39 protein-coding genes are annotated in these 51,610 nt (G+C 65.1%); 13 read left to right on the plus strand and 26 right to left on the minus strand.

All coding sequences use genetic code 11. The annotated features are described in order from the left end of the window. Positions 1 to 78: 78 nt before the first annotated feature. The 10 genes from ACLL97_RS19010 to ACLL97_RS19055 all read right to left on the minus strand — a co-directional run bounded on the left by ACLL97_RS19010 (position 79) and on the right by ACLL97_RS19055 (position 15,083). A complete protein-coding gene (locus ACLL97_RS19010) occupies positions 79 to 3,219 on the minus strand; it encodes a DUF3427 domain-containing protein (RefSeq protein WP_411282052.1) in 3,141 nt (1,046 codons plus the stop codon). Next, positions 3,216 to 3,605 carry a (deoxy)nucleoside triphosphate pyrophosphohydrolase gene (locus tag ACLL97_RS19015; RefSeq protein WP_411282053.1) on the minus strand — a complete coding sequence of 130 codons (390 nt, stop codon included), beginning with the start codon at positions 3,603 to 3,605 and terminating at the stop codon, positions 3,216 to 3,218. Before ACLL97_RS19015 ends, ACLL97_RS19010 begins: the two co-directional genes overlap by 4 nt. A 71-nt stretch (positions 3,606 to 3,676) precedes the next feature. Continuing rightward, positions 3,677 to 5,683 carry a prolyl oligopeptidase family serine peptidase gene (locus ACLL97_RS19020; RefSeq protein WP_411282054.1) on the minus strand — a complete coding sequence of 669 codons (2,007 nt, stop codon included), beginning with the start codon at positions 5,681 to 5,683 and terminating at the stop codon, positions 3,677 to 3,679. Positions 5,684 to 5,907: 224 nt separating this feature from the next. Then, on the minus strand, positions 5,908 to 7,146 hold the full coding sequence (locus tag ACLL97_RS19025; protein WP_411282055.1) for an MFS transporter: 1,239 nt from the start codon (positions 7,144 to 7,146) through the stop codon (positions 5,908 to 5,910). Beyond that, positions 7,143 to 8,018, minus strand: coding sequence for an ABC transporter permease (locus tag ACLL97_RS19030; protein WP_411282056.1), 876 nt, complete (start codon positions 8,016 to 8,018; stop codon positions 7,143 to 7,145). The genes ACLL97_RS19025 and ACLL97_RS19030 overlap by 4 nt, the downstream gene beginning before the upstream one ends. Then, positions 8,015 to 9,193 carry an ABC transporter permease gene (locus ACLL97_RS19035; protein WP_411282057.1) on the minus strand — a complete coding sequence of 393 codons (1,179 nt, stop codon included), beginning with the start codon at positions 9,191 to 9,193 and terminating at the stop codon, positions 8,015 to 8,017. The genes ACLL97_RS19030 and ACLL97_RS19035 overlap by 4 nt, the downstream gene beginning before the upstream one ends. Continuing rightward, a complete protein-coding gene (locus ACLL97_RS19040) occupies positions 9,190 to 10,758 on the minus strand; it encodes an ABC transporter ATP-binding protein (RefSeq protein ID WP_411282058.1) in 1,569 nt (522 codons plus the stop codon). The genes ACLL97_RS19035 and ACLL97_RS19040 overlap by 4 nt, the downstream gene beginning before the upstream one ends. After that, complete coding sequence (locus ACLL97_RS19045) at positions 10,755 to 11,792, minus strand: BMP family lipoprotein (protein ID WP_411282059.1); 1,038 nt, start codon at positions 11,790 to 11,792, stop codon at positions 10,755 to 10,757. The genes ACLL97_RS19040 and ACLL97_RS19045 overlap by 4 nt, the downstream gene beginning before the upstream one ends. A 366-nt stretch (positions 11,793 to 12,158) precedes the next feature. Further along, on the minus strand, positions 12,159 to 13,406 hold the full coding sequence (locus ACLL97_RS19050) for an LVIVD repeat-containing protein (RefSeq protein WP_411282060.1): 1,248 nt from the start codon (positions 13,404 to 13,406) through the stop codon (positions 12,159 to 12,161). A 147-nt stretch (positions 13,407 to 13,553) separates the two neighbouring features. Further along, complete coding sequence (locus ACLL97_RS19055; protein WP_411282061.1) at positions 13,554 to 15,083, minus strand: hypothetical protein; 1,530 nt, start codon at positions 15,081 to 15,083, stop codon at positions 13,554 to 13,556. A gap of 92 nt (positions 15,084 to 15,175) precedes the next feature. Between ACLL97_RS19055 and ACLL97_RS19060 the strand changes: the two genes are divergently transcribed. The 6 genes from ACLL97_RS19060 (at position 15,176) to ACLL97_RS19085 (ending at position 21,959) form a co-directional block, all read left to right on the plus strand. After that, positions 15,176 to 16,699, plus strand: a complete 1,524-nt coding sequence (locus ACLL97_RS19060) for an L-aspartate oxidase (protein ID WP_411282062.1) — start codon at positions 15,176 to 15,178, stop codon at positions 16,697 to 16,699. Between the two features lie 107 nt (positions 16,700 to 16,806). Next, the gene (nadA, locus tag ACLL97_RS19065) at positions 16,807 to 17,817 is read left to right on the plus strand and encodes a quinolinate synthase NadA (RefSeq protein WP_411282063.1); all 1,011 of its coding nucleotides are present in this window, start codon (positions 16,807 to 16,809) and stop codon (positions 17,815 to 17,817) included. After that, entirely contained in the window at positions 17,814 to 18,773 is a 960-nt protein-coding gene (gene nadC, locus ACLL97_RS19070; RefSeq protein ID WP_411282064.1) for a carboxylating nicotinate-nucleotide diphosphorylase, read from the plus strand. The genes nadA and nadC overlap by 4 nt, the downstream gene beginning before the upstream one ends. Positions 18,774 to 18,797: 24 nt before the next feature. Further along, positions 18,798 to 19,739: a hypothetical protein gene (locus tag ACLL97_RS19075; RefSeq protein WP_411282065.1), complete on the plus strand. Its 942-nt coding sequence runs from the start codon at positions 18,798 to 18,800 to the stop codon at positions 19,737 to 19,739. A gap of 54 nt (positions 19,740 to 19,793) precedes the next feature. Further along, entirely contained in the window at positions 19,794 to 21,119 is a 1,326-nt protein-coding gene (fahA, locus tag ACLL97_RS19080; RefSeq protein WP_411282066.1) for a fumarylacetoacetase, read from the plus strand. A 144-nt stretch (positions 21,120 to 21,263) separates the two neighbouring features. Then, entirely contained in the window at positions 21,264 to 21,959 is a 696-nt protein-coding gene (locus ACLL97_RS19085; RefSeq protein ID WP_411282067.1) for a response regulator, read from the plus strand. 43 nt (positions 21,960 to 22,002) lie between these two features. On the opposite strand, the gene ACLL97_RS19090 is transcribed toward ACLL97_RS19085, so the two are convergent. The 4 genes from ACLL97_RS19090 to ACLL97_RS19105 form a co-directional block, all read right to left on the minus strand. Further along, the gene (locus ACLL97_RS19090; RefSeq protein ID WP_411282068.1) at positions 22,003 to 22,602 is read right to left on the minus strand and encodes a hypothetical protein; all 600 of its coding nucleotides are present in this window, start codon (positions 22,600 to 22,602) and stop codon (positions 22,003 to 22,005) included. After that, complete coding sequence (locus tag ACLL97_RS19095) at positions 22,599 to 24,467, minus strand: acyl-CoA dehydrogenase family protein (RefSeq protein WP_411282069.1); 1,869 nt, start codon at positions 24,465 to 24,467, stop codon at positions 22,599 to 22,601. The genes ACLL97_RS19090 and ACLL97_RS19095 overlap by 4 nt, the downstream gene beginning before the upstream one ends. A gap of 102 nt (positions 24,468 to 24,569) precedes the next feature. After that, on the minus strand, positions 24,570 to 26,273 hold the full coding sequence (locus ACLL97_RS19100) for an Ig domain-containing protein (RefSeq protein WP_411282070.1): 1,704 nt from the start codon (positions 26,271 to 26,273) through the stop codon (positions 24,570 to 24,572). 146 nt (positions 26,274 to 26,419) lie between these two features. Then, entirely contained in the window at positions 26,420 to 28,477 is a 2,058-nt protein-coding gene (locus tag ACLL97_RS19105) for a thioredoxin domain-containing protein (RefSeq protein WP_411282071.1), read from the minus strand. A 22-nt stretch (positions 28,478 to 28,499) separates the two neighbouring features. On the opposite strand from ACLL97_RS19105, the gene ACLL97_RS19110 reads away from it, so the two are divergent. From ACLL97_RS19110 to ACLL97_RS19120, 3 genes are read left to right on the plus strand one after another with little or no spacing between them, the layout of a single operon-like run. Further along, positions 28,500 to 30,083 carry a glycosyltransferase family 39 protein gene (locus ACLL97_RS19110; RefSeq protein ID WP_411282072.1) on the plus strand — a complete coding sequence of 528 codons (1,584 nt, stop codon included), beginning with the start codon at positions 28,500 to 28,502 and terminating at the stop codon, positions 30,081 to 30,083. Positions 30,084 to 30,097: 14 nt separating this feature from the next. Beyond that, entirely contained in the window at positions 30,098 to 30,469 is a 372-nt protein-coding gene (gene crcB, locus ACLL97_RS19115) for a fluoride efflux transporter CrcB (protein ID WP_411282073.1), read from the plus strand. Positions 30,470 to 30,512: 43 nt separating this feature from the next. Further along, positions 30,513 to 31,904: a dipeptidase gene (locus ACLL97_RS19120; RefSeq protein WP_411282074.1), complete on the plus strand. Its 1,392-nt coding sequence runs from the start codon at positions 30,513 to 30,515 to the stop codon at positions 31,902 to 31,904. Positions 31,905 to 31,939: 35 nt separating this feature from the next. Here ACLL97_RS19120 and ACLL97_RS19125 read toward each other — a convergent pair whose 3' ends face one another. The 4 genes from ACLL97_RS19125 to rho all read right to left on the minus strand — a co-directional run bounded on the left by ACLL97_RS19125 (position 31,940) and on the right by rho (position 37,834). Further along, the gene (locus tag ACLL97_RS19125; RefSeq protein ID WP_411282075.1) at positions 31,940 to 32,380 is read right to left on the minus strand and encodes a phosphate ABC transporter substrate-binding protein; all 441 of its coding nucleotides are present in this window, start codon (positions 32,378 to 32,380) and stop codon (positions 31,940 to 31,942) included. 11 nt (positions 32,381 to 32,391) lie between these two features. Continuing rightward, entirely contained in the window at positions 32,392 to 33,537 is a 1,146-nt protein-coding gene (locus ACLL97_RS19130) for a hypothetical protein (RefSeq protein ID WP_411282076.1), read from the minus strand. A gap of 203 nt (positions 33,538 to 33,740) precedes the next feature. Beyond that, a complete protein-coding gene (locus ACLL97_RS19135; protein WP_411282077.1) occupies positions 33,741 to 35,972 on the minus strand; it encodes a methyl-accepting chemotaxis protein in 2,232 nt (743 codons plus the stop codon). A gap of 206 nt (positions 35,973 to 36,178) precedes the next feature. Continuing rightward, positions 36,179 to 37,834 (minus strand): transcription termination factor Rho, encoded by a 1,656-nt coding sequence (gene rho, locus ACLL97_RS19140; RefSeq protein WP_411282078.1) that lies wholly within the window; start codon positions 37,832 to 37,834, stop codon positions 36,179 to 36,181. A gap of 901 nt (positions 37,835 to 38,735) precedes the next feature. Here rho and ACLL97_RS19145 point away from each other — a divergent pair. Together ACLL97_RS19145 and ACLL97_RS19150 are read left to right on the plus strand one after the other, a co-directional pair. Next, positions 38,736 to 39,329 carry a hypothetical protein gene (locus ACLL97_RS19145; protein ID WP_411282079.1) on the plus strand — a complete coding sequence of 198 codons (594 nt, stop codon included), beginning with the start codon at positions 38,736 to 38,738 and terminating at the stop codon, positions 39,327 to 39,329. A gap of 68 nt (positions 39,330 to 39,397) precedes the next feature. Next, positions 39,398 to 39,721 carry a carboxymuconolactone decarboxylase family protein gene (locus tag ACLL97_RS19150; RefSeq protein WP_411282090.1) on the plus strand — a complete coding sequence of 108 codons (324 nt, stop codon included), beginning with the start codon at positions 39,398 to 39,400 and terminating at the stop codon, positions 39,719 to 39,721. Here the strand turns inward: ACLL97_RS19150 and ACLL97_RS19155 are convergent. Next, positions 39,718 to 40,836, minus strand: coding sequence for a polysaccharide deacetylase family protein (locus ACLL97_RS19155; protein ID WP_411282080.1), 1,119 nt, complete (start codon positions 40,834 to 40,836; stop codon positions 39,718 to 39,720). The two genes, ACLL97_RS19150 and ACLL97_RS19155, sit on opposite strands and share 4 nt — an antisense overlap. A gap of 17 nt (positions 40,837 to 40,853) precedes the next feature. On the opposite strand from ACLL97_RS19155, the gene ACLL97_RS19160 reads away from it, so the two are divergent. Next, a complete protein-coding gene (locus ACLL97_RS19160) occupies positions 40,854 to 43,220 on the plus strand; it encodes a PBP1A family penicillin-binding protein (RefSeq protein WP_411282081.1) in 2,367 nt (788 codons plus the stop codon). Positions 43,221 to 43,288: 68 nt separating this feature from the next. On the opposite strand, the gene ACLL97_RS19165 is transcribed toward ACLL97_RS19160, so the two are convergent. The 4 genes from ACLL97_RS19165 to ACLL97_RS19180 all read right to left on the minus strand — a co-directional run bounded on the left by ACLL97_RS19165 (position 43,289) and on the right by ACLL97_RS19180 (position 45,287). Then, positions 43,289 to 43,477, minus strand: coding sequence for a hypothetical protein (locus ACLL97_RS19165; protein ID WP_411282082.1), 189 nt, complete (start codon positions 43,475 to 43,477; stop codon positions 43,289 to 43,291). Positions 43,478 to 43,798: 321 nt separating this feature from the next. Then, complete coding sequence (locus tag ACLL97_RS19170; protein ID WP_411282083.1) at positions 43,799 to 44,236, minus strand: TolB family protein; 438 nt, start codon at positions 44,234 to 44,236, stop codon at positions 43,799 to 43,801. Further along, complete coding sequence (locus ACLL97_RS19175; protein ID WP_411282084.1) at positions 44,208 to 44,645, minus strand: TolB family protein; 438 nt, start codon at positions 44,643 to 44,645, stop codon at positions 44,208 to 44,210. The genes ACLL97_RS19170 and ACLL97_RS19175 overlap by 29 nt, the downstream gene beginning before the upstream one ends. Positions 44,646 to 44,762: 117 nt before the next feature. Continuing rightward, positions 44,763 to 45,287, minus strand: coding sequence for a serine/threonine-protein kinase (locus ACLL97_RS19180; RefSeq protein ID WP_411282085.1), 525 nt, complete (start codon positions 45,285 to 45,287; stop codon positions 44,763 to 44,765). Positions 45,288 to 45,432: 145 nt separating this feature from the next. Between ACLL97_RS19180 and ACLL97_RS19185 the strand changes: the two genes are divergently transcribed. Continuing rightward, a complete protein-coding gene (locus ACLL97_RS19185) occupies positions 45,433 to 46,593 on the plus strand; it encodes an FG-GAP repeat domain-containing protein (RefSeq protein WP_411282086.1) in 1,161 nt (386 codons plus the stop codon). A 42-nt stretch (positions 46,594 to 46,635) separates the two neighbouring features. On the opposite strand, the gene ACLL97_RS19190 is transcribed toward ACLL97_RS19185, so the two are convergent. The 3 genes from ACLL97_RS19190 to ACLL97_RS19200 form a co-directional block, all read right to left on the minus strand. Continuing rightward, entirely contained in the window at positions 46,636 to 48,999 is a 2,364-nt protein-coding gene (locus ACLL97_RS19190) for a protein kinase domain-containing protein (protein WP_411282087.1), read from the minus strand. Further along, on the minus strand, positions 48,996 to 51,050 hold the full coding sequence (locus ACLL97_RS19195) for a protein kinase domain-containing protein (protein ID WP_411282088.1): 2,055 nt from the start codon (positions 51,048 to 51,050) through the stop codon (positions 48,996 to 48,998). The genes ACLL97_RS19190 and ACLL97_RS19195 overlap by 4 nt, the downstream gene beginning before the upstream one ends. Beyond that, on the minus strand, positions 51,047 to 51,610 hold a 564-nt coding region (locus tag ACLL97_RS19200), incomplete at its 5' end, for a hypothetical protein (RefSeq protein WP_411282089.1). The genes ACLL97_RS19195 and ACLL97_RS19200, both read right to left, overlap by 4 nt.

A 51,610-nucleotide genomic window follows, 5' to 3' on the forward strand; every position in this document is an offset into this window, starting at 1 on the left:
GTTGGTGGGACTTGGGGTGGTGGGTGGGGTGATGGTGGTGACGGCGTGGGTGCGCGGGGGTCGCGGTGTGCCGAGATCCTAACGCCCTTGCTTGAGTACACTGAATGCGCCGAATACGGCCAGTGGTAGCGCGACATCGAGCGTCCAGAAAATCGACATCGGTCGCTCGCCAGATACAGCGCCGGGCTTCGCGATTCGCACGCCGCCGCAAGCCACGAACGCGTACTCCGGAGTCTCGCGCACGAAGAGTTGGAAGGTCCAGCCGTTCGTCGCGCTTTCGATGTAGCGCCGGCCCGCAGCGGTGTCGGGGCCAGCCGAATTCTGTGTTTCCCAATGGAAACGCGTGGGGCTGACGGCATAATCGTGGTATGCGACCTGATCACGAAAGCCGTCAGACTTGTCGAGCGTCACGAACAGCACCTCAACCTTGCTGTCCGGCAATCGCACGACGCCCTCTCGCGACGCGGGTCGCTTGGTTGCCGTGTGGACGCCGATGGCGGTGAGTATCTCGCGTCGCTGATAGCGGGCATGGAGCACGAGCGGAACATCCTCGAATCCGAGGATGGGGCGTGGCGCAATGCGGCTTCGGGATTCGAGCACGTCGGTTAGTTCGCCAAGTTCGAGCAATACGTTCGGCTCTGTAGTCAGCTTCTGGGCGAAGTCTGCAAACGAGAGCGTGCCCGTGTGCTCTACTTGATACGTGAGCATTTGCGCACGCACGGCGTCGGTTCCGCCGGACGCCGTGTAGGTACCTCCAGACTCCGCGACGTTGCGGATAAGCTTGATCTGAGCAGGATCATCGACGTGCAACAAGTGTCGTAGCGAGCGCGATGTGAGGGCTTCGATCTCCCCGCCTTCGTCTCGCGGAAGCAGGCCAGCCGCACGCCGCAACGACGTCCAGCCGCTCGGGCGCGCCTCGCGGTAGATCTCGAATAGCTCGATGTCTTGATCATGCAGGAAATCGGCAAGTCGCACGGACAGTCGACCGGTCACAGCGGCGTAGCTTTGCAACTCGGAACGAAGTCGCGTCCAACTCTGCTGCGCGACGGATCGCAGATTCTCGAGGACGCGGTCGCGGGCCTGTGCGTCAAGGTGAATGTGACAACCACTCGGCAGCGTCGAAAAGCCATCCTCGACACCCTTCAAGACTTCTCGGCGGCTTAAGCCGGTCACTGACGAGATCAACCGATCGAAACGGAAATCTGATCGATGTCGCCCAACGAAGTCGAGCACGAGGCAGCTGCTTTTATTGTCAGCGAGTCGAAGGCCTCGTCCGAGCTGCTGTTGAAAGACCAGGGCGCTCTGCGTGGGTCGCAGGAAGAGCAGGGTGTCGACATTTGGAATGTCGACACCTTCGTTGTACAAGTCGACCGTAATGATCGCGCAGATCTCGCCACGCGCGAGCTTCTGTGGAGCCTCCCTCCGTTCGAGCTCAGTAGACCCACCCGTGAGGCATTCCACCGGTAGATTCGCCTTTTCAAACTGCTCCGTCATGAAGCGCGCATGGTTTACGGATACGCAGAAGACGATGGCTCTACTGTTCCGAGCATTACCGGACAGTCGGTTCCACTCGTTGAGCACCATGCGAGCGCGCACATGATTGCCGGTGAGCAGTTGATCCAGCGCGGCGGTCTCTCCTGTGCTATTCCACGGGACCTCGGAAAAGTCCGTCTCGTCGTTGCATCCGAAATACTCAAACGGTGAGAGCAACTGAAGGTCCAGCGCCTGCCAAAGCCGGAGCTCGGCCGCCGGCGCACCATCCGGTCGCGAATCAAAGTAGGTTGCGATCGGCACTCCGTCGGTTCGCTCAGGAGTGGCGGTGAGACCAAGCAGGACTTTCGGCTGTACGCTGCGCGCGAGCGCATCGAACTGTGGTGCCGCGATCCGATGACATTCGTCGATCACAACGGTGTGCCAGTGCGTCGCGCCAAAGCGTTCAACAATACGCTGCGAGGTCAGGCTCTGGATGCTGGCGAACAGATGATCGAACGATTCCGGCTGATGCCCCCCAACGAGGAGCGACCCGAAGCTGTAGTCGCGAAGCACGGCGCGATACGTCTGCAGCGCTTGCGACAGCAGCTCCTCTCGGTGCGCCACAAAGAGCAGACGCGGTCGAGAACCCGTAGCTGCTACCTGTGCTTTATAATCGAGCGCGGCCATGATGGTTTTTCCGGTGCCGGTGGCCGCGACGAGAAGGTTGCGGGTTCGACCGTGCTCCCGCTCAAAGGCGAGCTGCTCGAGGATGTCTGCCTGATACTGTTTCGGGGAAATGTCGAACAGTACGGATACTCCGCTGTCCGACTGCGATGACTCTTTTGACAGGGCACGGGCCAGCGTTCGCGAGCACTCCACATCGTTCGGGTCGTATCTGGTGAACTCGTTGTCCTCCCAGAGGGTCTCGAAGTGCGCCTTCGCGCGAGCGTAGATCACGCGCTGCGTGTGCTCAGTGAGTTTGACGGTCCATTCCAGCCCGCCGAGCAGCGCCGCGCCAGATAGATTCGCGCTGCCGATGTAAGCCGCACCGAAGCCCGTTGCACGGTGAAAGATCCACGCCTTCGCATGCAGCCGCGTGCGTCGCCCGTCGAGTGAGATCCTCACGTCACAGCCGGTGAGACGCGCCAGCATATCCAGCGCCGCTTGCTCGGTCGCTCCCATGTAGGTCGTAGTCAGTACGCGGATGCGCGTTCGCCCCACGCCACTCGCATTCGGTGCCGTGGCTCGTTGCAGCACATCCATCAGCTTGCGCACACCAGACACCGTGATGAAGCTGACCAGAATGTCGATCTGGTCGCAATCAGCGGCCTCGCGTTGGATTTCGTGGTACAACGACGGCGACGCTTTTGCGGCCGTGAACAGCCACGGGGCCGCCAGTCCCGTCTCCGGCAGTCGTGCGGCTTCGCCTCCGGCGCGAATGGCGCGAAGTCGTCGTGCTGGCTGCTGTGGCAGCGTGATCGCATCGCGTTGGTCCACACTCACTGTACTTCGAAGGTGCGTGAGTACGCCGTTCACGAGCTCGAGCTGCTTGAGCAGGGAGTTCTGCGGGTCGGTCGTGAACGACTCGAGCAGACGCGAGAGTGTGCTGGCCATCAGGTCGAGCAGCGGGCCTGTCGCGTCTCCATCGAGGAGTTTGTCGACCTGTGCGTCGCTGCCCAATCCTTGCAGGCGCTCCGCCAACGTATCGGTGATGAGTTGATCGTACAGGCCAATCGGCAAGCTCATTCAACGTGTCCGAGAAAGCTCACGAAGCGGTCGTCGCTCGGTGCGAGTGCGTAGGCCGCCAGTTCCGGCGTAGACGCCCAGGCGATTGCCGCATGCTCAAGGCAGACAGGGTGGCCGTGAATTTCGACAGGCATAAATACGATCAAATAGGGTGAGTTGGGATCCGACGCCGAAAAAAGCGCGTCTCCAACGGCAGTCACTTGAACGCCGAGTTCCTCAGCGAGCTCCCTGGTGATCGCGTGCTGGTCCGACTCGCCGTCTTTACATTTGCCGCCCGGGAATTCCCAGAGTCCGCCGTGGCGCTTGTGGGCCGGACGCCGGCACACGAGGAACCGGTCGCCATCTCGTACGACGGCAGCAATTACGCGAATGAGGTGGTCAGGCATTTCCCCGAAGCTGCGTTGCGAAGCCGGGCAGCGCCAGGAGCGAATCGCTCCTGGCGCTGCCTACTTCGTCCCTACTGCGTCACTCCCATCAAGTACTTCGCGTACCAGCCCACGTACCGGTCATACCGGTCCTTCACGAAACTTGGCCGCGTGATGCCGTGGAACTGTCCGGGATACACGATCATCTGACTGGGCACGCCCAGTGACTTGAGCGCCTGATACATTTGCTCGCCGCCGGCGATGGGCACATTGAAGTCTTTCTCGCCGCCAAGGAACATTGTTGGCGTGGTGATGCGGTCGGCGTGCCAGAAGGGATACGACAACTTCTCCCACAGCTTCGGATTCTTCCACGGCGCGCCAAGTTCGTTTTCGTACTGGTAGATGTACTGATCGCTGCCGTACATGGTGGTTTGCAGTGCACTGCCGGCACCACTCGTGGCCGCCTTGAAGCGCGTGGTGGTGGCGATGGTGTAGTCCGTGAGAATGCCGCCGTAGCTCCAGCCGCCAATCCCCATGCGCGTGGTGTCCACGACGCCCATGCCGATCACGTGATCCACGCCGGCCATCAGATCCTGCACTTCCTTGTTGCCCCAGTCGGCGAAGATGGCCTTCTTCCACGCCTGGCCACGCCCCGAGCTGCCGCGATAGTTCACCGCCAACACGAGATAGCCGTTGGCCGCGAACAATTCACGCTCGAATGAGAACGCGTGCTGGTCCTGTCCGTTTGGCCCGCCGTGAATGCGCAGCATCAACGGATATTTCTTGCTGCCGTCAAATCCCGCCGGCTTCACCAATAGCGCCCCAACGGTGAGTCCGTCCCTATTTTTGAACTGCACATCCTCCGTAGTGCCAAGCGCCAGTGCGGTGAAGATCGAATCGTTCACATGCGTGAGCGCGCGTAGTGCGCCGTTCTCGAACGCGAACACTTCACCGGAGCGCGTCGCCGTCGCGCTGTTCACCACCAGGCGACCCGTGCTAGACGCATCGTATGACGTCACGGCGCGTCGGCCCTCGAGCAGGCGTGACACGGTCCCTCCACTCGCGGGCACCGTCGCGAGATGCACCGCGCGATCATCGCCGAGCAGAAAGCGCAGCGTCTTGCCGTCGGCACTCCACGACAGCGCACTCACATCGCGATCGAGCGAGGCGGCGACGAGCCGCGGCGATCCACCTCCACTCGGCATCACCGCGATCGTGTTCTGCGTGTACGCCGACAGCTGCGGCTCGCTCCCTTGCAGATAGGCGATGAACTTTCCATCGGGACTCCACATCGGGCTCGCATCGGGACCGCTCCACGTGGTGAGCTTGACCGGTGTGGCACCAGCTGCCGCGTCGACGACGTAGATGTCGGCGTTGTTCGTGCGATCGGGATCGGTGCCACTGCGCTCGCTTACAAACGCCAGTCGCTTGCCGTCAGGAGACCAACGGACTGACTGATCGTCGAAGTCGCCGGTGGTAACTGGCACCGACTTTTTCGTGGCGATATCGACGATATACACATGATCGCGCAGCCGATCGAGATAGCCGGTGTTGTCGCGCTTGAAGGCGTATCGATCGAGAACGATCGGCTTCGGATTCTTCGTCTTCAGCGAATCGGGCTTCGCGTCTTCGGGATCGGGGTCGTGCGAGACCACAGCCAGACGGGTGCCGTCGGGCGACCACTCGTACTCGCCCACACCGCCCTTGAGATCGGTGAGCCGCACCGCGTCGCCGCCGGCGCGATCGAGCAACCACACTTGTCCGCCCTTCGATTCATAGCGACCGGAGACGAAGCTCAGGTAGCGATTGTCCGGACTCCACCGAGGATTACTTTCGCCTTCCGGTGAACTCGTCATCCGAATGGTGCGGGTGCCCTCGTAATTCACCATCCACACATCACTGTCGCTCTTGTCCTTGGCCGAGTCGACGGTGGTGACGGTGTAGGCAATCCAGCCGCCGTCGGGCGAGAGACGACCGGCTCCGACCTCACGCATCCGATAGAGGTCGGAGCTGCGGACGGGGCGAGGGGATTGGGCAGGCGCGGTGTTGACGACGGCGGCGCAGGCGGCGAGAAGGGCGAGGAGGAGGCGAGGGCGCATGTCACCTTGTGAGAAAATGGGGACGTTAAACTGCAGGCTATGGGCCTTCGGCCTGGCTGTGGGCTCTCGGCTCCCAGGTCGAGGGCTGTGGGCTAACGGCTGTCAGCCATGGGCCGTGGGCCATGGGCCATGGGTGAAAACAGTGCGGTGACGGCGGCGGGCCACCGCGCAGGGCACATACCCATGGCCCATGGCGCATGGCCCACGGCAGACAGCCCACAGCCCTACGCCTTCAGAACGCGAGGAGCATATAACTCCATATCCCGTCCAAGTAACAACGTCGCCAAAACCAGTGTCGCGCTGATCCAGAACGGGCTCTGCATCCCGAACGTATCGAACGCAAATCCAAGCAGAATCGGGAATCCGACGCGCGTGATCCCGCCGTACGTTTGCTGAACGCCCATGTACAATCCGCGCTCCGATCCTGCGACTACGCGCGAGAGCATGGCGGTGACGCAGGGGAACGTGAACGCCGTGCCGAGTGGCAGCAACCCGACTGCTAGAGCCAGCGTGACGTAGTCATGCGAGAACGACAATCCCATCAGTCCGACTGCGAGAAAGACCACGCCGTAGCGGCTCAATCGTGCTTCGCCGAAGCGGTCCACGATCTTACCGAGGAACAGCGCGCGCACCACGACGCTCAGCACGCCGATGTACATGAAGAAGTAACCGATCGTATCGGCCGTGACACCGAACCGCGCGGCCAGGAAGAGCGCCAGAATCGCGGTGGTGCCCTGAAAGGCGCCGATCGCGATCGCGTATATCATCACCAGTCGCGACGCCGGCTCGCTCGGGTGTGTGAGCACCCGCAGCACGGCTTCTCGCGACCCCTTGCGCACCGGTTTCGAACCATCGGCGTTGTCGGCCACCGGGCGGCGGACTTCGGTGAGATACTTCGATGCGAACACGATGTTGATGAGGCACAATCCCGCGGCCACGAGGCCCGGCGTATGCGGTCCCCAATGTTGCACCCAGCTGCCGATGACGGGACCGAGTGCGACACCGGCATTGGTGGCGGCGGATAGCCAGCCGAGGCTTTTCGCCCGATCCTCTGGACGCGTCGCGTCGGCTACGTAGGCCTGAATAACACTCACCGTACCGCCGCCCGCACCCTGCACGATGCGCGACAGCAGCAGCAACCACAGTGAGTCGGCGTAGGCGAATACCACGTATGCGACGGCGCTCGACGCGAGCCCCACGATCAGCGCCGGACGACGACCATGTTTGTCGCTGAATCGTCCCCAGAGCGGTGCACTGAGCAACTGCGCCACGCTGAACGAACTGACCAGCAGCCCGACCACGAAGCCACCGGCCCCGAGCTCTTTGGCATAGAAGGGCAACAGCGGCAAAATCATCAACAGGCCAAGCATGTCGATGAACGCTGTTACCATCAACACCGCGAGCTTGCCAAACGCGGCTTGGCCGCCGTCGATCGGATGCTCGTCGGTCTGGGACACGGTCACTCAGTCTTCCCGAGCGCGGCGGGTGCGACGCTGCGTCCCACGACTCCGGCCAAGGCAACGATCGTCAGCACGTACGGGATCATCTCCACGAATTGGCTGGGAATGAGTTGCGAACCCTGTAGCTGAATCTGTAGCGTTTCCGCCCCGGCGAACAGGAGACAGGCCACGGCCACACGCACCGGTTCCCAGCGCCCGAAGATTACCGCAGCCAGCGCGATGAAGCCGCGCCCGGCGGTCATGCTGTCGGAGAACTGATGCTGATCGAGCGCGAGATAGGCACCGCCAAGACTCGCCAGCGAGCCCGCGATGAGCAGCCCCTGCAGACGCAATCGGGTGACGGCGACACCCAATGTGGCGGCCGCCTCAGGTTTTTCGCCCACGGCACGCGCGCGCAAGCCGAACGGCGTGCGATAGAGCACCCACGCCAGCACCGGCAGCGAGGCGAGTCCTATCCACACCACGGGATTCACGAAGCTCGCAAACATACCGCCGGTGCCCTCACCGCCGAAGCCCGGCACGCGCGGGGAATTGCTGGCGCTGTCGAAGATGCGCCGGAGATAGAACCGGGTCGTCGCGACCACGAGCAGGTTGATGGCCACACCGACGACCACCTGATTGGCCTTGTAGCGCAGCGTCGCGACGGCCAGCACCGCGGTAACCATCGCACCGGCCACGAGTGCACCGGCCAGTCCCGCCCACGGAGTGCCACCGTAATAGCTCCCGAGCGCCGCGCCGAACGCACCGGCCAGCATCATGCCTTCGAGGCCGAGCGCGATGATGCCCACGCGCTCCGACATCACGCCGCCGGCCGCCGCCAGCAGATAGGGAATCGCAATACGAATGGTTTGCAGCAGAAAGGTGAGCAGAATCATGACACCCCCTTCCGCGCGTCGCGGTAGAACGCGGCCGTCACGTTGGCCGCGGCCGCCCGCAGTTGCGTTTGCACTTCAGGCACCGCTGTCGCGACCGCGAGAATCACGACTGCTGTGAGAATGTCGGTAAGCTGCTTCGGCACGATCGCGTTCACCGCGAGCCCGCCCTGCGACAGCGTGGCAAACAACAGCGCGGCCGCGAGAATGCCGAACGGATGATTGCGCCCCACCAACGCGACCGCGATGCCCAGAAATCCGGCGCCACCGGCGAACCCTTCCTCGTAGTAGCCCTTGTAGCCGAGCACGAAGTTCATGCCGCCCAGCCCAGCCAAGGCGCCCGACAAACACATCGTGACCAGCAACACACGCGGCACGCGCACGCCGCCGTACTGCGCGGCGTCAGGCTGAAGTCCCACTGCGCGCAGTTCGTAACCGCTGCGGGTGCGGAACAGATACCACCAGCTCACCACCGCGGCGAGCACGGCAAACACAATGGTGAAGTTGGCGGCACTGCCACGGAACGCCGCAAAGCTGTCGGCGAAGCGCGGCACCATACCGGCCACGATCGGCGGCGTATGCAGTGTTTCCGGCACATGCAGCTTCGACGACACGATCCAGTTCAGCAACGCGAGCACGATGAAGTTGAGCATGATCGTCACGATCACTTCGCTCGCTCCGAACTTCGCGCGCAGCGCGCCCGGCACCGCGCCCACGCCGGCACCAACGAGCATGGCCGCCAGCAAGCAGAGCGGCACCGCGATCAACGCCGGCGTGCCCGAGGGGAGCAGTATGCCCAACAGCGCCGCGCCGAATCCACCGGCGGCGAGTTGTCCTTCGGCACCCACGTTGAACAGCCCAGCGCGAGCGGCGAGTGCAAACGCGAGACCAGTGCAGGCCAGCGTCGTGGTTTTGTACAACACCTGTCCGATGCCGTAGGCGTTGCCCCACGTGCCTTCGACCAGTAACCGAAACACGGTCGACGGCGCTTCACCGAAACTCAGGATGAGCAGATCGCCCACCACGGCGGCGATGGCCAATGCGACCAGCGGCGGCAGGAACCCGCCCGCCAGTCCGATCCCGGCGCGCGCTGGCAGCGCCGCCATCGCGCGTACTTCTCCCGTACTCTGCATTTCCCGCTGTTGCTCGCGCGGCGGCGTCGCTGGTCCGGTACTCATACCGCCGCTCCCGTCATGTAGGGACCTAGCTGCTCAGCGGTGCACTGCGCGGCCGGCAGGACGGTCACGAACCGTCCGCCGTACATCACCGCAATACGGTCGGAAAGAGCGAGCACTTCGGGCAGATCCGCGCTCACTAGCAAAATCCCCTTGCCCGCATCCCGCGCAAGCCGCAGCTGCGCGTGAATGAACTCGATGGCGCCGACGTCGACCCCGCGCGTAGGCTGGGCTGCCAACAGCACGGTGAACTCGCGTCCCATTTCACGAGCGATCACGATCTTCTGCTGATTGCCGCCGGACAACGCGCGCGCCGGCAGCGATGGCATGGCCGGACGGATGTCGAAGCGCCGCACCTGCTCGACGGCGTGCATCGCGATGCGCGCTGAATCGAGCGCACCGAACGATCCGAAATGATGCTGCCGACCGAGAATAAGATTGTCGGCGATGCTGTAGTCGAGAATCAGGCCGCGTCGATGCCGGTCTTCGGGAATGTGCGACAATCCGAGATCGGCTCGGTCACGTACCGAGCGCGGGCCGACGTCGTGTGACGACAGCTGCACGCTGCCCGATTGCAGGGCGCGCAATCCGGCAATCGCCTCCAGCAGTTCCGTCTGCCCGTTGCCTTCCACGCCGGCGATGCCGAGAATCTCGCCGGGCCGAATTTCGAAACTGAGGTCGTTCACCGCGCGAGTGCCACGGTCCGACATCACCGACACGTTCGTCACGCGCAGCACTGCGGCGGCCGACGGCGACGCGGCGGCCGGAGCGACCCAGGTGTCGGCGCCACTCTGGGCGTCGAGGTGCAGCTGGACGTCGCGTCCCACCATCGCGCGCGCGATGTCACGCGCTGTCGTGCCTTCGGTCGCGAAGCGCGAGATCGTCAGGCCGCCGCGCATCACGGTGATCGTGTCGGATACCGCGATCACTTCGTCGAGTTTGTGCGTAATCAGCACCACCGTGCCGCCGTCAGCCTTGAGCGCACGCAGCACGCTCCAGAGGTCGCGCACTTCGGGCGGTGAAAGTACCGCCGTGGGTTCGTCGAGAATGAGAATCTTTGCGCCACGATAGAGCGCTTTCAGAATCTCGACGCGCTGTGCTTCGCCGACCGACAGGTCGGCCACCTTCGCGTTGGCGTCAACGTGCAGGCCGCACTTCTTGCACAACGACTCCACTTCGACAACGGCGCGATGCAGATCCACCTGCAGGCCGTTGCGCGGCTCCATACCCAGAATGACGTTTTCGGCGACGGTGAGTGTGGGCACCAGCATGAAGTGCTGGTGCACCATCCCCACGCCGGCGGCGATCGCGTCCTGCGTCTTCCAGCCGGTCACGTCCTTGCCATTCACCAACACCGTTCCGGCATCGGGCGCATACATCCCGGCCAGCACGCGCATCAGCGTGCTCTTGCCCGCGCCATTTTCCCCCACGAGTGCATGGATCTCGCCCCGCGCCACGTCGAGGAATGCATCACGGTTGGCTACGACGGCGTCGAACGTCTTCACAACGCCCGTCATCCGGATGGCGGGTGTGCCCGATGCGCTCATGGTAAGCCCGTTTTGGGTCATCGCGTGCTGGGGACCTTGATCCGCCCGGCCACGATGTCGGCCGTGAGCGCATCGAGCCGCGCGCGCACGGCCTCAGGGATCAGCGACTTGTTGTTGGCGTCGTACACATAGCCGACGCCGTTCTCGGCGAGCCCGAACTGCTGAATGCCACCTATAAAGCTGCCCTCTTTCACCGCCTTCGCGACTTGAAAGACCGCCTCGTCGATGCCTTTCACCATCGAGGTGAGCACGTGGCCCGGCGCTTCGCTGTATTGATCGGCGTCCACCCCGATCGCCAACTTGCCCGTGGTACGGGCGGCTTCGAACACGCCGAGTCCGGTGGACCCCGAGGCGTGAAAGATCACGTTCACGCCCTGATTGTACATCGCTAGCGCCATCTCTTTGCCGCGCCCCGGATTGCGAAACGCTTCGGGCGTGACACCGGCGTAGTTCACGATCACGTCGCAATCGGGGCAGACATGCTTCACGCCGGCGCGGTAGCCCGCTTCGAACTTGTGGATGAGTGCGATGTCCATGCCGCCCACGAAGCCCACTTTTTTGGCATTCCCCACGAGGGCGGCGAGTGCCCCCACCAAGAACGAGCCCTGCTCCTCGCGAAACTTGAGCGCGACGAGGTTGGGCGGCATGGGCAGCGGATTGCCGGCGCTGTCGGTGGCCACGGCGTAATCCACGTCGGCGAAGCGGACGTTTGGGTACTCCTTGGCCAGCACGTTGATGTCGTCGGTGAAGATGAACCCGACCGCCACCACGAGATCCATACCTTCGGCGGCCAGCAGTCGCAGGCCGGCTTCGCGGTCGGAGCCTTCGCCCGGCTCGATGTAGCGCACGCGTGCGCCCAGCGCCTTCGTGGCACGGAGGCCACCTAAATACGCGCCGTCGTTGAACGACTTGTCGCCGCGACCGCCGACGTCGAAGACGATCCCGACATCCAGACCTTCGGAGGTGTCGGCGACCGTTGCCCCAGCGGGGTGAACGGTCAGGAGGGCGAGGTGGGCGAGGAGCAGTGCCCCGATGAGGTAGAGAGTCCGGCGCATGGTCCGGAAGCTTCGCCGCACGGCGTCGCTGCGGGAAGGGGCAAAGGCATTCGCTAATGCCGTGCGAATGCCTTGCGAAAGGAGGGCACTTCTTGAAAATCGATCAAATCCGAGATGATGGCGAGGCGAGGCGCTGCAATTGACGTCGCGCACCCTTCTGGAGGATCATGAGCCTCTTTTTTTGTGCGGCTTTTGTTGCGTGGGGGCTCTGGGCTCTCGGCTCCCAGGCTTTGGGCCGATGGCCCACGGCCCACGGCTGATGGCCGAGAGCTGTTAGCCAAAAGCCCCAGGCCTGGGAGCCGAGGGCCCACAGCCATTGCCCACAAAAGAGAGTCCAAGGCGGCGATCCCCCCAAATACGGGTCTTCTAGCGCACACCCGGAGCCGCCCTCCAAAGTCCATTCAGCATGTCGCTGGCAAACAGCCCGCTCGGCGACCAGTGCACTCCCCAGACGTGCACCGGCACCCCGCCGCTGCCGAGGTACGTGGCCCGCTGACGCGACATGCTGGTCAGGTTGCACCGCCCATCGACTGTCTTCTGGGTAGCCTGGCAGCTTCCCAGGTCACCGCGTACGTCGAGCACTCGCACACCGCCGTTGTAGTAGGCCGCGTAGGCCAAGCCCTGGGCCTCGTCCACGGAGAAGTTGTGTGTCCCGGCGCCGGGAACCGAATACACCGCCACCTCGACCGGCGAGGCGAGATTGCTGATGTCTACTACGTGCACGTCGCCCACGCTCGATGACCCGATCGACCCCGGCCCTTCCTGGCCGACCAGCAGATACTTCTTGTTCTGAGTCACGGGATCGTTTAACCACCATACGTTATGCACCTGACCGCCCACGGTGCGGGCTCGCCCCAGCAGGCGTGGCGCGGCCACCGAGCCGCCCTGCGCGCCGATATCCCAGATACCCACGCCGTCGGTCCATTCGGCGGTAAAGAGCAGGCCATCGCGCACGAACACATCGTGGATGAACGGGGTCCCCATCTGTTGGGACCATACGGTGCGCGGCGCGGAGGGCGTGCTGAGATCGAGCACCACCAGTCGTGCGGGAACGCCGTTGGCGGGATCGACCGAGCAGAAGGCGTACAGCACGCCGTTCACGCGGGCCAATTCGGCCGTGTGTACGCCGTACTGCAACTCACCGCCGGTGGTGCGCGTGATGAGCTGCGGGGCCCGTGGATTGGCCATCGAGTAGATCGCCACGCCCCCATTGGGATTCGCCTCGATCGCTACCAGCATGATGCTACCGTCGTCGGACACTTGCACGTCGCCGGTCGTCGTCGCGTTGGCCACGATCACGCTGTCCACTAACTGCGGCTGGTTGGCGCTCACATCCCATATCTTCACGGCGTTGCCACGGACGCCTGCGCGGTTGCCCCATGTGGAGGTGTAGGCGGTGGTGCCCCGCACCCAGACTTCGGCGGTGAACCGTTCAGCCACTGCGCCTTGGCCGAGGTGCGTGAGCACACTCGGCGAGGGCGTCACCGTGGAGGTGGTATCACGAGGCGGGGTGACCTGCGTCGGCGCGCTCTGAACGTCGCCGCCGCAGGCCACGATGCCCGCGAAGGACATCGCGAGTACAGTGTGGGCGAAACTCCGTCGAGACGGCGTCATGGGTGCGAGGGCGAGAGGTACAAGGAGGACGGACGGGTGCCGAGGGCCGGATGGTGCGGGAAATGCTGAGCCCTGCCAACCGCAGGGTATACCGCGGCCAGCAGGGCGACAACATGGAGCCGATGACGCACGTTCAGAGTGTGCGTCTTACTTGAGCGCCTTGTACCGGTAGCTCATGATGCCCACGCCGGTCACCTTCAGCGTCACCGACTTCGTCTCACCCTTCTTGATCGGGCCTACCGCTTCGGTGGCGGTCGCGACCACCGCGCCCGACAGATCAAGGAACTCGGCCGTGACCGAATACTGACCGTCCTTCGCCGCCACCTGCTCGAGGCCGAGGATCAGCGTTGCCACATCCTTCCGACGATCGAAGCTCGTGACGTCGACCTTCACCGGCAACGCTTCGGCATACGTCTGGAACTTCACCAACGAATCGGTCCACGCCTTCACTTCGATCGGCTTCTTGGCCGTTTGCGCGGCCTTGGCAAGGCCCTGCGACGCGTAGGCGAACAGCATCCAGCCATCGAAGTTGTTCGGGTCGAGTGCGACCAGCTTGCGCGTCGGCTCGAACATCATGGTGAACTGATCCTTCGCATAATGCGCCGCCGCCACGTTGCGCTGGGCATCGCGGTTGAACGGATTCTTGACCGTGGCCGCCTGGAACAGCTTGAGCGCATCGTCGGACTTGTTGGCCCGCGTCGCGATCACGCCGGCGGTCGTCAGCGCGAGGTCGGTGGCCGTAGCCTGCGTGAGCAGCGGCGTGTACACCGTCGGGATCAGCGCTGTATCCTTCGCCACGGTGAGCGCATCGGCCCACGACAGCAGCAGATTCGGCGCATCCGGGCTGTCCGGCGTCATCGTCAACAACGCCTTGAAGCCTTCTGCCGCCTCACGCGCCGCGGCCTGCTGCTCGGCGCCCGTCTTGGCCTGAGCATCTTCCAGCTGGCTCATCGACGAGTAGTACATGCTGCTCGACTTCAGGTCGCGGTACGTCGTGTCGTCGGCCGCATACCTGATCACGTGCTTCCAATGCATGATCGCGTTCGCGCGGTCCTTGCGTGCATTCGCGACGTTGGCGAGCACATAGTGCGGGTACGGGTTCGTCGCCGCCATCAGCATGGAGCGCTTGGCGAAGTACTCCGCCGAATCGAGCTTGCCGGCGTTGGACGCGTCGAGCGCGCCCTTGGTCGCCGCCAGCCACACTTCGTTCATGCGCATGGCCGTGATATCGGCCGCGCACGTGGGCACGGCCGCCACGATGGCCTTGTAGGCCACGTCCATGTTGACGAGGATGTCGTACGGCTCGGTCGGATTGGTGATGAAACCGAGTTCGCTCCGGGCCGGGGCATCGGTGAGGCCGGGCTCTACGCCCCAGATGGTGAGAGCCTGCACGAGCGACAGATTGTAACCGCCCGGATTCTTGGCGAAGCGCTCGGGCTTGGTGTCGAGTTCTTTGATGATGTCGCGCAGCACCTTCTTTCGGGCGTCCGGCGTCTGCGCGCTACGGGCATTCTGGAACTTGAGCGACATCAGCGCCAGTTCCTTGGGGCTATTCTGATCGATTTCACACGCTGGGGCGACGCCACCGCCAGGCTGCGCGTGAATGATCGACGGAACGAGAGGTGTTCCCGACAGCGACACGACGGTCGCGAGGCCGGCCATGAACGTCAAACGCATGACGTCTCCTGAAAGCGAAAAGAGCGGGAGAATGGGCCAGCAAGCCGGCCAGGGGTTCTGTTGGGGAGCCAGTGTCCTAACTTCAAACTACTATGACTCACCGGATCCGCACGCGGTTCCTTGTTATTGGCAGTGGAGTTGCAGGACTCCATGCTGCCTGGCGCGCTTCGGTTCATGGACCCGTGACGGTCCTCACCAAGCGCACCCTGTTCGACTCTGCGACGGCATATGCCCAGGGGGGCATCGCGGCCGCCTTAGGCGCTGGAGACTCGCCCGACCTGCACCGACAGGATACGCTTGCCGCGGGAGCAGCGCTGTGCGATGCCGAAGCGGTCCAGGTGCTGGTTGAGGAAGGTCCGGCCCGCGTGCGCGAACTGCAGGCCGCGGGCGCCCGCTTTGATCTCGATCCGAATGGCGAGTTCCAGCTCGGGAAAGAGGCCGCGCACTCACGTCATCGGATCGTACACGCCCAGGGAGACCAGACCGGCGCCGAAGTGGCCCGGACGCTGGTGGCCAAGGTTCGTGAGTCGCCGAACATTCAGGTGGTCGAGATGGCGCGGGTGCTCGACCTGCTGCTCCTTGAGGATGAAGATGGGGTCCAGTGTGCTGGCGTTCGGGCCAGTATCGCCGGACGGGCCGTCGAGATTGTGGCGGATGCCACGGTGCTCGCGACCGGCGGTTGCGGGCAGATCTTTCGGTACACCACGAACCCGCAGGTGGCCACCGGCGACGGCTTCGCCATCGCGCATCGGGCCGGTGCCCGATTGGCGGATATGGAGTTCGTGCAGTTTCACCCCACGGCGCTCGACACGCCGGAAAATCCACTGGCCCTGATATCGGAAGCAGTGCGCGGCGAAGGCGCGATCCTGCTGAATGGTCGGGGGCAGCGGTTCATGCCGAAGCGCCATCGCCTGGCTGAACTCGCCCCGCGCGATATCGTGGCCCGCGAAATCTTCCGCGAGCAACAGCAGTACGGCACCGTCTTTCTGGACGCTACCAAGCTCGGCGCCGAATTCGCGACCCGATTCCCCGGCATCCTCGCGATTTGCCGGGCCCGCGGCATCGATCCGGTGCACGAACCGGTCCCCGTGACCCCCGCCGCGCACTACATGATGGGTGGAGTGGTAACCGATTTGGCCGGTCGCTCCAGCATTGCGCGTCTCTATGCCGTGGGAGAGGTGGCGCGCACTGGCGTGCACGGCGCCAACCGACTGGCGTCCAACTCCCTGTTGGAAGGCCTGGTATTCGCCGAGCGGGTGGCCCGCGACATGGTGGAGACGCCGACCGACTTGGCGGTACCTGACCCCACGTCGTGGGAAGTGCCGTCGCTCGACGATCGTGGGGCCGCCCAAGTGGCGGCCGACGAGATTCGCGAACTCATGTGGACCTACGCATCGATCGCCCGTACTGCGCCGGGATTGCGTCGCTGTCTCTCCGCCTTGCAGCAAATCGGCGAACGACTACCTCCCGGTGCCACGGAAGAGCGGAACCTGCACACCACGGCAACGCTGGTGACGGAGGCCGCGCTCATGCGCAAGGAGTCGCGTGGAGGGCACTTCCGGAGCGATTTTCCAAAGACCCGCCGAAAGTGGCAGGGAAGGCATATCACGTGGTAACAGCGAAGTAGGGAGTACGGAGTACGAAGTACGGGGAAGAGAACCACCCCGGCGCGTCTTCCTACTCCCTACCCCCGACTCCCTACCCCCTACTTCGAAGTTATAGAATGACCATACTAGAAGCCCACTACGACCCGGCCCTCGCCGCCGAAATCCGCGCCCTCGCCAAGGAGCGGAACGCGGTGATCCTCGCCCACAATTACGAGCGTCCCGAAATTCAGGATGTGGCCGATTTCGTGGGTGACTCGTTGGGGCTATCACGCGAGGCGGCGAAGACGGACGCCGAGGTGATCGTGTTCTGTGGGGTGCACTTCATGGCCGAAACGGCGGCGATTCTGTCGCCGCAGAAGTCGGTGCTGCTCCCCGATCTTGCCGCGGGCTGCTCGCTCGCCAGTACGATCAACGCGGAACAGCTGCGGGCCTGGAAGGCGCAGCATCCGGGAGCGGTGGTCGTGGCGTATGTGAACACGTCCGCTGAAGTGAAGGCGGAAAGCGACTACTGCTGCACCTCGGGCAATGCCGTCGAGGTGGTGAACGCGATTCCGGCTGACAAGGAAATTCTCTTTCTCCCCGACATGTTCCTCGGCGCCCATGTGCGGCGCGAGTCGCGGCGCGAGAATATCCATGTGTGGCTTGGCGAATGTCACGTGCATGCCGGCATCGATCCCGAACACATCTCGGTTATGCGCGCGAAGCATCCGGGCGCCGAATTCCTGATTCATCCGGAATGCGGCTGTGCGACGCCGGTGGTGGAAGCGATCAGCGCCGGCGCCATCGATTCCGACAACGTGCACATTCTCTCGACCGAGGGAATGATCAAGCGTCCGAGCCAGACCGATCAGGACACGTTCATCGTGGCCACCGAGATCGGCATTCTGCATCGGTTGCGTCGCGCCAATCCGGGTAAGCACTTCATTGCGGCGAACGATCAGGCGCAATGTGCGTATATGAAGGTCACGACGTTGCCCAAGGTGCGCGATGCGCTCTTGCACATGCAACATCGTATCACAGTGCCAGACGATATCGCAGCGCGCGCGCGGATTTCCATCGAGCGCATGGTGTCGATCGGCGGTAATTCCGGCGTGAGTCCCTTTGACCCTGAGGATCCCGGCGAATGAGTGCATTCCACCCGCCCCTGCGCTCCACGCCGCCGAGCGGCCAGCTTGCGATGACACCGCGCACGATTACGCCGCTCGGTCCGCGCGCGGTGCCTCCGTCCGCGCTGGCGTTTCCGCTCTCGGACGCGGAGGTCACGGCGCAGGTTCGGGTGGCGCTGTTGGAAGATCAGGCGTTCAATGACGTGTCCACGCTGGCGACCGTCGTCAGCAGCCGTCACGTGCGCAGTGCAATCGTGGCCCGACGCGACGGGGTGATTGCCGGTGTGCCGTTGGCCATCGAGGCATTTCGCCAGCTCGACAGCGCGGTCACCATTCGTGTCGAAGCCGAAGACGGCACACGCGTGAAGGCCGGCGAGATCGTCATGCACATCAACGGGCACGCCCGTGGCATGTTGTCGGCCGAACGCACGGCGCTCAACTATCTGCAGCATTTATCCGGTATTGCCACCTTGACCTGTCGCTTCGTCGATGCGGTTGCCGGCACGCCGGTGCAGATCCTCGACACGCGCAAGACGACGCCGGGCTGGCGTGCGATCGAGAAGTACGCGGTGCGCGCCGGTGGCGGTGCGAATCACCGCATGGATCTCCGCACCGGCGTGTTGATCAAGGACAATCATCTCGCCGCGATCGGTGGCGACATTGCCATGGCCGTGTTGCGTGCGCGCGGGCTCGCGATGAGCGGAACGGCCATCGAAGTCGAGTGTGACACGCTGGAGCAGGTAAGCGCGGCCGTCGCCGCCGGCGCCGATTGGGTGCTGCTCGACAACATGTCGCTCGAGCAGTTGCGCGAGGCCGTGGAGCAATGCCGCGGCCAGGTCATCACCGAAGCGTCGGGTGGCGTCACGCTCGACACGGTGCGTCGCATCGCCGAGACGGGCGTGGACCGGATCTCCGTTGGCGCACTCACACATTCCGCCCCTGCTCTCGATCTCGGTCTCGATTTCGATGGTCTCTAAGGTCGCCTGAAGGAATTCCCCGCCATGCCTGTTCGTCTTCCGCCGCTCACCGATCGCGCGTCCCGCATTCTGCTGGAAGGCTTCGTCGACTACGCCGGACTCTTCGCGCCGGCTGCTCTCGCCATGCCCAACGCGGTGCGCAACTACGCGCATTACCGCGGGGCCGGTTCCGGTTGGATTCTCGGGCGATTCATCTGCCCGGCCCAGTCGCTCCTGCTCTTCTCCGAGAAGGCGGATCCGCTGCTGCCGCGTGATGCCGGCGCGATTCCCTGGCGGCTCTCCGTGACCGGCAGCCCGGATCTCGCCAGCGATCTCGCGGAGATCGTCGCCTTCAACGAGCGCCATCGCGTCTGCTTCGATGAGTGTGGCGCCAAGGTCGATTCGTACGAGATCAAGGCCACGTCGGTCGACGACGTCGAACGCATCGCCGCCGCGACGCCGCGCGAATTGCTGACCTACATCGAAGTCCCACTCGACGGCGACATCGAGGCGTTGATCGCCGCGATCGCCCGCGCCAAGAAGCGGGCGAAAGTCCGCATGGGCGGCACGTCCGCCGACATGACGCCGGCACCTGCGTCCGTTGTGCGTTTTCTCAACGCGTGCTGTGCGCACGGCGTGACCGCGAAGGCAACGGCCGGCTTGCATCACCCGCTGCGCGGGACCTATCGGCTCACCTACGAGGCCGACCCGGCCACTGGCCGCATGTATGGCTTCCTGAATCTGGCGCTCGCCGCGGCCCACCTCGGGAGCGGTGGCAGCGACGCCGTGGCAGTTCAGTTGCTCGAAGAAGCCGATGCCGGACGGATCGAGTTCAGCGACCTCCACGTGGCGTGGCACGGACCCGATCGCACGCTCACCTTCACCCGCGACCTGCTGCAGCAGACGCGAGAGCGTGGTCTCGTCAGCTTCGGGTCCTGCTCCTTTACCGAGCCGGTGGACGAATCGCGCGCCTTGGGCTGGCTCTAAGCGCAGCTCACGGTCGGCCAGCCGCGCCGCCTGCTCACATACTACACTCACCGCATGTCGATCGATCCAACCAACGCCCCCGCGCTGCGCTCCTGGGTGCAGACCGCCAATCTACGCGGAGCGGATTTTCCGATTCAGAATCTGCCGTTCGGCATCTTCCGTCGAGCCGGCACCCGTGAAGCACCGCGCGTCGGTGTGGCGATCGGCGCCGCGATTCTCGATATCGCCGCTTGTCTTGCCGCCGGATTGTTCGACGATGACAGCGCCGCGCGCATCGCCGCCACGGCGTGCGCCATGCCGACGCTCAATGAGCTGATGTCGCGTGGTGCGTCGGCGCGCCGCGCGCTGCGGAACGCGCTGTCCGCGCTCCTCTCGGACACCGTCGCGGTGCATCGTCGGCAAATCGCCGAGCACGCGCTGGTGCTGCAGCAGGAGGCCGAGCTGTTCTTGCCGGCGCAGATCGGCGACTACACCGATTTCTACGCGTCGGTTCACCACGCCACCAACGTCGGATCGATGTTCCGCCCGGACAATCCGCTGCTGCCCAATTACAAGTGGGTGCCGATCGGCTATCATGGGCGCGCCTCCAGCATCGTCGTCTCCGGCACGCCGGTGCGTCGCCCCACGGGACAGCGCAAAGGTCCGAACGACGAGGTGCCGTCGGTGGGGCCGTCGCGGTTGCTCGACTACGAACTCGAGCTCGCGGCATTCGTCGGCCCCGGTAACGCCCTCGGGGACTCGATTGCGATGGAGCAGGCCAACGACCACCTGTTCGGTCTGTGTTTGCTCAATGATTGGTCGGCCCGCGACATTCAGGCCTGGGAGTATCAGCCGCTCGGGCCGTTCCTCGCCAAAAACTTCGCTAGTACCATCAGCCCGTGGGTAGTCACCCTCGAAGCACTCGAGCCGTTCCGCGCGCCGTTGGCCGCCCGTGCCGACGGTGACCCGGCGCCGCTTCCGTATCTCACCAGCGACGATGACCGGGCGCGTGGTGGCTTCGGGATCACCGTGGAAGCGTGGCTGCGCACGGCGCGCATGCGCGAGACCGGTGAGCCTGCGGTGCGCCTCACGCAAGGGCAGGCCACCGATCTGTACTGGTCGATGGCGCAGCTGTTGGTGCATCACGCCAGCAGCGGGTGCAACCTTCGTCCCGGCGACCTCTTGGGTAGCGGCACGATCTCCGGCCCAGACAAAGGCAGTCGCGGCTGTCTGCTCGAACTCACCTGGCGTGGTGCCGAGCCGCTGGCCCTCCCCAATGGTGAGCAGCGCAGCTTCCTCGAAGACGGGGACGAACTGGAGATCACCGCCTTCGCCGAGCGCGAAGGGGCCGTCCGAATCGGTTTCGGGCGGTGTGTGGGAACGATCCTTCCGGTGCGATGAGGGACCTGCTTTTTGCTCGCTCCCAGATGGCGATGTCGCGGGCCTTGCTGCCCAGTGTCGTCTATTTGTTCTATCGCGTCTTCACGACCCGCGAAGGCGTTGAGAAACCCTCGCATTGTCGCTCTGTACGTTCCAGATTGACGGATGCGCCCTGACCTGATTCGCGTCGTGCTGGTGGATGACCACCAGATCGTCCGCGCTGGACTCAAAGCCGTTCTCTCGACCGCTAAAGACATCACGATCGTAGGGGAGGGCGGTAGCGGCAAGGATGCGCTGACGTTGGCCGAGCGGGTCGATCCGCACGTGATCGTGATGGATCTCTCCATGCCCGACATGGACGGCCTCACGGCCACCCGCGAGCTACAGAAGGCGAATGCGCGGCGCACGCCGACGCCGGGTGAACCGATCACGCGCCGCGTGCTCGTCCTCACGATGCACACCGAAGACGAACATCTGGTCGCTCTCCTCGAAGCCGGGGCGGGCGGATACCTGCTCAAGTCGGTGGCCGATCGGGAACTGGTGGACGCGGTGCGCACGGTGGCTGCTGGCGACGTGTACGTGCAACCCACCGCCGCCCGCGCACTGGCCCGCGGTCTGGCCCGACGAGACGGCAACGCCGAAGAGCGCGCCCGCTTCGAAAAGCTCACCGACCGTGAGCAGGTCGTACTCAAGATGGTCGCCCAAGGCTTCACCGCGCCGGAGATCGGCGAGCACCTCACGATCTCGCCGAAAACGGTGGACACGTACAAGCAGCGTATCGGCGAGAAGCTCGGCCTGTCGCATCGCAGCGACTATGTGAAGTTCGCCCTCAAGCTCGGCATCCTGAAGAACGACGCGTAGGCCAGCGACGGTAGGCCAGCGACGGTAGGCCAGCGACGGTAGGTCAGCTGCATCCTTCCACGTACTGCACCTGCGGCACGCGTCCACCGCGAAACGTCTCCACCTTCTGGCCGTCGGTTTCGAACACGATGCGCAGGTTGCTGTCGGTTGGGCGGCGTGGTGTAACGACGAGGTAGTGTCCGTCGGTGTACTTGTGCGGCTGCACCTCCACGCGGCCGGTATACCGCTGCTGCACCTCGGCCTCCGTGCTGCCGATTTTGATCCCTTCTGATGTTGTGATCGCCGGGTTCTGCACATCGATGCGCACCACGCGACCGCCCTCGGCCATGATCAACACACCCGGCGGACCATCGCGCCAGCTCAGATAGCTGCACTCGGTCGAATCGGTACCCACGAGGCGGATACCTGCGCTCGTTGCTCCGGCAACCTCGGCCAGCGTCATGCCTACACGCACCGGTCCGATGCCGTGCTCGGTGAGATCCATCGGACCCGCATGGCGGTCCGCGATCGTGTCTGCGCCTACGGTAGCTGCGCCTTTCGTGCCGGCGGAGCTGTCGGACAGTGCCGCCGAGCGGGAGTCGCCGCACGCTGCACACAACAGCACGGGCGCGAGGACGGTAACGACCAACCGTGTACGTGTCATAGTGACTTGCGCGCCACGGCGGCCTGCTGCTCCGCCTTGGTGAGGCTCCACGCGGGAAGCGGTGGCACGGCGACGTCCATCAGCGCATCGCTGGCGCCGTAGCCGTGTTCAGTACGAATGCGCGCGGCGATGTCACGTCGCAGTTCGTCGATCGCTTCGCCAGCATCGCCGTCGAGCTCCATGCGAAGCGCGCGGAATCGGCGGCCTGATTCGATGCAGAACAGATCCGTCAGCGCGATCTCGCGTGCGCACGCCTCGGCACCACGCTCGTCGATGAGCCGCTGCGTGCGGGCAATGGTGGTGGCGCGGGCGTACAGTTCGATCGCCATGTCGGCGAGACGCTCCACCACCAGCTGACGGTGGAGAATCTCCTTCTTGTGCGTCATGATCATCTTCTGCGTCGCGGCGGCGAGTGCGGCCACGTGCTTTTCCACGAACTCGGCGTGCTGGCGCAGCGAGGAGTGGAAGGTGACGTCGAAGCGATCCTTCCGGCCCAGCGCCGACGCCACGCGTTCGGCCGCGTAGCTCGACACCAGCACCCAGTTCTGAATCGGATTCTTGAGCGCGCCCGAGAGTTCTTTCAGCTCTTCGGCCGGCCCCTGAATGCCATTGAGTCCGATGAACAGTCGCAGAATCTCGTTGGCGCCTTCAAAAATGCGATTGATGCGTGCGTCACGTAGGTAGCGCTCGTACGGCCAGGGCTTCACGAAGCCGCGCCCACCGGCGAGCTGCACGAGTTCATCGGCGGTGCGCCACACGAGTTCACTGGCGAACACCTTGGCGCAGGCCGCTTCGAGCGACGCATCCACGCTGTCTTCGTCGAGCGCCGCCGCCAGCGCACCGACCATGGCGTCCACCGCGTAGGTCTCAGCGGCGATCGTGGCCATCTTGCGCTGCGTGATCTCGAACGACGCCAGCGGACCGCCGAACTGCGTGCGGGCTTCGGCGTAGCGTGTGAACTCGGCCAACAACCGTTTGCATCCCGACGCGCAGCCAGCGGCCAGCGACAGTCGGCCGGCATTGAGTGCATTGACGGCCACACGGAACCCTTTGCCGACCTCGCCAAGCACGTGATCGTCGGGCACGAAGCAATCCTCGAACACCAGCTCGGCCTGCGTCGAGGCGCGGATGCCGAGCTTGGCGACGGTGCCGTCAATACGGAATCCGGGCATGTCGGGACGCACGATGAACGCCGTGGGACGCATGATCGTCTCGCCGTTGCGCACGATCGGTGTTTGTGCGAAGGTGGTGATCATCCCCGCGCGCTGACCGTTGCCGATCCAGTGCTTGCGGCCGTTCAGCAGCCATCCGGTATCTTCGGCGTTGCGACGCGCGGTGGTCACGATGTGCTGCGCGTCGGAACCCGTCTCCGGTTCGGTCAGCGCGTACGCCGCCAGCATCTCGCCACGCGCCAGGGCCGGCAAATAGCGCGCCTTCTGCTCGTCGTTGCCAAAGAGCACCAGCGCCTTGCCACCTAGCCCGCAGTGCACGCCGATCAGCACTCCCAGCGACGCATCCACCGACGCGACGGCGCCGAACACGCGCGCATACGCGCTGGCCGAGAGACCGAGTCCACCGTACTCCTTGGGCGTGGTGAGGGCGAGCAGGCCAGCCTCGGCGAACGCCTTGATCACCGGCTCGCCGATCGACTCCGCTTCGTCCATTTGCCGTGGATCGATCAGCCCCGACGCCACCATCGCGTTGAGCGCGGCAATCAATCGATGCACCGTGGCCGCTTCCTCGGGGCGCCGTGCGTCGAGCGTGGCGGGGTACGGGAAGAGTAGCGCCTCGGTGATCTCGCCCTGGAAGAGACCGCGGAGAAACGATGGCTTGGTCGCGGTGGGTGACGATGGGGACGCATTCATGGGCAACTACTCCGGAAGGCAGAAGCAAGGACGGGACGCTTCTCATGAGAAGCGTCCCGTCGGAAAGCTAGACAGCGAACCGCAAGGCGGCGACCGGAACCTTTACGGAGGCGTAACGGCGGCGGTAATCGTCACCGTGACGTTGGTGGTCTTTCCTTCAGGCTGTCCATTGCTGTTGAGTGCGCGCAGCGTAAGGATCGTGGAGCCGACCTTCGAGGCGCTCACCGTGACCTGCGTCGCGTTGCTGTTGGCAGTGCCAGTCGCGACATCAGGCTGGCTGCTGGTGATAGCGACCGTGCGACTGAACAGCTGATTGCCGTTGGCGTCCCTCAGCTGAATTGAAAACGTCTTGCTGATCGCGTTGAGCGTAACCGTGTAGTCGCTGGCCGCAATCGTGTCGACCGGGATCGGCTGCACGGTGACCTGGGCAGTGCCGGAGCGCGTCTCGCTGATCGCGGTGATCGTGACCGTGCCCGGCGCATTGGTGGTGACAAGACCGGCCGGAGAGACCGACGCGCGCGTGGGGTCGCTGCTCGTCCACTCGACCACGCGGTCCGTAACGGTCGTGCCGGTCGAGTCCTCGATCGTGGCGTTGAGCTGCACCGTTCCGCCCTGAACGATGCTTGACGACAGTGGCGACAGGCGTACCGTAGCGACCGGAATCCTCGAGATCGTGAAGGACACCGTATCCACGGCACCTTCGGCGTTCACGGCGATACGCGCCGCGCCGAGCGCCAGTCCCGTCACGAGACCGTTGGCCGACACCGTAGCCGTGGCCGGCGTGACACTCCGCCATGTAATCGTACGACCCGACGGAATCGCACCACCGGCCGAGTCGGTGAGTGTGACGCCGAACTGACGCGCGACACCGAGACGCAGCGTCGTGGGCTTTGGCGAGATCACCGCCGACACGATGCGCGCGTCGACGACTTCGACCGTGGCGCTGCACGAAGCCTGCGTATTCTCGACCGGCGACGCCGTGATGCGGGCCGTGCCCGCCTTGCGCGCCGTCACCAGGCCGGAGCCGGTGACCGTCGCGGCAATTTCATTGTCACTGGTCCAGGCGATCGAGCGGCCCAGCGACGAGATCACGTTGTTCGCGGTGTCGCGCAGCGTGATCGCTGGCTGCACATTCTGCGACACGGTGAGCTTCGAGGTGGCCGGCGCGAGCGAGCAGCTGCCGATCGGGATTTCCGTTACGGTCACCGTGGCGTTGCCCGACGTCTGGTCGGCTTCCGCATTGATCACGACCGTACCCGGTGTGAGCGCGGTGAGCTGGCCGTTCTGGTCGACCGACACGATCGACGAGTTGCTACTGCCCCACCGGAACGTACGGCCGGTGATGACGATGTTCTGACTGTTGCGCGCGGTGGCGGTGAGTTGACGCGTATTCGTGCGGCGCAGGGTGAGCGTGGAGGGCGTAATGGTTACGTTGGCCGCCGCTTCCGGGGTCACCGTGACCTGTACCGATGCACTCTTGCCGTTGGCGACCGCCGAGATTGACGCCCCACCAACGCTCACCGCGATCACGTTGCCTTCGGTCGTCACCGTGGCCACCGCGGTGTTGCTCGAGGAATACGAGATCTTCTTGTTGCGGATTGAATTGCCGCTACAATCGAAGGCGGTGCCGACGATCGATGACGCGCCGTTCACCGGCAGCGAGAGCGTGGCCGGTGCCACCGAGATGGAGCAGGCGTCGGCGGTGGTCTTGAGATCGAGACAGCCCGCTAACCCGAGAAGGGCAAGCGTGGTCGTCGAGGCGCGAAGCGTCGCGCGGATGTTCGCAATCGGGGCAGAGACCCGCATGCAGGTCCGTCCTGTCAACAAATGTGAATGAGCCAGCCGGAAGGGTATCCCGGACAGCAACGTCCAACTAGGACGCGTAGTCGGCTCCAGCCGTAACCGTTACAGCGCTGGCACCAGTGCGCTCTGTGGACAACCTGACCGATCGTTCACGTCGCGGCAAGCGACGTTGCAAGCTGTTGCAAGAGTGTTGCCGCGTCGGTGACGGGCATCTCACATCGAAAATTCGTACACATGTAGGCCGTGGCGGTGCCATCCATGGCCCTACGGCCCTCCAAGAGCGCCACTGGAGCCGTTTCTCCCTGGGAAGATACCAGTACGAGCGTAGGGACGTACCGGTCCGCTACGGCGGCCGCCAGTGCCTGGAGTGCCGTGCTGTCGGGCTCGCCGATCAGCGCGACGGCGACGGCCCCATCGATCGCGAGCGGCGCCAGGCCGAGCAGGTAGCCAAAGGCATTCGGCCATTTGCCCATCGCTTCGGCCAGCGGGGTCATCTGCGTCAGCGCTTGCTCACGGGCCGACGGGTTCCCGTCGAGCTCGCCGAATCGCAGTACAACCTCGAGTGCCAACGACGCGCCCGCAGGGGTGGCGTGGTCGTTGAGATCTCGCGGACGGGCGATCAGAGGCTCGGCGTCGTCCGGCGTGTCGAACCACGACTGGGTCGCGAGGTCAAAGAAATGCCGCGTCATGGCGTCGGCCACCCGCCGCGCCTGGTGTAGCCACGTAGGGTCGAGCGTGACTTCGTGGATCGACAAAAACGCCAGCGCGACCGCGGCCTGATCTTCCAGAAATCCGGGGCCGGCACAGGGGCCCTCCGTTCCCGACAATACGCGCGTGACGCGTCCGTCGGCGTTCACCAGCCGGTCTCGCAACAGCTCGGCGTTTCGCACGGCGAGTGCCCGCACGCTGGGATCGCGCCAGACACGCGCGGCGTCGGACAACGCGCGCGTCATGAGCGCATTCCACCCCGCCAGGACCTTGTCGTCGAGTCCAGGACGCACCCGCCGCTCGCGTGCCGCCAGCAGCGTGCGCGCGGCCGCGTCGATCGTCGTACGCAGGCGATCGTTGGTCATGCCGAGACGCGCCGCCACCAACTCGGGCGCCACCGGCACATGCAGAATCGAGTGGCCCTCGAAGTTGCCACCCGATTGCACGCGCCAATACGCCCGCGCGACGGCCGCGTCGTCCCCGAGCACCGCGTCGAGCTCCGGCGCAGTCCAGACGTAGAATTTGCCTTCCACGCCCTCGCTGTCGGCATCCAGTGACGAGGCAAACCCGCCGTGAGCGAGCGTCATCTCGCGACCCAGCCAGTGGATCGTGGCCTCGGTGATCCGGCGGACTTCGCCGTCGCGCGTGACCTGCCAGAGATGCACGCCGAGTCGCACCAGTAGCGCGTTGTCGTACAGCATCTTCTCGAAGTGCGGCACCAGCCACTCGGCGTCGGTGCTGTAGCGGGCGAATCCCCCGCCGATCTGATCGCACAAGCCGCCGCGACCCATGGCAATGAATGAGCGGTGCGCAATCTCCAGCGCCGTCGGGTCGCCGCTTCGTGTGTACCATCGAAGACAAAAGTCGAGTGCCATCGTTTGCGGAAATTTCGGCGCACCGGTGAAGCCGCCGAGCGCACGATCGTAGCGCCTGGCGAGCTGCCTGAAGGCACCCTCGAGGAGCGCGGCGTCCACCGGTCCCGTGGGTCCGGCCGGACGGCTGCTGCTGGCGTACAGCGCGCGCATGGCGTCGGTGGTGCGCGCAATGGCATCGGGCTGCTCGCGATACGCGTTGGCCACGGCCTGAATCACGCGGGTGAACGACGGCATCCCGTGACCGTCGACTTTCGGAAAGTAGGTGCCGCCCCAGTACGGCGTGCCGTCGGGCGTGAGCACCACCGTCATCGGCCAGCCGCCGCGGCCCGTGAGCGCCTGCACCGCCTGCATGTAGATCGCATCGACGTCGGGCCGCTCTTCGCGATCCACCTTCACGTTCACGAAGAGCGCGTTCATCAGCGCCGCCGTGTCGGTGTCTTCGAACGACTCGTGCGCCATCACGTGACACCAGTGACACGCCGCATATCCCACGCTGAGAAGGATCGGCCGCTGCTCGGCCCGCGCCCGCTCGAAGGCGTCGGCGCCCCATGGATACCAATCCACCGGATTCTCCGCGTGTTGCCGCAGATAAGGCGACGACTCGGTAGCGAGACGATTGGGCATGCATGCAACTTACCCCGCGCCCATGACGATACCGGTTGCCCTAACCACCAAACCCCGCGTCGCCCCTCCCGGCTCGTGGACGTCCGCTACGAGCTGGATTCTTGTGGCGGCCGTGCTGCGGGCGGGTCTGTCGGGACTGGTACCGCTGCTGCCCGACGAGACCTACTACTGGGAGTGGTCGCGGCAGCTGGACGCGGGCTACTTCGATCACCCGCCCGGTATCGCCCTGTTGATCGCGGCCGGCACGCGTCTGTTCGGCGACACGACCATCGGTGTCCGTGCCGGGCCCGCCATCGCCGCGCTGCTCATGCACGTCGCCGCCGTGGTGTGCGCTTGGCAACTGGCCGGTCGCGGCACGGAGGGGCTACGCGCCGCGACCCGCGCCGCGATGCTGGTGGCGCTGATTCCGATCGCGACCCTCGGTCTCGTGCTCGCCACACCCGATGCGCTGCTGTTTGCGAGCGCCATGTTCGCCCTGCTCGGCGTGGAGCGCGCGCTGGCGTCACCACTCCGCTCGTGGCGCAGCCTCGGGTGGTGGACGGTGGCCGGACTTGGTCTTGGCGTGGCGTTCGTGGCCAAGTACACCGCCGTGCTGCTGCCCATGGGCTTGGTGATCGCCTGCCTGGTGCATCCCGCGCTGCGAAAGCGGTTCGCTGAGCCGGGGCCATGGATCGCGTCGATCATCGCGCTGGGCATGTTCGCGCCGGTGGTTGCCTGGAATGCCTTGAACAACTGGGTGTCGTTCCGTTTTCAGCTGGGGCATGGCTTCAGCCCGAGCGCGCGCGGGAATCCGCTGTCGCGTGAGCTCGAGATGCTCGGGGGACAAATCGGCCTCGCGTCGCCGATTCTGTTCCTGCTGATGGCCGGTGCGGTGTGGTTCGCCATGCGTGACGGCTGGCGCATGCGCCGCGATCTGTCTGCCACCGACCCGATGGTGCGTCGTTTTGCCTTGGCGGTGATCTCGCTATCGCCGCTCGTGTTCTTCGCCGTGAGCGCGTGGCGCCGGTCAGTGGAAGCAAACTGGCCGGCGATGATTTATCCGGGCGCGATGATGCTGCTGGCCACGAGCGACAAGCCGTGGTCGTACGGTCGTTGGTGGCATCGTGGACAGGCCTTCGCGGCGATTCTGCTCACGATCGTGGCGTATCAGGCCGCGACACCAATCCTTCCGATCCCGCCGCGAAAGGATCCGATCGCCCGCGCGCATGGCTGGGCAACGCTGGCCGCCGCCGTGGAGCACAGTCGACAGAGTGATTTCCTGAAGGGCACGGTAGACCGGTGGGTGGCCGCCGATCGTTATCAGGATGCGTCGGAGCTCGCGTTTCACCTCCCCGATCAGCCCACGGTGTTCGCGCTCAACCTCGGCGGTCGCACGAATCAGTACGACATCTGGCCAAACGCCTACGACAAGATCCGCCCTGGTGATGGTCTGGTCGCCGCGTTCGATGCCGATCCCAAGGGCGACTCGCTGGCTGGCGTGGTCGGCACGTGGTTCGCGGCATCGAAGCAAAGCGTAACGGTACCGCTGCGTCGCGGTGACGGCATCGTAACCGAGCGGCGCATCTGGCTGTATCGCATCGCGCGCGACGTGCCGAGGCGTCCGTGAATTCCACGCTGACGATGCCCATGTTAATCGCCGTCGCCGTCGGTGGTGCGACCGGCTCGGTGGCGCGGTATGTGGTCGGCGTGCTGATGCTTCGCACGTCTGGTGGGTTCCCGGTCTCCACGCTGTCGATCAACGTCGTGGGAAGCTTTCTCATCGGTCTGTTGGCACGACTGTTCGACGCGCCCGACCATAATCAGGTGCTTCGCGTGGCCCTCACCGTAGGATTGTGTGGTGGCTTCACGACGTTCTCCACGTTCAGCGCCGAGGCCGTTACACTGTTGCAGCAAGGCAAAGCCGGGCGCGCCGTGCTGTATGTCTCCGTCAGTGTCGTCGCCGGGGTCTTGGCGACGTTGGCTGGCCTCATGGTTGGCCGCTCGTCGCGATAGCCCGCACGAGCGTCCCCCAACACGCACACACCGAATACCTCTCATGATCGCTCCCACGATTCCCGCTGATCTCGCCGCCTGGTGCAGCGCCAATGAAGCGCGCGCGCAGGACGAACTGTTCGACTTGCTGCGTATCCCGAGCGTCAGTGCGCGTACCGAGCACAAAGCGGATTGCGCGGCGGCGGCACAGTTCATCGCCGATGCCCTGACGCGTATCGGGCTGACCGCGAGTATCGAGCCCACGCCGGGACATCCCATCGTGGTCGGCGAATGGCGTGGGGCCGGTGCCGATGCACCCACGCTACTGGTGTACGGACACTACGACGTGCAGCCGGCCGAGCCCCTCGAGCTGTGGACGTCGCCGGCGTTCGAACCCACCGTGCGCGACGGTCGCATCTACGCGCGTGGATCGGTCGACGACAAGGGACAGCTGTATCTGCACATCAAGGCACTCGAAGCGCATCTCGCCGTGCGCGGCACGCTGCCCGTCAACGTGATCGTGCTGGCCGAAGGCGAGGAAGAAGTCGGCAGCGAGAACCTCGAGCAATTCCTCGAGCGCGAAAAAGCGCGGCTGGCCTGCGATGCCGTCGTGATCTCCGACTCCACCATGTTCGCGCCGGGCCTTCCCAGTATCCTGTCGTCGCTGCGCGGGATGGCGTATCTCGAGATTACCGTGCGTGGTGCGAGCGGTGATCTGCACTCCGGCATGTACGGCGGTGCTGTGGTGAATCCCGCGATGGCCCTCGCCCGCCTTCTCGCCAGCATGCATGACGCCGAGGGGCGCATCGCGATCCCCGGGTTTTACGACGATGTGCGTCCGTTTCCCGATGCCGTGCTGGCGCAGATGCGCGAATTACCGTTCAACGATGCACAGCTCATGCACGAAGTCGGCGTCACGGCACTGGGCGGCGAACCCGGATACACCACACTCGAGCGACTGTGGACACGACCAACGTGCGAAGTGAACGGCCTGCTCAGCGGCTACACCGGCGAGGGTGCCAAGACGGTACTTCCCGCCGTATCGATGGCGAAGGTCAGCTTCCGGCTGGTGCCCGATCAGAGTCCGGATGCCATCGCGGCGCTCGTGCAAGCGCATGTGGAGCGCGTCGCGCCGGCCGGAGTCAGCGTGACCGTCGAGAACCTGCACGGCGGACGTCCGTGGCGGGCCGATCTCAAGGGGCCGATCATCGAGGCCGGCAAGCGCGCGCTCGAGGCGGCCTTCGGACGGCCGCCAGTCATCACCGGCGAGGGCGGGAGCATTCCCGTGGTCGGCGACTTCGAGCGCATCCTCGGCGCGCCGGTGCTGCTGATGGGCTTCGGCCTGCCCGGCGAGAACGCCCACGCTCCCGACGAGTGGATCAGTGTCGAGAACTATCTGGGTGGCATCCGCGCCGCCGCCACGTTGCTCGACGAGTATCGGGCGGCGACGCGCTGATCGCCGGGGAGTGCATCTCCCCGGCGACCCGTACGCTACTTCACGTCAATCACTTTCACGCCAGCGGTGGCGGCACCGCCGCTGACGTATCCAATAGCACCCGGGTTCGCCTTCACGAACGCGATCACCTCATCGTCGCTCGACTTTACCGCCGGTGGAACGTCCTTGCCCGAGAAGATCTGCTGCTGCCAGTACGACTCAACGGCGCCCACGGCGCGGCCGAGCACCGCCTTCGAGAACGCCGCGCGCACGGCGCTGGACTTGGCGAGATCGACCGGCTGAGCGGCCGTTCCATTCGGGAACTTCGCGCTCTGCTTGAGGAACAGCTTCAACGCCACGTCCGACGAAAGTTCCGACGTGGCGTTGCCGCTGTTGACGATAACCTTGAAATCCTGTGCCGCAGCGGGTGCTGCGGCAACGACGAGCGCGAACACGCTCATCGTCACGGTGTTGAGAATGCGCTGCATGATGGTCATGTGATTGTTCCTCAAAAAGCCACGGCCACGGACAACAGTCCGTAGAACGCCTTCGAGGCCGGGGCAAGCTTCGCGACGAGCGGTGGCGCGGTCGGCAGAATCACCGACGGCACTGGACGGTCGAAGCCGTACCCTTCGTTGCGATGTCCTTCGAGCTTGAAGGCGACATTAACCGACGGCTGCCACGTGGCGCCAAGGCCAATATCCTTCGTGATCGGCAGATCGAGGTTCGGAATCGGCGCACCGCCAAACCGAACGACGTTGGTCGCGGAGTTGTATTCAACCGCCAGCGTCAGCTTCTCCACGGGCTTTACGCCGCCCTGGAGGTAGTATGCGCTGTAGTCGGTGAAGCTCGGAACCTTCGCCGTGAAGCGCGTATACTCGGCGCGGGCAAAGGCGCGATCGACCTTCGCTTCGGCCGAGTACAGCACCGACGTCGTGCGGGCGGGCCGCGAAGCCTCCGGCAAGGTTGCGCTGGGCGTGGATCCATAGTTCGACACGAATGCGCCGAAACGGACGCCTTCAACCGGCGTCTTGAGCCACAGCTGCGTTCCGATCATGTTCTCGTTACGCTGATTGATCACGATGTTGCCCGTCGAGCCCGGGAGCTGAGCCCGCAGGTTGAAGCCACCACCGAACACATGGCTCTCGAGACCGAAGTCGCCGCCGAGTTCGAACGACTTGCTGGCCGTGAAGCCGTCGATGTACTCGAGCGTCTCGCCGTAGACCTGCGTACCAACGCGATAGAACGGCAGCAGCGTGCCGATGAAGCGCACTTCGTTGAATAGCCCACGCGGCAGGGGATTGCGCCCCACTTTCACCGCCGTACCGTTGTCGAACTTGTGTTCGTAGAATGCCCACACCGGCTGGATGTCCGGCTCGCCGGCGTTCAACGGGCTCGTGCCGAACTTGCGATGCAGCAACTGCGTCACCACCCGATCCTTCTCGCTCAGCTTGTAGCCGAACTGCAACGCGATCGCGCGATAGTCCGCTGAGCCGTCTTTGTTCAGCCCGAAGTACGGCAGCCCGTCGGTTTTTCCATACGCGATGTTCACCGAGCCGTGCACGGTGAGGCGTTCATCCTGCGCCGAAAGCGCCAACGGCGTCGCGGCGAACAGCAGGCACGCGAGCGCGCGCGCCGTGGAGGTGCGATTCATAAAGTGTAGGAACCAGCTAGTGGATTGAGCACCGGCACACACGGCCGCAGCGTCGCGGCACAGGTGAGGTAGTACAACGACAGTCGTTGGCATCAATACCGGAGGAATCCGGTGCAATCGTGGGTGCCTGGATCATTGCCAGGCACCCACGGACACGAGCCGCACGTCAGCGCATTCGTACAGTCAACGGCAACTCAAGGTGCTCAGAACGAGCCGAGGACGTCGTCCGACCCATTGTTGTCGTCATCGAACGGGATCATTGCGGAGGCACTCATCGGGAACACATCGTCCGATCCGTGCGTGCCGTTCGACGAGCGCGCCTTGGCGAGTCCCTTGCCGGCCGGACGCGCTGGTGTCTTGGATCGCGGCGCGGCGGCCTTGGCGGCGGGCTTGACCGACGTCTTCAGTGTCTGCGGCCGCGGGGCAGCCGGACGTGGTGACGAGAAAACCGGCGAATCGTTCAGAGCGGCCTGACGCCGAGACGCCGAGGTAACCGAGTGACCGGCGTCGCTGCGGTGATCGCGATCGCCCACGTCGAACTGCGCCGCCAGCTCCTGCATCTCGGCCGCTTGGGCCGACAGCTCGGCGGCGGCACTCGCCGATTCCTCGGCATTCGCGGCCGTGCGTTGCGTGAGTCCGGCAATCTGATCCATCGACGACGTGACTTCGGTGAGCTCCTTCTGCTGCTCGGCGGCGCCCTCGGCGATGTTGTTCATGATCGCCGACGCGCGCTGCACGCCGCTGCGGATTTCATGCAGTCGACGCGTCACGCTCTCGTTCAGTTTCACGCCGGTCTCTGCCTTCTGCACCGACTCTTCGATCAGCGTCGCCGTGTTGCGTGACGCTTCCGAGGCGCGAATGGCCAGGCTGCGCACTTCGTCGGCCACGACCGCGAAGCCCTTGCCGGCGTCACCTGCACGGGCCGCTTCAACGGCCGCGTTGAGCGCCAGCAGATTCGTCTGGAACGCGATCTCGTCGATCGTCTTCACGATCTTCGCTGTGGAGTCGGCCGAGCGCTTGATCTCGGCCACGGCTTCAGCGAGGGCCGTCATGCGTTCTACGCCCTGCTCGCTATCCACGCTCGCACGCTCCATCGCCGCCCGCGCTTCGTTCGCGTCGGCCACGTTGGCCTTCGTGCGGTCGTCCACCAACTTGATGCGGTTCGACACCTGATCGATGGCGCCCGCCTGATCGGCCGCGCCGCTCGCCAGCTCTTGGCTTCCTTCACCAATCTCGCGGGCCGCCGAATTCACCTGGCTGATCGCCGTCGTGAGCGAGGCGAACACTTCGGCAATGTTCTCGAGCGCCGTGTTCAGCGAATCTTTGATCGCGGCATGCTCGCCGACGTACTGGCCGGTCACGCGGGCCGACAAGTCACGAGCGGCGACACGCGCCAGCACATCCTTTGCTTCACTGATCGGTTCGACCACGGAGTCCAGCATCTCATTCGTACCCGAGATCAGCTGCTGATACGCGCCACGGAACTGCTCCGGGTTGCCGCGCTTGGCGAGATCGCCGTGTTTGGCCGCGTCGATCACGCTGTTGATCTCGCCGACGATGCCCTGGAGCGTCTCGGCGGCGCCGTTGATGCTCTTCGAGAGCACGTCGTGTTCGGAGCGGACTTCCACTTTCGAGGTCAGGTCACCGGCTGCCAGACGATCCGCTGCCCGGGCCACGCCGCCGATGTATTCGAGCATCTCGCGGAAGGCGCCCGCCAGCGCACCGATTTCGTCCTTCGACACGATGTCGATCTGCTGCTCAACTTTGCCGCGCGCGATCTCCGTGGCAGCCGTCGACAGTGTCCGCATGGCGCCGATGATGCTGCGCAGCGTGCCAACGGCGAGCAAGGCGAGGGCGACGAGCGCGACGATCAGCACGGCACTCGTGACTAGGCGGGTCGTCGACTGCAACGTGCGCGCCGTCTCGAATGCGGCGGCGATCGCCGCTTCCCGTTCGGTAGTCTGCTGCTGCAACGACTTCGAGAGCGCGGCGTACTTGGTCTTCACACCCTGCATGCCGCCCATCATGTCCTCCATGGCGCCGGAGATCATTCCCATGCTCGTGGTGCGGGCCTGAGCGGCGTAGCTCTTGAACTCGCCGCCGAGCGCGCGGACGACTGTCGAGTCGACGCTCGGATTGCTGGCCAACGAGTCAGAGAATGCCAGGAACGTCTTGCTGATGGAGTCAGCGGCGACCACCGCACCCGTGTCGCTGGCACCAACGGCGTCGCGCAACGCGCGCTGGTAGACGTCGAGCTGAGACTGCAGCTTCTGGCTGGTCTCGAGGGCGGGAGATTCCTGGAGCTCGATGCGCTCGAGCTGAGCTTGCGAACGGCCGCCGAGCACAAACGTCGTGCCAAACGTCGTCAGAAAGCCAACGGCCGCTACAAGCGGAAGGGCCAAGATCTTGGCCCGCAAGGACAGGGTTCGGAGCATTGGGGGAGTGCGGAGGGCAGCAAAGGAATTGGGCGCGGGCCACGTCGCTCGTGCGCTATCGACTACGGGTATCGGAGCGTCCCCGACAGCACTTGAACAATCGGCGAAAACCGTCACCCTCCGGGCACGATCGTCACGAGCGCGGCACAGAAAAGCGGGGCGACGGATGATCCCGTCGCCCCGCTGTGCACTGCCGCCGGCGGAACTCAGAGTCCGTCGAGCAGCGAATCGTTGTTCGACGTGGCGGCGATGCGCTTGATAAGCCACTCCATGCCCGCTTGCGGCGGGAGCTGATGCAGGCCGCGGCGCAGCAGATGCACCTTCTCGAGCTGATCGGGGCGATAGAGCTTCTCTTCGCGACGCGTACCGCTGGTGCCGATATCGAACGCTGGGAAAATGCGACGATCGGCCAGCGAGCGATCGAGCTTGATCTCGCAGTTGCCGGTGCCTTTGAACTCCTCGAAGATCACGTCGTCCATGCGCGAGCCGGTCTCGACGAGCGCGGTGGAGATGATTGTGAGCGAGCCACCGCCGTGCTGCGGGGCAATCATACGCGCCGATCCGAAGAACGCCTTGGGCTTCTGCATGGCGTTGCTGTCGAGTCCACCCGACATCGTACGGCCGGTGCCGCGCTCCACCGTGTTGTAGGCGCGCGCCAGACGAGTGATGGAATCGAGCACGATCACGACGTCCTTACCCTGTTCCACCAGGCGACGGGCACGTTCGAGCGTCATCTCCGCCACTTCCACGTGCCGCTTGGGCGGCATGTCGAAGCTGGATGCCACGACCTCGCCGTAGCCCCACGTGATCATTTCGCTCACTTCTTCCGGACGTTCGTCCACCAAGAGCACCAGCAGGGCCGCTTCCGGATGATTGATCGCTACGCCCTCCACGATCGCCTGCAGGAGCGTCGTCTTGCCGGCGCGGGCCGGAGCGACGATAAGCGCCCGCTGTCCGTAGCCGATTGGCGCAATCAGGTCGATGGCGCGGCGCGTGAGCTCCGGGCCGGTCTTGGCCGGACGCCCCGTTTCCAATGTCAGCTTCCGATCGGGATAGCTGGCCGTGAGGGTATTGAAGTCGGAGCGCTTTTCGAGCACGACGGGCGAGCCGTCGTTGAGCTGCTGTACTTCGATAATGACCTGACGGCCACGCGGGTCGCGCCCGAACGTGGCGTCGAGCTTGTCGCTTCGCCGGAGCTGATGCAGGCGCACGAGTGCCGGCGGGACAAAGGGGTCGGTCGGATCGGGCAGGTAGCTGTTGGTGGCGCTACGCAAGAAACCGCCATCACGCGACGGGTCGAACCAGCCGGACATCGTCCCGTCGACGACGGTGGGCGTGGTCGGCACCGACGGTGAACGCTCTACGCCGCCGTCACCGCCCTGCGGAGAACGAACGTCGCCACCGACCCCATCGCGGCGGAAGCGGTTGCGGCCGCGACGTCCGTTGCGTCGCAATGCCGCATCAGCACCACGGTCCGGTCCGGTCCGGTCGCCACGGTCACCGCCGCGCTCCGGTCCGCGCTCCGGTCCGCGGTCCAATCCGCGATCCGGTCTGTCTTGCGGCGCACTCTGTCCGCCGGTCGGCGTACCGCCGGCGGTGTCAGGACGTTCACCGCGCGGTGTTCGATCGCCGCGTTCGTGGCGCTGACGGCCGCGGTCGCGCTGACGTCCGCCGCGATCGGGGCGGGCAGGGCGGTCGGAACGTTCAGGGCGATCGCCGAACGGGCGTTCCGGTCGCGCCTCGGGACGCTCCGCGCTGCTGGAGAGCGGGTTGGCCGGGCGGTCGAAGGCGCGGTCGTAGCGATCGGCGCTGTCGAGGCGAGGACGCTCGGCCGCCGGATCAAAGAAGGCAGGAGGCGCCAAGGATTCCGAGCGAGGCGCGGATCGCGGCTCCGAACGGAAGTCGCCACGCGGTTCATCTCGTGGCTCATCTCGCGGCTCGCTGCGTGGTTCGCTGCGTGGTTCGCTGCGTGGTTCAGGTCGCGATTCCGCACGCGGTATGGGCGGGGTGGGGGGCGTCGATGGCGCTTCGCGCTCGGCAGTTGACGGAGCCTCAGCAGCGGCCTCAGTCGCCGAGCGACGGGGGGGGCGGCCGCGACGCGGTCGAGGGGCCTCGTCAGGTGCGCTAGCCGCCGGCGGCGGTGCGGCATCCTTCGGCGCGGGCGTCGACGGGGCATCGAGATAGGGATTGTCGTCCCCACCGGAATCGGGGGACGGCGCGGCACTGGTGCGGCTGCGGCGAATAGGGCGTTTGCGTTCGGTCATTCGAAAACTGCGAGTGGTACAGGGTGCTCCGTTCCGATCTGGAAGGGAGCGCGACGCTGCCGCAGGCATGAAGACATGCGATGCAACAGGCCGAAAGTTCGATGCCCGTGTCGGACTCGAGCTGCGCGAAGAGCGCTGATATTGCGGGTCGCTTTGGACGGGGAGAGTCGTGCCGTCGCACTTGCCGGAAAAGCCGTACGTGCCTTCGTACATGCCTTCCGGTACCGCGGGGGGTGCGCGAGAAACTCGCGCCTCCAGTCACAAGGGGAAGTTCGCAAACTCGCGAGGGATCCCCGGCCGACCGATTCACCCGGATCTGAATGTGCTGTGCCACGTGGTCTGGGACCTTGGCACAGCCAGCCGGTGTCGGTGGGCTCGTCACGCGCCCTTTGAAAAGCAACGCGCGACACTAGGAGTATTACGATCCTACCCCGATCGCGCAACCCATTAATCGCAGCCGTGACCTGACCAGATTACCGGACCCGTCTACTTTTCGATCATGATCGCACCTCCTAACGACCTTCCGGCCGCCCTCGCTGATGCGGTGGGCGCCTACGAAGCCTCGGGAAACGTCGGCGCCCTGATGGAGCGCCTGCATACCCTCCGCGCTACGGTCACGCCCGATGCCCTCGTGGCCGCCGCTGAACCGTGGCTGCATATGCCCGAAGTCGTCGGCCCGCTGTATGAGCGCGTGGTCGATCAGCAGCCGACCAACGCGCGCGCCCTTGTCATTCTCGCCAACGCCTACTGGCTGTCCGGTCGCGGTCCCGACGTCGTGGGAGATCTGGCCAGCCGCGCGCTGGCGTCGGATCCGCAGAATCGCGGCGCCTGGCACATGTGGGCCCTGACCGAATCGAATCAGCGCGATCGCACGATCCGCTGGCTGCAGGTCACGCAGCGTTTCCCGGAAGATCAGCTGGCCAAGGCCGCCTTGGCCGACAATGCGAGTTCGCTGGCCGCCGCTGAGCATGACAAGGAAGCGCTGGCGCTTGCCATTTCCGCGTACGAAGAGCTGTGGGCCACTTCGCCCACCGAGCAGCAACGGGCGGCCCTCGAAACCGCGCTCACCACCCTTCGCAACTACTCGCTGTGACCGACGCGCCCACCCCCCGCACGCCGCCGCACGATCACGTCGAAAGCGATGCGCTCGCCGAGTTCCGGATGTTTCGCGAGCGCATGAACACGCGCATCCTCGGCGAAAACAATCTCGTCATCAATCGCTTCTTCAATCTCGACGGCCGCGCTTACGAGGGCGGGAGCTTGAGCGTGAAGACGAAAGAACTGCTTGGGCTCGTAGCCTCGCTCGTCCTGCGCTGTGATGACTGCATTACCTATCACATCGTCCGCTGTGCCGAAGAGGGTGTGAGCCGGGACGAAGTGTTCGAAACGATGAGCATCGGACTCATCGTGGGTGGCAGCATCGTGATTCCGCATCTACGGCGTGCCGTGGACCGCTGGGATGAAGCCGAGAAACTGCGCGGCTAACGGGCGACCGTTTTCGGGTTGCCATCGGAGACGTAGCGCGCCCACTTGCCGGGCTTGTCCATCTGATCGAGTGTGGCGGACAGCTTGGTGCCTCCCTGCAGCGGCACCCGTGGCAGGGACTTCGGGTTGAACTCCGGATCATACGGGCTGCGCGCCGGACCGCCGGCGACTTCGAACACGGCCTCATGGCGGTAGCGCACGTCGCGCTGGCTCTTCTTGTCATACCACGACCCATTGAACGCCAGCGCTCTATTCTTCGGCCAGAGGCCGTAGGGCAGGGCGAAGCCGCGCACCTTGTAGCCGGGCATGGCCGAGTCGATCGCCATCACGCCACGCGCCAGCTGCTCCTGCACTACGGCGTCGGAGTACTTGCTGAGCTTCGCATGCCACAACGTGTGGTTGCACAGCTCGAAGCCCTGCTGGGCCAGAAATTGCACTTTCTTGAAGCGCCACTCCGTCTTCTGGCCGTCGATGCCCTTGTCGCCGAAGAAAGCGTGACCCGCTTCGGCCGCGGGCAGCATGCAGAACAGCCCCTTGGCCTTCCAGTCAGGGTGCGCCTTGATGAAGTCGAGCAGTATACCGACCGCACTCGTTGGATCCACGATGAGCGCGCCGTTGCGTTCGATGTATCGGAACTGGCTTGGCGACGCATCGTCGAATGTGAACAGCACGGGCGTCTTCCCGGCCGGGACGTCCATCGTCTTGTCCAGCATCTCCGACAGGTTCACCGGCACGTATCCGCGCGTGTGCAGCTCACTCAACTCGGCGCGGAATCGCTCGCGCGACACCTTGTAGGTGCCATCGGCCACCACCACTTGATGCCACTCCACAATAGGGATGCGCCCCAGCTCATTGGGCACGCGCGGGCCGTTTGGTGCCGTCGCCGGCGCTTTGTTCGGCGACTGTGCCCGCTGCGCCTGTGCCGGTTTGGCGGGCTGCCAGATGGCACTTTCCGGGCGCTCAGGCCGTACGATTGCACGAGACAGCGCGTGAGCGGCGGACGGAAGCAGATGCGACGCAACCCAAACGGCCGCTCCAACTGTCTTTACCAGGATCGACACGCGTTGCGTGGTGCGGACGGTGCAGGAGCGGATGGGATATTTTTGACGTGCCATGATCGCCGAGGAGTGTGATGGACGCTGAAGGTAACAACACGGCGGCGCCGGTCGCGATACCGGTCGAGATACCGGCCGTGTCGTGGCGCACACGGCTGTACAAGCCGCTGCTGTACGCAGGGGCAATCGCTGTTGCCGGGATGTTCACCACCGCATCCTGGTGGTGGTCGTGCGGCTGGCAGGGCTGCCCCACACCGGCGCAGTTGCGCGCGTGGAAGCCCACCGAAGGCGGCGCGCTGTTGGCGCGCGACAGCGCCTTCGTGAGTGCACTCTCACCCGTCAATCGCACGAACGTTCCGCTCAGCCGGGTACCAGCGCAGGTGCAGGCGGCCTTCATCGCCGTCGAAGATCGGCGCTTTCACGCGCACCATGGTGTCGACTGGTACGGTGTCGGTCGCGCAACGGTTGCCAACGTCACGGCCGGCAGCGTGCGCGAAGGCGCCAGCACCATCACGATGCAGCTGGCCCGCAACGTTTTCCTAGGCAATCGCGCCACCGAGCGCACGTTGGGTCGCAAGCTGCTCGAGTGGCGCTATGCCTCGCTGCTCGAGGGTGCCCTGTCCAAACAGGACATCCTCGAGCGATACCTCAATGCGATCTACCTCGGCAACGGCGTGTACGGCGTCGAGGGCGCGAGCCGTGATCTGTTCGGCAAGTCGGTGAAGGATATCTCGCTCAGTGACGCCGCGATGCTGGCTGGCCTGCCCAAGGCGCCGTCGTCGTATTCACCGCGACGCGACAAAACGCGCGCGCTTGCTCGCCGCTCCATTGTCTTCGATGTGCTGCTGCGTGAAGGGGTGGCTGACAGCGCCACGATTCGGGCGCTGCGCCACACGCCGCTCAAGCTGGCGCGCGCGGAATGGGCGCCGGCGCGCGCGGTGGATTCGTGGGCCGTGGAAGCGGTACGCGTGACCCTCGACTCGCTACGCAAAGCCGGGGTGATTCCCAAGTCCCTCAATGATGCCCAACTCCGCGTCTGGAGCACGATCGACCGTCGCGCGCAGATCGCCGGCGAGCGCGCCATCGCGTCAGGTGCCTGGCAAATCGATCAGGAGCGAGCCTACGGCGGTTTTGCGGTGAGCGGCGCGGGGTCGCGCACGCAGGGGTCGCTGGTGGCACTCGACCCCGCAACCGGAGCGCTCCGCGCCATCGTAGGCGGTCGCCGCATCGAGCGGAAAGGCTTCAACCGCGCGCTGCGCGCCAAGCGTCAGCCGGGCAGCACGTTCAAGCCGTTTGTCTACGCCGAGGCGCTGCGACAAGGCTTCACGGCCGCCAGCATGCTTGAAGATGAACCGGTTGAGATTGATATCGGTCGCACCACGTGGACGCCCGCCAACTACGGTGACGACTACGCGGGGCACATCACCATGCGCGATGCCTTGGCCCGTTCTGCCAACGCGGCCACCGTGCGCCTCAGCAGCAAGCTGAGCGTAAAGCGCATCGCCGATCTCGCGCATGCCCAAGGCATCATGAGCGACCTGCCCATTGTGCCGGCGCTCGCGCTCGGCGCCGGCGCCGTCACGCCACTCGAGCTCACGGCCGCGTACGCCCCGTTCGGTAACGGTGGTACACGCGTGCAGCCGTATCTCGTGGAACGCGTGGAAGATCAGTTCGGACGGGTGATCTGGAGCCACGAGCGTACCGCCGGCGCCCAGGTGCTCGAAGCAACAGACGCATTTCTGATGACCTCTCTGTTGCAAGGCGTGGTTGATCGTGGCACCGGTCGTTCGGTACGCGACGCCGGCATTCGTGGGCCAGTGGCCGGCAAAACCGGCACCACCAACGACGGCACCGATGTGTGGTTTGTGGGTTACACCCCCACCCTGGTGGCCAGTGTCTGGTTCGGCGCCGACGATCCGCAGCCGCTCGGCTGGAACGCGTCTGGTGGTCGACTGGCGGCTCCGGTATGGGCTCGGTTTCTCCGCGACGGATGGCACAGCCCCGAAGAAGATAGCGCTTGGGTGCCGCCCGCCGGCATCGAGACCAAACAGATCGATATCGGTACCGGCAAGCTCGCCAGCGACTGGTGCGGACCGTCGCGTAAAGAGTTCTTTGTACGCGGGAGCGCGCCCAAGACCTCGTGTGAAAGCGATCCGTATCTCGCCATGCGTGATGCCGAGCCGCCCGACTGGCACGACAGCACCAGCGGCGGACCGGGCGAGATCGATCCGGCGCAGATTGCCGAGGCGGTGGGTGGCGTATTGGAGGCGGTGGGTGGCAACGCCACAGCCCGCGCCGCCGCCGATCGCATCATCAGCGAGTTACGCAAAGCGCAGCGCGAGGCCGCTCGTGAAGCGAAGCGGGAGGTTGAGCGCCTGCGTCGTGAACTGCGGGGCGGGCCGCGTCCGCCGGAGCCGCCGCGGCCGCCTCGCGGGCGCGATTAGGGCAGGCTGTCACGTCGGACCGCGTGGGAGAGTTTCGTCGGAGACGCCGCAGCGAGCAGCTCGCCCTCTCACCGTATCGTTGCCGCCCACGCGCCGAAGCCAAGCTCGATCGCATCCCAGCGTCGCCGCGGCTCGTCGCGCGAGGCCAATCCATTTCGACGGCACGTGGATGCCATTGGCGTTGGCGAGATCCCCGCTTCGAGCGAGAGGGCGTCGTTGGCCGCGACGTTGTGATCGGTGCGCGCGATCTTCCCCACACGGCGGGAGCACGGCTATCTGGTGGCGCCCTGAGCGTGACCTGAGAATCCCGACCGTGCTATTCCGCGCCTTGTGACTGGAAACCGATGATCAGCATCGCGCAATCCCGGGGCCGCGATCGAGACCAGCAAGGACTCGATCGTCACCAATCCTGCCGTGAGATCGGCAAGGCCCGCTTCAATCAGTTCCGCTCCGGCAAAATGGGAGACGACCATACGTGGATTGTACGGCCTCTTTCAGGGCCATGCCGCCCTCCCCACGCGCGCGCTCGATGCGATAGCGGTCGGCGAGCGCGGTGGTGAGACGGGCGACGGTGGCGTTCATTTTGCGCCGCCCAAACGGCGCCGGAGTGTGGCTACCCAGTTCAGCTCGACCACGAGCCTCCGGGATTCGTCGTTGGTGCGCACCATGACAAAGCCTGAACCATCGGGGAACACGTCGTAATTCGGATGGAAGGCGTCGGTTTCGAACGGTCGATCGAAGAGGACCCGTCGTGCACCAACGGCAATTCGTGGCGTGAGGCCGATGTCCGCGACCATTAATTTGCGATCCTCGCGGTAGAACAGGCGCCGGCCATCGCGCGACCAAAGTGGCTCGCCGCCTCCGCTTGACGACACCGCCACCCGGCCGCCGCCGGGTGCCAACGATCGGACGTACACCTCCTCGCGGCCTGCCTCGTTGGACACGTAGGCGAGCCAAAGGCCGTCCGGCGATACCCGCGGCAGCTTGTCATCCGTCGGGCCCACGATCAGCGGCACCGGTGCGGTCACCCACGAGCGGCAATCGCAGGATATCGCGGTTCACAGCCGGCGCGTCCACCCGATAAACGATACTGCGTCCGTCGGGCGAATACACGCCGTCGCGTATCCCCACGCCAGTCCCGTCGAGCAGCTTCACTGCGGTGCCGCTGCCGTCGGCAGATTGCTCCCAGAGCGAATGGGGGAGCACACGCGCCGAGGAGAAGCGGAGACGCAGTCCGTCGGGACTCCACTCGGGTCGATCGCTCTTACCGTCACGCGTGACCCGTTCGACGGTCTGGGACGCCAGATCCGCGACCCAGATGTCTGTTCCCTGCTGGTCCGCCAGCTCATACGCGAGGCGGCGTCCGTCGGGGGAGAGGCGCGGGTGCGCGTAGCTGCGCTCGGCCTCCAGCAGTCGGCTGGCCACACCTGCCGGATTGACTCTGCGGGCGAAGAACAGAGGCGCGGACCCGACCGCTTGTTGCCCGATGATGGATCGACCACGAACGCGTCGTCTGCATCACCGACCAGCAGCCGGCTTGCACTAATCCACGAGGCGCAAGTGTACGCGGTCAGATCGGTGAGTGTCGCGACCGTCCCTCCGGCAATCGCCACGGTCTTGAGCTTCGCAGCTGCCATCATGCAGCAGGATATTTTCCGGCTTGATGTCGCGGTGAATCACGTTCTGTCGATGCGCGTAGTCGAGCGCACTGGCCACTTCGCGCGCGATCCGCACGGCGTCAGCGATCGGCAGCTGGCGTTCGCGCTCGAGTCGTGCGCGCAACGTTTCGCCCGTCACGAGTGGCATCACGTAGTACAACAGGCCGTCGGCCTCGCCGCTGTCGAGCAGCGGCAGGATGTGCGGATGCTGCAGGCGTGCGATAGTGCGGATCACGCTCAAGAACCGTTCGCCGCCGAGGGCCGCGCCCAGGTCGGGATGCAGCACTTTGATGGCGACATCGCGCTCGTGCTTGAGGTCGTGCGCGAGGTACACGGTGGCCATACCGCCGGCGCCAAGCTCGCGCCCGATGCGGTAACGGTCGGCGAGGGCGTCGCGCAGCTGCCGCATCGTGAGAGCTCCTGGGAGGGAGTTGCAGCGGGAAGGCCAACGTAAGGGCTGGAAGGAATGGCGGCAAGCCGAGTGCCTTGTTTAACGCGCCCTCGCGGTCTACGTTCGTTGCCCTTCGCCGCGCCCACTCCAGCCACACCGCAAGATGCCCAAGCTCCTCGCCGCCGCGTGCGCGCTGGCCGCCATCGGCTTCGCGTTCCCGCGCGTCGCGTCGCCGCGCTTCGAGACGCACGTCGTCGCGCGCGATCTCACCGGCGGCTATCAGGTGCTCGCGTCGGACCTGAACCGCGATGGGCGCCCCGACCTCGTCGTCGTCAGTGACCTGCCGGAGATCGTGTGGTTCGAAAACCCGTCGTGGAAACGCCATGTGCTCGCGCGCGGGCTGGTCGACGTGGTCAACGTCGCCGCGGCCGATGCTGACGGCGATGGCGTCCCGGAGATCGCTATCGCATCGGGCTTCTCGACCACGCCCGGCGAGAGCGCAGGCATCGTCACGCTGCTCACGCACGGCGCCGACGTCACGGGGCCGTGGACCGCGCGCGAGATCGATCGTACGCCCTCAGCGCACCGGCTCCGCTGGTTCGTCGACGGTGACGGCGCGCGCTGGCTCATGAACGCGCCGCTCGCCGCCGCGAGCTCCGGGCCACCGATGTATGCGGGCGCGACGCCGATCTACGCGTACCGCGCGCCGGCATTCCGGCGCGACAGCCTGCCGAGCGCTGAATCAGGCGTCGTGCACGCACTCGAGCCGATGCACGCACCGTTTTGCGAGGCGTGCCTGGTCGCCGCCGGTTTCGCGGGCCTGCACCGCTACGAGCGCGTGCGCAATGCGTGGCGGCAATCGGCGCTCGCGCCCGGCGACGCGGCGCCCGTACCGAACGGCGGGTCGAGCGAGGCCGCCACGGGACGGCTCCCGGGAGGGCGCGCATTTCTCGCGTCAATCGAACCGTGGCACGGCCGGCAGGTCGTGGTCTACACGCCGGCGCGTGGTGGCGCGTGGACTCGCCAGGTGATTGACACTGCGCTCGTCGACGGCCATACGCTCGTTGCCGCTGATTTCGACGGCGACGGCGTCGATGAGCTCGTCGCGGGACAACGCGGAGGCACGCGCAGCGTATGGATTTACACAACGAGTTCCGACGGCATGCGCTGGACGCGCACGGTGCTCGACGACGGTGGCATGGGCGCGGCAGGATGCGCGACGGCGGACCTCGACGGCGACGGCCGCACTGACGTCGCGTGCGTGTCGACCGCCACGGCGACGCTCAAGTGGTATCGCAACGTCGCTCCGGCGCGCACCCGGTAGCGAGCGGTCCCCGTTGCCGTGCGGTGCGCGATCGCCGGTCAGCTATGGCTTCCGCGGCGTTGTTGGAAGCCCCATGCGTCGAATCAGCCCTGCGAGCCGCGGGTCCTGCTGTAGCGAGTCGAACTCGGGCCAGGTGGCGATTCCCCACAACCAACCGGTGCGATCGATCACCGTCCGATCGAGCCATGCAACTGCCTCATCCCGATCGCCCATGGCGGCGTACACGGCGACCATAGAAATGGGATTCACGTAGTGGTCGCGACCATACGTCAGCAGCTGCTCCAGCATCAGCTTTGCCTTCGCTGTTTGTCCCGCGCGCGCCAGTGTGACGGCGTAGCCAAACAGTGGCACATCACCCGCCGCCTGCTGCGCGCGCTCGTATTCTGCCAGCGCTTGCGCATACTGCCCCTTCTCCCGGTAGGCCGCGCCGAGGAACGAGTCCCAGTAGAAGAGTCGTTGGTCCGGCCACGACGCGACGATCTGTGGATGCTCAGCGATCAGCTGATCGTAGCGCCGACCCATATACAGGCACAGTTCGCGCGTCCAGGACGCGAGGGCATTGAGCGGATCGAGTGTGATTGCCGCCTTGGCGGCCTTCAGGCCTTCGTCGACGCGGCCGACTGTGCACAGCGAGACGGCGTACAGAATCTGCGTCTGCGCAGAATTCGGTTCGCGCGCGGCGGCGTCGCTGAGTTCGCGGTTGCTCTTCGCCAGCGTCCAGTTGAGCGCCATGTCCGCAAACGCGATGAGTGCCCGCGCGTCGCCAACGAGGCTGTCCCGCGTGAGGGCTCGTCGCGCTGCAGTTCGCGACGAGTCGTACGCAATGTTCGATGGCATGTAGGCGTCGGCCAGCGACATGTACTGAAACGCGATGGCGGCATCGGCTTGGGCGTAATCGGGATCAATCGCTAGGGCTTGGCGGAAGAGCTCGAGGGCGCGTCGCAGCGCTGCCTGCGTGCCCTGCGAGGCGATGGTCTGCGCCCGCAGGTAGAGATCGTGGGCGGCCGGGCTCGTGGTGCGCCCCGTCCGTGTTGCGGCGAGCGCGCCGGCGCCCAGCGACAGTGACAGCTTGCGAACGGTTGCGGCAGTGATCGAGTCCTGAACGGCAAAGGCGTCCTTCGTGTCCCGGTCGTAGGTCTCGGACCAGAGCTCGACGCCTTCCTTGGCGTCGGTAAGCTGCACGCTGACGCGCATGCGGTCACCACTTCGTCGCACTGATCCCTGCAGCACCACATCCACCCCAAGCTTCTGGCCGACTTCCTTCACGTCGAGATCGCGACGCCCCTTGAAAGCGTACGACGAGGTTCGTGCCGCGACCTTGAGCCCCGGCAGCTTGCCGAGTGCGGTGGCCAGCTCGTCGGCCATGCCGTCGGCGAAGTATTCCTGCGTCGAATCGCCGCCCACATTCACGAGCGGTAGCACGGCAATCGACTTGCTTCGCGGTGCGGCGCTGACCGTTGGTGTGTCCTTCCTACCTGACATCAGCCAGGCGATAAGTGCGACAGTCGCCACGCCACCGATGCCGGCAGCCGCGAGCCAGCGGCGCGCGAAAACACCCGCGTATGCAGAAGCCGACGCCTCGGCAGTCAATGCTTTCGCGAACGCGCCGCAGCCAGAAAAGCGATCGGCTGGTGACTTGGCGAGCGCCCGTTCGATCGCCTGGTCCATCGCGACTGACACCGTGCTTCGCGTGGCCCGCACACTTCGCGGCTTCTCGGTCATCAGCCGCGCGATGATGACCTGCGACGTGGCGCCGGTGTGTGGCGGTTCGCCAACCAGCATCTCGTATGTCACCGCACCCAACGCGTACTCGTCGCTGCGTGCGTCGATCACGCGGTCACCCGTCGCCTGCTCGGGGCTCATGTAGTGCGGTGTGCCGAGCGAGAGTCCCGTTTCGGTGATGCGCGAACCGCCGGCCTGCGCGACCGCCAGTGCAATACCGAAATCCGCGATGACCGGTTGGCCCGCCTGAAGCAGGATGTTCTCGGGCTTGAGGTCGCGGTGAATCACACCACGCTGGTGTGCGTAGTCGAGCGCGCCGGCTAGGAGTGTCGCCAGGCGCACGACCTCGTCGACGGGCAGCTGATGCTCGCGTTCGAGTCGCACGCGCAGCGTCTCGCCTTCGACGTATGGCATGACGTAGTAGAGCAGTCCGTCGCTCGCTCCAGAGTCGAACAGCGGCAGCAGGTTCGGATGCTGCAGGTTCGCGGTGACCTTGATCTCATCGAGAAACCGCTCTGCCCCAAGCACGGCGCCGAGTTCCGGCTTGAGCACTTTGATCGCGACCTTGCGGTCGTGCTTGCGGTCGTGCGCGAGGTATACGGTGGCCATGCCGCCTGCACCGAGTTCGCGTTCCACGCGGTAACGATCGGCAAGCGCGGTGGTGAGCCGCGAGAGCACGGTCATTGTCTGCTCCCGCCTTCCAAGCCCGCCTTCCGCAACCCCACCATGATATCAGCGACCAGCGCCGGCTCGAACCACCCCAATAATATCGCTTCTCCGGAAGTGGCGAATTCCGCCTGCTGCGTCAGCAACGTGGCGAGGGCATACGACGCGCCCGGTATCTCTTCGAGCTGGCCGAGTGCCGCCACGAGCAGGATGTTGTTCCAGAATACCTCGGGCACATTGGCGCGCACCGCTTCGTCTGCGGCCGCGCGATAGTTCCCGAGCCGGTACTCATTCAGCCCCAGGATCGTTTCATACCAGCGCGGGTGGTGCGGATTGAGCTCGATCGCATGCCGGATCAGCGCGCAACCGCGATCCCAATGCCCGGTGAAGCAGATCAGGAAAAACGCCTCGTTGCTGCCGTCGAGCGGGTTGAGCTCTATCGCTCGCTCGGCGGCGGCAAGGCAGCCCGCCGTCTCCTTGTTGAAAAAGCGCGCGACCGCGAGCGCCTGATGCGCCAGGTGGTTGCTCGGGGCGAGGTCGACCGCGCGGCGAGCCAGCGTAACGGCCCGATCGAGCGATCCCGGGCGCGGATTGAATCCGTGCGCAATCTCGTGAGATGTCACCCACGAGAGCATCGCGATGCAATCGGCGTCCATTGGCGCTCGCGATACCGCCTGTTCGAGTGCATCGCGCGCGGCCCCGTGCTCCTCCGGTGTGAGTCGCAAGTGATAGCCGAAGCCGCGCATGAGCGCTTCGTACGGACTCAGCCCGTTCGGCTCTCGCGACCTGACGGCGTCGCAGATGCTCCGCGCGAGCACGCCGAAGTGATCGCCGCATGTCGAGACGATCCGTGGCACGAGGTCATCCTGCAGCTCGAACGCCCCATCGGCCTCGAACGCGCGATCATAATTCTCGGCCCACAGCGAAACACCCGACGCGACGTCCACGAGTTGCACCGTGACGCGCAACCGGGTTCCGGCCTTCCGCAGGCTCCCCTGAATGACGTAGCGAGCGCCACGCGCCTCACCCGCAGCGTGCAGGTCGTCGCCGCGAGTGAGAGCCGCGTCGGCCCCACGCGCGAGCACGCGCAGCCATGGGAAGCGCAACAGCCCGGTCACGATCTCGTCCGCGAGACCGTCGGCGAGCATCGCCAGATCAACATGGCCGGTGGGGTACTTGAACGGCTGCACGGCAATGCGAAAATCGTCGACCCTCGGATGGCGTGGAGCGTGGCTCGTGATCTCGGCATTCAATGCCGACACGAAGGCCTCCGCTGTCACAAAGCGATCACTCGGCGACTTCGACAGCACGATCATCAGCGCCGACTCCACGGCCGGCGGCACGGTTTCGCGCAGCGTCGAGACGCGCGGCACGGGGTCGCGGAAGCGCTTCGCGATAATTGCCTGCGCGGTGGCGCCGGTGTACGGCGGCTCGCCGGCCAGCATTTCGTATAACACGCAACCGAGTGCGTACAGATCGCTCCGGCCGTCGATGTCGTCGCCGACCGACTGTTCAGGGCTCATGTATAGCGGCGTACCCAACGCCATACCCGTGCCCGTCAACCGCTCGCCACCCGCGCTCGACACCACGCGCGCAATGCCGAAGTCCGCTACGATCGCATGACCATCGTGCAGGAGAATGTTCTCCGGCTTGATGTCGCGATGAATCACGTGATGCCGGTGCGCGTAGTCGAGCGCACTCGCGACTTCGCGGGCGATGCGCACCGCGTCGGCGATGGGCAGCTGCCGTTCGCGCTCCAATCGCGCGCGCAATGTTTCACCCGTCACGAGTGGCATCACGTAGTACAGCAAGCCGTCGGCTTCGCCCGAATCGAGCAGCGGCAGGATGTGCGGATGCTGCAGGCGTGCGGTGGTGCGGATCTCGCTCAAGAACCGTTCGCCGCCGAGGGCCGCGCCTAGGTCTGGATGCAGCACTTTGATGGCGACATCGCGTTCGTGCTTGAGGTCGTGCGCGAGGTACACGGTGGCCATGCCGCCGGCGCCAAGTTCGCGTTCGAGGCGGTAGCGGTCGGCAAGCGCCGTCGTCACACGCACGAGGACGCTGTTCATCGGTTGGCAGCGTCTACGGCGCGTTTCATCTGTCTCACCCAGTCCGGGATAACGCGCAGGTAAGCGCCCAAGTTTTCCGAAGGCGACTGGAGATAAATGACGTCCCCGCCAGTCGTCGTCGCGAGCGACCACCCCGGTGTATCCGCGAAGCGGGGATCGCGAGCAATCAACTCCTTGCTCCCGACCGGTGAGCTCGAGTTCGGATCGATGCGCGTCCGGTAGATCGACGCCGCGATCACCCCCTCCGACCGGTATTGCGACAGGTATACCAGCTCGGAGTTGGAGGCCCAGCGCGGTTCCGTTCCATCCGCATCGACAAGGTATCGCCGGTCGAGCGCAGGCCATGGCTGCAGCTGCACGCCCGTCACGCCCGGCGCCTGGTACGCAATCCACCGTCGGTCTGGCGAAATGGACACGAAGTACGTCTTGAGGTTGATCGAATCAACGGTCGCTGGTGTGTGTGTCGGATCGACGATCATGGGACGCCCCTGCGACAGCAAACTCCCGACCAGGAGAAAATCTGCGGCGATCCACGACGACACCTGCATATTGATTGGTGG

The sequence above is a fragment of the Gemmatimonas sp. genome, assembly GCF_046594945.1.
In the GTDB taxonomy this organism is placed as follows: domain Bacteria; phylum Gemmatimonadota; class Gemmatimonadetes; order Gemmatimonadales; family Gemmatimonadaceae; genus Gemmatimonas.

Bases quoted from the DNA above. Each gene is read 5' to 3' on its own strand.
- ACLL97_RS19010 (WP_411282052.1), bottom strand. From the start codon at position 3,219: ATGAGCTTGCCGATTGGCCTGTACGATCAACTCATCACCGATACGTTG.
- ACLL97_RS19015 (WP_411282053.1), bottom strand. From the start codon at position 3,605: ATGCCTGACCACCTCATTCGCGTAATTGCTGCCGTCGTACGAGATGGC.
- ACLL97_RS19020 (WP_411282054.1), bottom strand. From the start codon at position 5,683: ATGCGCCCTCGCCTCCTCCTCGCCCTTCTCGCCGCCTGCGCCGCCGTC.
- ACLL97_RS19030 (WP_411282056.1), bottom strand. From the start codon at position 8,018: ATGATTCTGCTCACCTTTCTGCTGCAAACCATTCGTATTGCGATTCCC.
- ACLL97_RS19035 (WP_411282057.1), bottom strand. From the start codon at position 9,193: ATGAGTACCGGACCAGCGACGCCGCCGCGCGAGCAACAGCGGGAAATG.
- ACLL97_RS19040 (WP_411282058.1), bottom strand. From the start codon at position 10,758: ATGACCCAAAACGGGCTTACCATGAGCGCATCGGGCACACCCGCCATC.
- ACLL97_RS19045 (WP_411282059.1), bottom strand. From the start codon at position 11,792: ATGCGCCGGACTCTCTACCTCATCGGGGCACTGCTCCTCGCCCACCTC.
- ACLL97_RS19050 (WP_411282060.1), bottom strand. From the start codon at position 13,406: ATGACGCCGTCTCGACGGAGTTTCGCCCACACTGTACTCGCGATGTCC.
- ACLL97_RS19055 (WP_411282061.1), bottom strand. From the start codon at position 15,083: ATGCGTTTGACGTTCATGGCCGGCCTCGCGACCGTCGTGTCGCTGTCG.
- ACLL97_RS19060 (WP_411282062.1), top strand. From the start codon at position 15,176: ATGACTCACCGGATCCGCACGCGGTTCCTTGTTATTGGCAGTGGAGTT.
- nadA (WP_411282063.1), top strand. From the start codon at position 16,807: ATGACCATACTAGAAGCCCACTACGACCCGGCCCTCGCCGCCGAAATC.
- nadC (WP_411282064.1), top strand. From the start codon at position 17,814: ATGAGTGCATTCCACCCGCCCCTGCGCTCCACGCCGCCGAGCGGCCAG.
- ACLL97_RS19075 (WP_411282065.1), top strand. From the start codon at position 18,798: ATGCCTGTTCGTCTTCCGCCGCTCACCGATCGCGCGTCCCGCATTCTG.
- fahA (WP_411282066.1), top strand. From the start codon at position 19,794: ATGTCGATCGATCCAACCAACGCCCCCGCGCTGCGCTCCTGGGTGCAG.
- ACLL97_RS19085 (WP_411282067.1), top strand. From the start codon at position 21,264: ATGCGCCCTGACCTGATTCGCGTCGTGCTGGTGGATGACCACCAGATC.
- ACLL97_RS19090 (WP_411282068.1), bottom strand. From the start codon at position 22,602: ATGACACGTACACGGTTGGTCGTTACCGTCCTCGCGCCCGTGCTGTTG.
- ACLL97_RS19095 (WP_411282069.1), bottom strand. From the start codon at position 24,467: ATGAATGCGTCCCCATCGTCACCCACCGCGACCAAGCCATCGTTTCTC.
- ACLL97_RS19100 (WP_411282070.1), bottom strand. From the start codon at position 26,273: ATGCGGGTCTCTGCCCCGATTGCGAACATCCGCGCGACGCTTCGCGCC.
- ACLL97_RS19105 (WP_411282071.1), bottom strand. From the start codon at position 28,477: ATGCCCAATCGTCTCGCTACCGAGTCGTCGCCTTATCTGCGGCAACAC.
- ACLL97_RS19110 (WP_411282072.1), top strand. From the start codon at position 28,500: ATGACGATACCGGTTGCCCTAACCACCAAACCCCGCGTCGCCCCTCCC.
- crcB (WP_411282073.1), top strand. From the start codon at position 30,098: ATGCCCATGTTAATCGCCGTCGCCGTCGGTGGTGCGACCGGCTCGGTG.
- ACLL97_RS19120 (WP_411282074.1), top strand. From the start codon at position 30,513: ATGATCGCTCCCACGATTCCCGCTGATCTCGCCGCCTGGTGCAGCGCC.
- ACLL97_RS19125 (WP_411282075.1), bottom strand. From the start codon at position 32,380: ATGACCATCATGCAGCGCATTCTCAACACCGTGACGATGAGCGTGTTC.
- ACLL97_RS19130 (WP_411282076.1), bottom strand. From the start codon at position 33,537: ATGAATCGCACCTCCACGGCGCGCGCGCTCGCGTGCCTGCTGTTCGCC.
- ACLL97_RS19135 (WP_411282077.1), bottom strand. From the start codon at position 35,972: ATGCTCCGAACCCTGTCCTTGCGGGCCAAGATCTTGGCCCTTCCGCTT.
- ACLL97_RS19145 (WP_411282079.1), top strand. From the start codon at position 38,736: ATGATCGCACCTCCTAACGACCTTCCGGCCGCCCTCGCTGATGCGGTG.
- ACLL97_RS19150 (WP_411282090.1), top strand. From the start codon at position 39,398: ATGTTTCGCGAGCGCATGAACACGCGCATCCTCGGCGAAAACAATCTC.
- ACLL97_RS19155 (WP_411282080.1), bottom strand. From the start codon at position 40,836: ATGGCACGTCAAAAATATCCCATCCGCTCCTGCACCGTCCGCACCACG.
- ACLL97_RS19160 (WP_411282081.1), top strand. From the start codon at position 40,854: ATGGACGCTGAAGGTAACAACACGGCGGCGCCGGTCGCGATACCGGTC.
- ACLL97_RS19180 (WP_411282085.1), bottom strand. From the start codon at position 45,287: ATGCGGCAGCTGCGCGACGCCCTCGCCGACCGTTACCGCATCGGGCGC.
- ACLL97_RS19185 (WP_411282086.1), top strand. From the start codon at position 45,433: ATGCCCAAGCTCCTCGCCGCCGCGTGCGCGCTGGCCGCCATCGGCTTC.
- ACLL97_RS19190 (WP_411282087.1), bottom strand. From the start codon at position 48,999: ATGACCGTGCTCTCGCGGCTCACCACCGCGCTTGCCGATCGTTACCGC.
- ACLL97_RS19195 (WP_411282088.1), bottom strand. From the start codon at position 51,050: ATGAACAGCGTCCTCGTGCGTGTGACGACGGCGCTTGCCGACCGCTAC.